This window comes from Methylophaga sp. (assembly GCF_048266885.1).
Taxonomy (GTDB): Bacteria; Pseudomonadota; Gammaproteobacteria; order Nitrosococcales; family Methylophagaceae; genus Methylophaga.
The window spans coordinates 127074-184744 of sequence record NZ_JBLWYR010000002.1; the positions used below are offsets into that span (position 1 = coordinate 127074).

50 protein-coding genes and 1 riboswitch (2 of these 51 cut by a window edge) are annotated in these 57671 nt (G+C 45.1%); of the genes, 21 read left to right on the forward strand and 29 right to left on the reverse strand.

The window, feature by feature from the left end:
• The 6 genes from ACN0V2_RS01730 to ACN0V2_RS01755 form a co-directional block, all read right to left on the reverse strand.
• Window positions 1-1292: the 5' portion of a TonB-dependent receptor family protein gene (locus ACN0V2_RS01730; protein ID WP_417549064.1), read on the reverse strand. The gene continues 808 nt to the left of window position 1, outside the view; the window shows 1292 of its 2100 coding nt (coding positions 1-1292); the start codon lies at window positions 1290-1292; its stop codon lies off the left edge, out of view.
• 167 nt (window positions 1293-1459) lie between these two features.
• Complete coding sequence (locus ACN0V2_RS01735) at window positions 1460-2206, reverse strand: YcnI family protein (RefSeq protein ID WP_417549065.1); 747 nt, start codon at window positions 2204-2206, stop codon at window positions 1460-1462.
• Between the two features lie 41 nt (window positions 2207-2247).
• Entirely contained in the window at window positions 2248-4260 is a 2013-nt protein-coding gene (rep, locus tag ACN0V2_RS01740; RefSeq protein WP_417549066.1) for a DNA helicase Rep, read from the reverse strand.
• A 6-nt stretch (window positions 4261-4266) separates the two neighbouring features.
• Complete coding sequence (locus ACN0V2_RS01745; protein ID WP_417549067.1) at window positions 4267-5769, reverse strand: YifB family Mg chelatase-like AAA ATPase; 1503 nt, start codon at window positions 5767-5769, stop codon at window positions 4267-4269.
• 161 nt (window positions 5770-5930) lie between these two features.
• Window positions 5931-8054: a TonB-dependent siderophore receptor gene (locus ACN0V2_RS01750; protein ID WP_417549068.1), complete on the reverse strand. Its 2124-nt coding sequence runs from the start codon at window positions 8052-8054 to the stop codon at window positions 5931-5933.
• Between the two features lie 171 nt (window positions 8055-8225).
• Entirely contained in the window at window positions 8226-9926 is a 1701-nt protein-coding gene (locus tag ACN0V2_RS01755) for a methyl-accepting chemotaxis protein (protein ID WP_417549069.1), read from the reverse strand.
• 375 nt (window positions 9927-10301) lie between these two features.
• Here ACN0V2_RS01755 and ACN0V2_RS01760 point away from each other — a divergent pair, with 375 nt between their 5' ends.
• A complete protein-coding gene (locus tag ACN0V2_RS01760; RefSeq protein WP_417549070.1) occupies window positions 10302-11465 on the forward strand; it encodes a DUF481 domain-containing protein in 1164 nt (387 codons plus the stop codon).
• A 195-nt stretch (window positions 11466-11660) separates the two neighbouring features.
• Here the strand turns inward: ACN0V2_RS01760 and ACN0V2_RS01765 are convergent, their stop codons facing one another.
• The 3 genes from ACN0V2_RS01765 to ubiK are packed head-to-tail and all read right to left on the reverse strand — an operon-like array spanning window position 11661 to window position 13060.
• The gene (locus tag ACN0V2_RS01765; RefSeq protein WP_417549071.1) at window positions 11661-11975 is read right to left on the reverse strand and encodes a pyrimidine/purine nucleoside phosphorylase; all 315 of its coding nucleotides are present in this window, start codon (window positions 11973-11975) and stop codon (window positions 11661-11663) included.
• 42 nt (window positions 11976-12017) lie between these two features.
• Complete coding sequence (locus tag ACN0V2_RS01770) at window positions 12018-12773, reverse strand: hypothetical protein (RefSeq protein ID WP_417549072.1); 756 nt, start codon at window positions 12771-12773, stop codon at window positions 12018-12020.
• A 38-nt stretch (window positions 12774-12811) separates the two neighbouring features.
• Window positions 12812-13060: a ubiquinone biosynthesis accessory factor UbiK gene (gene ubiK, locus ACN0V2_RS01775; protein WP_417549073.1), complete on the reverse strand. Its 249-nt coding sequence runs from the start codon at window positions 13058-13060 to the stop codon at window positions 12812-12814.
• A gap of 253 nt (window positions 13061-13313) precedes the next feature.
• On the opposite strand from ubiK, the gene ACN0V2_RS01780 reads away from it, so the two are divergent.
• Window positions 13314-14072 carry a lipopolysaccharide kinase InaA family protein gene (locus ACN0V2_RS01780; protein ID WP_417549074.1) on the forward strand — a complete coding sequence of 253 codons (759 nt, stop codon included), beginning with the start codon at window positions 13314-13316 and terminating at the stop codon, window positions 14070-14072.
• A gap of 10 nt (window positions 14073-14082) precedes the next feature.
• Here ACN0V2_RS01780 and ACN0V2_RS01785 read toward each other — a convergent pair whose 3' ends face one another.
• Window positions 14083-15543 carry a helicase HerA-like C-terminal domain-containing protein gene (locus tag ACN0V2_RS01785; RefSeq protein WP_417549075.1) on the reverse strand — a complete coding sequence of 487 codons (1461 nt, stop codon included), beginning with the start codon at window positions 15541-15543 and terminating at the stop codon, window positions 14083-14085.
• Window positions 15544-15741: 198 nt separating this feature from the next.
• On the opposite strand from ACN0V2_RS01785, the gene ACN0V2_RS01790 reads away from it, so the two are divergent.
• Window positions 15742-16179 carry a YhcB family protein gene (locus ACN0V2_RS01790; RefSeq protein WP_417549076.1) on the forward strand — a complete coding sequence of 146 codons (438 nt, stop codon included), beginning with the start codon at window positions 15742-15744 and terminating at the stop codon, window positions 16177-16179.
• On the opposite strand, the gene recD is transcribed toward ACN0V2_RS01790, so the two are convergent.
• The 7 genes from recD to ACN0V2_RS01825 form a co-directional block, all read right to left on the reverse strand.
• On the reverse strand, window positions 16176-17924 hold the full coding sequence (recD, locus tag ACN0V2_RS01795; protein WP_417549077.1) for an exodeoxyribonuclease V subunit alpha: 1749 nt from the start codon (window positions 17922-17924) through the stop codon (window positions 16176-16178). The two genes, ACN0V2_RS01790 and recD, sit on opposite strands and share 4 nt — an antisense overlap.
• Entirely contained in the window at window positions 17921-21400 is a 3480-nt protein-coding gene (gene recB, locus ACN0V2_RS01800) for an exodeoxyribonuclease V subunit beta (protein ID WP_417549078.1), read from the reverse strand. The genes recD and recB overlap by 4 nt, the downstream gene beginning before the upstream one ends.
• Entirely contained in the window at window positions 21397-24597 is a 3201-nt protein-coding gene (recC, locus tag ACN0V2_RS01805) for an exodeoxyribonuclease V subunit gamma (RefSeq protein ID WP_417549079.1), read from the reverse strand. Before recC ends, recB begins: the two co-directional genes overlap by 4 nt.
• Before the next feature lie 111 nt (window positions 24598-24708).
• Entirely contained in the window at window positions 24709-25311 is a 603-nt protein-coding gene (locus ACN0V2_RS01810; RefSeq protein ID WP_417549080.1) for an HD domain-containing protein, read from the reverse strand.
• Window positions 25311-26126, reverse strand: a complete 816-nt coding sequence (blaOXA, locus tag ACN0V2_RS01815) for a class D beta-lactamase (RefSeq protein WP_417549081.1) — start codon at window positions 26124-26126, stop codon at window positions 25311-25313. The genes ACN0V2_RS01810 and blaOXA overlap by 1 nt, the downstream gene beginning before the upstream one ends.
• Window positions 26127-26293: 167 nt before the next feature.
• Window positions 26294-27070, reverse strand: a complete 777-nt coding sequence (locus ACN0V2_RS01820; RefSeq protein WP_417549082.1) for a lipopolysaccharide kinase InaA family protein — start codon at window positions 27068-27070, stop codon at window positions 26294-26296.
• Window positions 27070-27762, reverse strand: a complete 693-nt coding sequence (locus tag ACN0V2_RS01825; protein ID WP_417549083.1) for a class I SAM-dependent methyltransferase — start codon at window positions 27760-27762, stop codon at window positions 27070-27072. Before ACN0V2_RS01825 ends, ACN0V2_RS01820 begins: the two co-directional genes overlap by 1 nt.
• 220 nt (window positions 27763-27982) lie before the next feature.
• Between ACN0V2_RS01825 and ACN0V2_RS01830 the strand changes: the two genes are divergently transcribed.
• Complete coding sequence (locus ACN0V2_RS01830) at window positions 27983-28669, forward strand: VIT1/CCC1 transporter family protein (RefSeq protein WP_417549084.1); 687 nt, start codon at window positions 27983-27985, stop codon at window positions 28667-28669.
• Between the two features lie 177 nt (window positions 28670-28846).
• Here the strand turns inward: ACN0V2_RS01830 and ACN0V2_RS01835 are convergent, their stop codons facing one another.
• Window positions 28847-29137, reverse strand: a complete 291-nt coding sequence (locus ACN0V2_RS01835) for a hypothetical protein (RefSeq protein WP_417549085.1) — start codon at window positions 29135-29137, stop codon at window positions 28847-28849.
• Between the two features lie 11 nt (window positions 29138-29148).
• Window positions 29149-29931 carry a hypothetical protein gene (locus tag ACN0V2_RS01840; RefSeq protein WP_417549086.1) on the reverse strand — a complete coding sequence of 261 codons (783 nt, stop codon included), beginning with the start codon at window positions 29929-29931 and terminating at the stop codon, window positions 29149-29151.
• Between the two features lie 199 nt (window positions 29932-30130).
• Between ACN0V2_RS01840 and ACN0V2_RS01845 the strand changes: the two genes are divergently transcribed.
• The 4 genes from ACN0V2_RS01845 to ACN0V2_RS01860 all read left to right on the forward strand — a co-directional run bounded on the left by ACN0V2_RS01845 (window position 30131) and on the right by ACN0V2_RS01860 (window position 33787).
• Window positions 30131-30925, forward strand: a complete 795-nt coding sequence (locus ACN0V2_RS01845) for a metallophosphoesterase family protein (protein ID WP_417549087.1) — start codon at window positions 30131-30133, stop codon at window positions 30923-30925.
• 133 nt (window positions 30926-31058) lie between these two features.
• Window positions 31059-31514 carry a DUF4112 domain-containing protein gene (locus ACN0V2_RS01850; protein WP_417549088.1) on the forward strand — a complete coding sequence of 152 codons (456 nt, stop codon included), beginning with the start codon at window positions 31059-31061 and terminating at the stop codon, window positions 31512-31514.
• Window positions 31515-31607: 93 nt separating this feature from the next.
• On the forward strand, window positions 31608-32378 hold the full coding sequence (locus tag ACN0V2_RS01855; RefSeq protein ID WP_417549089.1) for a type 1 glutamine amidotransferase domain-containing protein: 771 nt from the start codon (window positions 31608-31610) through the stop codon (window positions 32376-32378).
• A 467-nt stretch (window positions 32379-32845) separates the two neighbouring features.
• Window positions 32846-33787, forward strand: a complete 942-nt coding sequence (locus ACN0V2_RS01860; RefSeq protein WP_417549120.1) for an alpha/beta fold hydrolase — start codon at window positions 32846-32848, stop codon at window positions 33785-33787.
• A 71-nt stretch (window positions 33788-33858) separates the two neighbouring features.
• Here the strand turns inward: ACN0V2_RS01860 and ACN0V2_RS01865 are convergent, their stop codons facing one another.
• Window positions 33859-34401, reverse strand: coding sequence for a cytochrome b (locus ACN0V2_RS01865; protein ID WP_292399762.1), 543 nt, complete (start codon window positions 34399-34401; stop codon window positions 33859-33861).
• Between the two features lie 29 nt (window positions 34402-34430).
• Window positions 34431-35003: a hypothetical protein gene (locus tag ACN0V2_RS01870; protein WP_417549090.1), complete on the reverse strand. Its 573-nt coding sequence runs from the start codon at window positions 35001-35003 to the stop codon at window positions 34431-34433.
• A gap of 374 nt (window positions 35004-35377) precedes the next feature.
• On the opposite strand from ACN0V2_RS01870, the gene ACN0V2_RS01875 reads away from it, so the two are divergent.
• From ACN0V2_RS01875 to ACN0V2_RS01895, 5 genes are all read left to right on the forward strand, one after another.
• Window positions 35378-36154: a 5-oxoprolinase subunit PxpA gene (locus ACN0V2_RS01875; protein WP_417549091.1), complete on the forward strand. Its 777-nt coding sequence runs from the start codon at window positions 35378-35380 to the stop codon at window positions 36152-36154.
• Window positions 36151-36843 carry a 5-oxoprolinase subunit PxpB gene (pxpB, locus tag ACN0V2_RS01880; RefSeq protein WP_417549092.1) on the forward strand — a complete coding sequence of 231 codons (693 nt, stop codon included), beginning with the start codon at window positions 36151-36153 and terminating at the stop codon, window positions 36841-36843. Before ACN0V2_RS01875 ends, pxpB begins: the two co-directional genes overlap by 4 nt.
• The gene (locus ACN0V2_RS01885; protein WP_417549093.1) at window positions 36840-37769 is read left to right on the forward strand and encodes a biotin-dependent carboxyltransferase family protein; all 930 of its coding nucleotides are present in this window, start codon (window positions 36840-36842) and stop codon (window positions 37767-37769) included. Before pxpB ends, ACN0V2_RS01885 begins: the two co-directional genes overlap by 4 nt.
• 85 nt (window positions 37770-37854) lie before the next feature.
• Window positions 37855-38049 (forward strand): type II toxin-antitoxin system VapB family antitoxin, encoded by a 195-nt coding sequence (locus tag ACN0V2_RS01890; protein ID WP_417549094.1) that lies wholly within the window; start codon window positions 37855-37857, stop codon window positions 38047-38049.
• On the forward strand, window positions 38046-38441 hold the full coding sequence (locus ACN0V2_RS01895; protein ID WP_417549095.1) for a PIN domain nuclease: 396 nt from the start codon (window positions 38046-38048) through the stop codon (window positions 38439-38441). The genes ACN0V2_RS01890 and ACN0V2_RS01895 overlap by 4 nt, the downstream gene beginning before the upstream one ends.
• Window positions 38442-38471: 30 nt before the next feature.
• Here the strand turns inward: ACN0V2_RS01895 and ACN0V2_RS01900 are convergent, their stop codons facing one another.
• The 5 genes from ACN0V2_RS01900 to ACN0V2_RS01920 all read right to left on the reverse strand — a co-directional run bounded on the left by ACN0V2_RS01900 (window position 38472) and on the right by ACN0V2_RS01920 (window position 43224).
• Complete coding sequence (locus tag ACN0V2_RS01900) at window positions 38472-39047, reverse strand: antibiotic biosynthesis monooxygenase (RefSeq protein WP_417549096.1); 576 nt, start codon at window positions 39045-39047, stop codon at window positions 38472-38474.
• A 216-nt stretch (window positions 39048-39263) separates the two neighbouring features.
• On the reverse strand, window positions 39264-40736 hold the full coding sequence (locus tag ACN0V2_RS01905) for a hypothetical protein (protein ID WP_417549097.1): 1473 nt from the start codon (window positions 40734-40736) through the stop codon (window positions 39264-39266).
• A 156-nt stretch (window positions 40737-40892) separates the two neighbouring features.
• Window positions 40893-41597 carry an NYN domain-containing protein gene (locus tag ACN0V2_RS01910; protein ID WP_417549098.1) on the reverse strand — a complete coding sequence of 235 codons (705 nt, stop codon included), beginning with the start codon at window positions 41595-41597 and terminating at the stop codon, window positions 40893-40895.
• Window positions 41598-41704: 107 nt separating this feature from the next.
• Window positions 41705-42511, reverse strand: coding sequence for a DUF2971 domain-containing protein (locus ACN0V2_RS01915; RefSeq protein ID WP_417549099.1), 807 nt, complete (start codon window positions 42509-42511; stop codon window positions 41705-41707).
• 83 nt (window positions 42512-42594) lie between these two features.
• Window positions 42595-43224, reverse strand: a complete 630-nt coding sequence (locus ACN0V2_RS01920) for a hypothetical protein (protein WP_417549100.1) — start codon at window positions 43222-43224, stop codon at window positions 42595-42597.
• Between the two features lie 307 nt (window positions 43225-43531).
• On the opposite strand from ACN0V2_RS01920, the gene ACN0V2_RS01925 reads away from it, so the two are divergent.
• Window positions 43532-44845, forward strand: a complete 1314-nt coding sequence (locus ACN0V2_RS01925; protein ID WP_417549101.1) for a methyl-accepting chemotaxis protein — start codon at window positions 43532-43534, stop codon at window positions 44843-44845.
• A gap of 70 nt (window positions 44846-44915) precedes the next feature.
• Here ACN0V2_RS01925 and ACN0V2_RS01930 read toward each other — a convergent pair whose 3' ends face one another.
• The 3 genes from ACN0V2_RS01930 to ACN0V2_RS01940 form a co-directional block, all read right to left on the reverse strand.
• Window positions 44916-46004 carry a M23 family metallopeptidase gene (locus ACN0V2_RS01930; protein ID WP_417549102.1) on the reverse strand — a complete coding sequence of 363 codons (1089 nt, stop codon included), beginning with the start codon at window positions 46002-46004 and terminating at the stop codon, window positions 44916-44918.
• Window positions 46005-46154: 150 nt separating this feature from the next.
• Window positions 46155-46448 carry a HigA family addiction module antitoxin gene (locus ACN0V2_RS01935; RefSeq protein ID WP_417549103.1) on the reverse strand — a complete coding sequence of 98 codons (294 nt, stop codon included), beginning with the start codon at window positions 46446-46448 and terminating at the stop codon, window positions 46155-46157.
• Window positions 46448-46726, reverse strand: a complete 279-nt coding sequence (locus ACN0V2_RS01940; RefSeq protein WP_417549104.1) for a type II toxin-antitoxin system RelE/ParE family toxin — start codon at window positions 46724-46726, stop codon at window positions 46448-46450. Before ACN0V2_RS01940 ends, ACN0V2_RS01935 begins: the two co-directional genes overlap by 1 nt.
• A gap of 143 nt (window positions 46727-46869) precedes the next feature.
• On the opposite strand from ACN0V2_RS01940, the gene ACN0V2_RS01945 reads away from it, so the two are divergent.
• From ACN0V2_RS01945 to ACN0V2_RS01975, 7 genes are all read left to right on the forward strand, one after another.
• Entirely contained in the window at window positions 46870-47220 is a 351-nt protein-coding gene (locus ACN0V2_RS01945; RefSeq protein WP_417549105.1) for a hypothetical protein, read from the forward strand.
• Window positions 47221-47280: 60 nt separating this feature from the next.
• Window positions 47281-48981, forward strand: coding sequence for a copper resistance system multicopper oxidase (locus tag ACN0V2_RS01950; RefSeq protein ID WP_417549106.1), 1701 nt, complete (start codon window positions 47281-47283; stop codon window positions 48979-48981).
• Entirely contained in the window at window positions 48968-49696 is a 729-nt protein-coding gene (locus ACN0V2_RS01955) for a copper resistance protein B (RefSeq protein ID WP_417549107.1), read from the forward strand. The genes ACN0V2_RS01950 and ACN0V2_RS01955 overlap by 14 nt, the downstream gene beginning before the upstream one ends.
• A 187-nt stretch (window positions 49697-49883) precedes the next feature.
• Window positions 49884-50861 carry a helix-turn-helix domain-containing protein gene (locus ACN0V2_RS01960; protein ID WP_417549108.1) on the forward strand — a complete coding sequence of 326 codons (978 nt, stop codon included), beginning with the start codon at window positions 49884-49886 and terminating at the stop codon, window positions 50859-50861.
• A 94-nt stretch (window positions 50862-50955) separates the two neighbouring features.
• Window positions 50956-51037, forward strand: a riboswitch (cyclic di-GMP riboswitch).
• A gap of 14 nt (window positions 51038-51051) precedes the next feature.
• Window positions 51052-52443 (forward strand): hypothetical protein, encoded by a 1392-nt coding sequence (locus ACN0V2_RS01965; RefSeq protein ID WP_417549109.1) that lies wholly within the window; start codon window positions 51052-51054, stop codon window positions 52441-52443.
• A gap of 214 nt (window positions 52444-52657) precedes the next feature.
• Window positions 52658-55699, forward strand: coding sequence for an autotransporter domain-containing protein (locus tag ACN0V2_RS01970; protein WP_417549110.1), 3042 nt, complete (start codon window positions 52658-52660; stop codon window positions 55697-55699).
• 177 nt (window positions 55700-55876) lie between these two features.
• Window positions 55877-57671, forward strand: the 5' portion of a protein-coding gene (locus ACN0V2_RS01975; protein WP_417549111.1) for a TonB-dependent receptor plug domain-containing protein. It continues 431 nt past the right edge of the window; 1795 of the gene's 2226 nt are visible here — the first part of the coding sequence; its start codon is at window positions 55877-55879; its stop codon lies off the right edge, out of view.

The following is a 57671-nucleotide window of genomic DNA, read 5'->3' on the forward strand; positions in this document are numbered from 1 at the left end:
GCGCCGCTGGCTATACTGCGTTGTTCCACTTCACGTTCGGCCGATACAAATTGTGCACCACCTACCAGAGTCCATTTATCGGCAAATTGCCAACGATCCATGGCATAAAACTCCAAAGTGCTGGCTTCTTCTTGATCATTGCTACGCTGAGTACCTCGCTGACCAAAATTATTGTTATATTGCCCGCCGTTGACCTCGGCCACGGCGTAGTTCACACCAAATAATAATTGATGATCATCCACACGATGATGATAACGAGCCATCGTAGAAACATTACGCTGACGGTTTTTTATGTAAAGGCTGAAAAACTGACCGAACACTATCGGATGATTCAGTTCCTGCTCTTCAAAGGCCAGACCGAATTCAAAACGGCGATTGGCGTCAATATCAATCGTCGTTTTATTCGCCAACCTGAATGCTTTGACATCACGCCGATAATCACCAAGATTTGCTACTTGAGTGGCCTGATCCGGATCATCACGAACCTGTTGCCGTGTCAAAGCGCCAGGTAATTCAATGTCGTTTTCCAGATGTGTCAGATAAAAACGCGTAGAAACTCTGTCGGTGAGTGCCAAGCCAGCATTCGCATAAATGCCCGTGCGTTGTTGCTCGGTCTGATCCCGATAACCATCGTATTGACGATCTTCAACGGTTATTGTCGCATCCAGCTTGTCATCAAAGATGCCGCTGGCACTGATACGGTTTTGAAACATGCCGTGACTGCCGATATTACTGAACAGACTAAAACGTGGCAGGTCATAAGCCGTTGGTGTAGCAAAATCAATCGCACCACCTAATGTACTCGCACCATACTTCATAGCGTTAGCACCGCGAGCGACCACAGCATATTTAGCACTGAGCGGATCTACAAACCTATTATGATTGTTACCGTCTGCACTAGTAACGGGTAAACCATCTTGCAGCAGTTTAATACCGTTTTTGTCATAATCAATGGAATCGAGGTTACTGCCACGGCTGGATAAGAATAACTCCTCACCACCCGCGCTACTGTTTGCCCACACACCTGGAACGTAACGCAACATATCAGCCAGACTGGCAACATGGCCTTGTTTCACATTATCCAAATCAACTAATGACACGCCGCCAGGTGTTAAGCGTAATTCGGATTCGGCATCAAGACGATTACTGCCTGCTGGAGAGAGGCGTTCTCCAGTGATTTCGACATCCTCAAGTTGCAATGCACCATGCTCCGCATGAACCGAAATGGGTAGGAGTCCAGCTAGAGTCAGCAAGCCGGTTAGTGTCTTAAAGTGGAAATTATGCCCTGCCATGTGAAGATCCTGAATTAAGCAAATTTCGTACTTTAAACAGTCTTCTTCAATAAAAAATAAGGCATTTGCCTCATGCCAAGGCAAATGCCCCAAATTTTGCTAGGAAGGTATCACGAGACCTTCTTTTAAAATAAATATGTTTTAAACGGCTTTATCCCAGAACACCTTTAATGATGATGTTCGCCGGTGCCATCAACCACTCTCACAAACGGTGCAGGATATTGCAGCGTGGATTGTCCATGACCACCGTGGCCAGCATGAGCTGAATGATCCATTTCAGCCGGGACATCAGTCATGTCCATTTGCTGATCATGCTGGTGTTGATGCATTTTTGCATGATCATGGTCACCTGAAGCTGCTGATTTTTCAGCCTGACCATGTTGATGCTCTTCATCCCGATCCTCTACATCTTCCATCATATCTATCACGCCTTTCGGAGCGGCTACTTTTGGCATGGTCTTTTTAGTCGGTTTGGTTTCAGCGATCTGATCCCAATGTAATTCTCCGCCCTCACATGTTTGGATAACGGGGAAATACAACACGCTGGTCGCACCCACACCAATTCGGCCACGGAAGATAAATTCATCAAAATGATTATCGCTTAATGAGTTACCCGACCAAGTGATTTGTCTTACCGCTTCGGTTATCTCAATACCATCACGAAAGAAAGGTCGTTCGACCGGCTTTTTTACTATTTCTAGTTGCCAGCCAGCTTTGGCCATCGGTTGTACAAATTGTAAGCCTTCAGGAATATCGACAGTGATTGTGGTGGTGGCAGAACCATTACAACCTTGAATGACGCTGAGTACACCTTTGTAATAGCTACCGCTTTCGGCTTGAGTTTGCTCCAATAAAACTTGAGCATTTGCCAGTTCTGGAATCATCAATGCCAGGCATAAAAGTTTTGTTTTCATATTTTCACCTTAATCCACTCATTAGGCATTCGATCAATATCTTATTTGAGCATATCGCGAATATTGGATAAATGGGCTTTGCCGCGTTCTTTTCGCTCTTCGGGATCAACTTGTGTTTTTTCGGTCATCCAGATCAAATCTTCTGGTGGTAATTCGCGAAGGAAGCGACTTTCTTCACAATCCACCTTTTCGCCATAACGTTTTCGGGTATTCGCCAGCGTCATGACCAAACTGCGTTGCGCCCTAGTAATGCCAACATACGCAAGGCGGCGCTCTTCTTCAATGGAGTCTTCTTCGATACTGGTTCGATGCGGCAGAATTTCTTCTTCCATACCGACAATAAAGACATGGGGGAATTCCAAGCCTTTTGCTGCATGTAATGTCATCAAATGCACTGCATCAGCCTGATTTTCATCGGCCTGTCGGTCCATGATATCCATCAAGGTTAAACGGGCAGCAATGTCACCGATTGATTTTTCTTCGGTGTCCTGATCAATCATCCGTTCGATCCAGCCGACCAACTCATCGACATTTTCCATACGTCGATTGGCTTTATTCGGATCGCCACTGACTTCTTCCAGCCAGCCGCGGTAATTGATTTCTTCGATCATATCCTTGATGGCATCCAGCAGATTGCCACGGGCTGCGCGATCAGCGATATCAATCAACCAGCGAGTAAAGACTTCCAGATTCTGTACCGATTTAGGCGGCAAGCTTTCCGCCAATCCCATTTCGAAGCATGCACCAAACATGCTGGTATTACGTTTGCCAGCGTATTCGCCAAGTGCTTGTAATGTGGAAGAACCGATACCTCTACGCGGGGTGTTAATGACTCGTAAGAAGGCATTATCGTCATCCTGATTGGCCAGAAGGCGTAGATAGGCCATGATATCTTTGACTTCAACTCGCGAGAAAAACGAAGTGCCGCCGGTCAGAAAATACGGAACGCTGTGTTCACGCAATACTTTTTCCAGCGAGCGGGATTGATGATTGCTGCGATACAAAATCGCGTAATCCTTAAAACTCGCCTGGTGTTTGAGCTTGTGATACAGCAGCTCGGAAATGACTTTTTCCGACTCATGTTCATCATCACGACAACCGATAACACGAATCGCATCACCCTCACCCATCGCGCTCCACAGCCTTTTTTCAAACACATGTGGATTATGGCTGATGAGTTTATTAGCTACTCGCAGGATACGACCCATCGAACGGTAATTCTGTTCGAGTTTAATCAGATTTAATCTGGGGAAGTCGGTTTGCAGCTGCACCAAGTTTTCCGGTCTTGCACCACGCCAAGAATAAACTGACTGGTCATCGTCTCCCACCACGGTTAGCTTTTCACGAATACCAACCAATTGTTTGACCAGCTCGTACTGACAGCCGTTGGTATCTTGGTATTCATCCACCAGCAGGTAATGAATTTTGGCCTGCCATTTTTGCAAAACATCACGATGTTCGCGAAACAAAATCACCGGTTTTAAAATTAGATCATCAAAATCCACAGCGTTGTAGGCCTGCAATGCCTGCACGTAACGCGGGTAAACCTTGGCAGCAAATTCTTCCTGGGCTCCATCGGCTATCTGGGCAGCCTGTTCCGGCAGAATCAGCTGGTTTTTCCATTTTGAAATCAGGTTTTGCACTTCCTGAGCGTGATCACTGTCAGCAGCAAAATCGCGTCCCATCAAATCGCGAAATACCGCCAATGAATCCTGAGCATCAAAAATCGAAAAACCAGGACGATAGCCTAGCGATTTGCCATCACGGCGCAGGATATTCAAGCCAAGTGTATGGAATGTGGAGACCATCAAACCGCGTGCTGAGGCCTGGCGTGTAGACATCAAATCAGCCACCCGCTCCTTCATCTCACGGGCAGCTTTATTGGTAAAGGTTACGGCGGCAATATTGCTGGCTTTGATGCCGCATTGCTCAATCAGATAGGCAATCTTACGGGTAATAACCCGCGTCTTGCCACTGCCGGCACCAGCTAATACTAACAAAGGTCCATCGATGTAACGCACAGCTTCCCGCTGTTCCGGATTGAGATCTTTCACTAAATATTAATTCGCTGTGTCGAGGCGTCGATAGCCGATGGCTTCTGTTAAATGGACTGTTTGAATGTCAGGTGAACCAGCCAAATCAGCAATGGTGCGGGCTACTTTTAAAATACGATGATAAGCACGCGCCGATAGCCCAAACTGGCTGATGGCTTTTTCGACTAATTGAAAATCTTTATCTGACAAGGTGCAAAAAACCTCTAGTTCTTTATGTTGCAGGGACGCATTGGCTTTGTTGGCACGTTTCAGTTGAATCTGCCGCGCTTGAATAACCCTTTGTCGAACCACTTCACTGGACTCTGGAGGGACATCATTTGGCTGAGGCCGTAACAGTTTTTTATCCACTGCTGGTACCTCCATCAACATATCAATGCGATCCAATAACGGGCCGGAGATCTTACCACGGTAGCGCCTGACTTGCTCTTCTGTGCAATGACATCTTGCCTGCCCTAAATAACCGCAGGGACAGGGATTCATTGCGGCAACTAATTGAAATTTAGAGGGAAATTCTGCTTGATTGGCAGCGCGGGAAATTGTTATTTTTCCTGATTCAATTGGCTCGCGTAAAACTTCTAAAACTTTGCGATCAAACTCCGGCAGCTCATCAAGGAACAACACACCATGATTTGCCAAAGAAATCTCGCCTGGTTTAGGCTGACTGCCACCACCAACCAAAGCCACCGCCGAAGCCGTATGATGTGGTGCGCGGAATGGTCTTTGCATCCAGTTTTCAACTTGAAAACCCGCAGACGATATTGAATGAATCGTCGCTGTTTCAATGGCTTGCTGCTCAGTCATCGGTGGCAGAATTCCCGGCAATCGACTAGCCAGCATAGTTTTTCCGGTTCCGGGTGGCCCAGCGAAAAGGATGCTGTGTTGGCCTGCAGCAGCAATTTCCAAAGCCCGTCTGGCTGAAGCCTGACCACGGACATCTGCTAAATCAGCATAATTATTTTGACTATTCTGCTGTTGATTTATATTGGGCGATAAACGCAATTGATCATGCAAATGTGCACAGACTTCCAGCAACGTCTTGGCAGCAAAACTCTCCCCCTGTTCAGTAAGCGCGGCCTCTTCAGCATTCTCAAACGGCACCATTAATTGTCGGTTAGCCTCAGATGTGGCTAATGCTGTAGGTAACACACCACGAACAGCACGTAATTCACCCGTCAGACCCAGCTCACCGATAAATTCCATACCAATTAACGATTGCACCGGAATTTGATTGGAAGCCGCCAGAATGCCCAATGCAATCGGCAAATCGAATCGCCCCCCTTCTTTAGGCAAATCTGCCGGAGCCAGATTGATGGTGATACGTTGTTGAGGAAAATTGAACTGAGAGTTAATCAACGCTGAACGCACGCGATCCTTGCTTTCCTTCACCGCTGTTTCCGCCATGCCGACAATCGACAGACTGGGCAGACCATTAGAAAGATGCACTTCAACCGTCACTGCCTGAGCATAAATACCGGTCAAAGCACGACTGTAAACCGTGGCAATACTCATATTCCTTCCCTGGAAAATTAGTGTGAATTGATTCTAGCGGATATGTCGTGAGTGATGAAGGCCAAAGTCGGTTTAATCAAACCTAGTTATCAGTTTCTTTTATCAATAAAAAAGGAGGTCAGATATGTTAAATATCTGACCTCCTTGATTAGCAGATGGAATTACCAGTTATAGTTAACCGTAGCTAGGACTTCGCGGCCCGGATTGTAATAATCGGCTGTGCCAGATCCCACTACATGTTGTTCATCAAAAAGGTTACGTACATAAACCGTTAAATCAGTATTTTGGTAAAACTCGTAACTGAATGAAGAATCAACCAAAGTAGCTGAATCGCTTTTTGCAGAATTCACTGCATCGAAATAGTAAGATCCGGTATAACGAACACCAAGTCCCAAACTCATATCTCTAGCTGGGAAGGTGTAATGTCCCCAAACTGAAGCCATTTGTTTAGGCGCAGCAGTAAATTCATTTCCTTTAATGGAAGAGCCATCACGCAGTGTGCCGCTTACGACTTCTGTCTCCATGTAGGAATAACCACCCGTCAAGCTGAAATTATCGGTCAATTCAACTTTGGCCTCAAAATCCACACCTTTCACTCTTGACTCACCAATCGTTTCCCGTTCAATTGTTCCATTATCTTGTACAACGGCGATAGTGACATCGTCTTTGCTCAGATCATAGATAGCCATTGAATAAAGTGCGTTAGAACCAGTAGGAGAAAATTTCAAGCCCACTTCATATTGCTTACCACGCTCTGGTTTTACGCCAATTGATGGGGGAGCAACCGATTCAACCATACTAATATAAGTGGACACTTCGTCTGTAACTTTATAGGTTAGTGCGCCACGCAATGATGTTTCAGTTAAATTATCCGACGTTTCGAATCCAGTAATATCCGTACTTGAAAGATCCATGTGATCAGTACGAACTCCAGCGGTAACAATAAAACGCTCAGCAAATGACAGGTTTTGTTGTAGAAAAATAGACTCCGTGGTGTAATCCTGATCATTAGCACTATAGGGTGCTGGAAGATTCGTAATGCCGCTGTAAACTGGATTTGCAATATTGATAGGAGCGACTACAGTCGCATCATAAATACTACTGTCTTCGGTAGATGCATCACGATACTCAACACCAATGAGCGTACTTGTATCAAAGTGCTCAAACCGAGCATCATATTGCACAAGTGCGTTACCTATTAGCTCCTGAGCTTGACTGTCTGTCCCAAAATAAGCTCTGTTTGCACCTGCGGCACTTGATGTGCCTGTCAAATAAGCATAACCAAAATCATCGGTTAAATCGCTGTAGCGTAAATTCGCACGAACAATAAAACCGTTATCAAAGTCATGACTGAACATGCCGGTTATGCTGGTGCGTTCTACTTCCTGAGAATTGAAATCGGGTTCACCATAAAACTCATCGCGGTCATATTCCCTGTCTTTAGGATAACCACCACTGTTAGGCGTACTATCGCGATTCAGGTAATCCAATAATAATGTCGCAGAGGTGAAATCTGTTGGCTCCCAGGTAATGCCCCCCATAAAGAACTCATTATCATCTTTGGAATGATCGTATTCGCGTTCGCTGTCCTGAAATTTACCGGTAAAGCGGTAAGCCAGTGTTTTGTCTTCGTTTAGGGTGTCACCGACATCAATACCGACCTCTTTACGGTCAAATGAACCATAGCGGGCATAACCACTACCAAACTGCTCAAATTTTGGCGTTTTGCTAACAAAATTGACTGACCCACCCGGATCAGCAGCCCCAAACAAAGTTGAGTTAGCACCACGCAAGACTTCAACACGCTCGAAGGCATAGGCATCTTCACGAACGCCACGCATTGAACCTAATGTCATACCATCACGGTATGTCGTGGCTTGAAAGCCGCGGATCTGGAAATAATCATTACGATCATCGGTTCCATAAAAATCCGTGATTATGCCAGGCGTGTATTGAAGTACTTCTTCTGTAGTGCTGGCATGACGTTGCTCAATTTCTTTTTCTGTAATCACTGAGACGGAAGCTGGCGTATCCAAAATACTGGTAGCCACTTTACCGCCTACCGAAATTTCCTGAGCTACGATTGAATTGGCATCATCGTCAGCCAGTGCCTGAGTATTAACAATGATTGGAGAGAAACGATAGACTTCTTTATCACTTTCTTCTTGTGCTTTTACGCTGAGGGATACAACAACAAATGGACTACAGAGAAGAAGCGTCACTGTATTACATTGAAATTTGGTGCCCATTGCTTTTAACTGGATTTTTTTATCAAAATTAGACATTTATCTTCCACTTACCAAGAGAAAAATTGTCGCTTGTTTAGCGACAATAAGTGGATAAATTATCTTCTATGGCGGGTCAACAGTCAATGATAATCTAAATAACAATCATTATTATATGCGGACGAATGGAACATATGATGTCTGTTAAGTATTCTTCAAAAAAGCTTACTTTTACGAAACGTTAAATTGTCTAACCATCGCCGTGAGTTTTTCACTTAACTTGGCAATTTCCTGGCTGGCTTTAGAGACTTGTTCCGAGCCTTCTGCCGTGCTTTCAGACACTTGTTGAATGGTATGGATATTTCGGTTGATATCATTGACCACATGGCTTTGTTCATCTGCCGCTGTGGCGATCGATGAATTCATTTCGGTGATTGCACGAACTGATTGGGTAATGGCCAACAAAGAGCCTGTCGCTTCGGTGCCTTTGGCAACGAGCTGGGTAATACTCGACTGGTTTTGTTCCATAGATTGAACGGCATTATCTGATCCAGCTTGTAATGTGGAAACCAGTGATTCAATTTGTTGTGTCGATTGTTGTGTCCGTTGAGCGAGTGTACGAACTTCATCTGCCACGACGGCAAAACCACGTCCCTGGTCCCCTGCTCTGGCGGCTTCAATAGCCGCATTCAGCGCCAGTAGATTGGTTTGCTCAGCGATATTTTTGATGACATCTAGAATAAGTCCGATGTTTTCGCTATCGGTCTTCACTTTTCTAATCACACCGGACGAATCATTAATTTCAGATGCTAATGCGTTAATGGCTTCCATGATTTCTTCAACAACGCGTCTTCCGGCATTTGAATCGGTTTCCCCTTTGCGTGCGGCATTAGATGCTCGGTCGGCATTGGCCGCCACCGCTTCTACGGTTGCGGTCATTTGATTGATAGCAGTAGCAACCTGGGTCGTTTCATTTTTCTGTTTAGCGATGTTGGTGTTGGTTGATTCGCTGACGACAGATGTTTCCTCTGCGGCGGTAGATAACTGCTCTGACGCAGAAGTAATACCAACGACCAATTCTTGTAGCTTTTCGACAAACGCGTTAAACACGCTGCCCATTGCACCCACTTCATCTTTGCTGGTGAAGGTCATTCGTCTGGTTAAATCGTTATCCTGCGCCATGGCACTGAGGGTGGTCATAACCTCTTTAATGGGCCGAACGATATTATTGATGATGATTTTTGAAATGAATACACCAAGAAACAATGATGCTGCAGCGATGGCTATCAAGCTAAGAATACTGGCATTTTGTTTCTGTTCAACATTGCTGACCGCACGTTGGGAAATATTGTCAATACTCGCCTTCATCGCTGCCAAGGTGACAAATAATTCCGCTTCGATGTTTTTAAGCTCTCGCTGCTGCTCTTCAGACAAATAGCCACCGCCGGACATGCTGCCGCCACGTTTGATGATTTTGATCGCTGCATCCACGTATGACTGATAGTTCTGCTGCTGTTGCACGATGATTTCAGTGTTTTCTGACATGCTCGTCACATCAGCTAACATCTCCGCTTGCAGATTTGTGCTCTTAGCTTGCTCAAGAATGCTAACCAAATCTTCCAAGGTCAGTTGACTCTCAGCGGTGATATTCTCTATCTCTTCGAAGTGGGTCTTGATAATGCTTCTGGCTGCACCAGAGCGGGCATCCAGCAAAAGAGACTGTAAGGTAGCCGCTTTTTTATACTGAAGTTCACTGGTCTTCGCGACTCGTCGTTCAAGCGGAATAACCATCTCATTCATCACTGAAAACTCTTGCGATATCTCTTGCATTTTTAAGATCGCAAAAGCAGCAATCAAAAGTTGGGTCAGCCCCAAAACAATGACTACAGTGAAAATTTTCTTGCCGATTGGCAGGTTATTTATGAACTTCATTCTTCATCCCGATAAATGAACAGTTTAAAGCCAGCCAATGTGGACGGCTTTTTTGGAGAGACGTTAGTATAGCGGCACTCTTAGCGCATTTATTAGGAAATTTTCCTAGAAAAAACTGAGAAAGAAAAAACTCCATAATTTTTAAGTTGAACCTAACTAAAAAAATACTGATTTCACAGAATTTTCACAGTTTATTTTTTAGGGTCTTTTGAAGTCGTTTTTCCAGACCGCGAATAAATCGTTTCAAACACAACGTTTCACTCCATTTATAAAACTTCGGTTTCGCATCCTTGGTAAAGCATTTTTGAACCAAAGGTAATCCAACAAATAATCGGCATAGATTCACGGAAGACCTTACTCATACACGGAGAAATCATGCTTCAAAGTCGATTGAGCACCGCTATTTCCACCATTCTTCTTCTCACTTCCACCAGCCTCGCAGCAGATCAGATTCTGCTTGATGATGGCAGTGTTCTCAAAGGTTCTATCAAACAGATATCTGAAGGCAAAGTGGTTATGGATACCGCCTTTGCTGATGAAGTTACCGTTGATTTCAATCGGGTGACACAAATCAGTACCGATCAAAAACACCTTATCGAACTCGATAGTAGTGACCGAGTGTTGGGTCAACTGACTGTCAACGAACAGGGTCAGCATCAGTTGACCGGTACAGCGTTTGGTACAGTGGATATTGATCCAAAACGCATTAATACGCTGTGGGAAACGGATGCAGTGCAACCGCAAACCGCTGCAATGGAACAGCAATATCAGCAGGAAATTGAGCAAATCAAAACCACTCAGGCACAAGAAAAAGCTGAGCTAGAGAAAACTTACACGGCTGAAGTAGAACAGCTACGTGCAGAACGCGAGGCGCTGTTGGATCCATGGAGTGGGAATCTGGCATTTGGTGTTCAGGGTGCCAGTGGTAACACCGATAGGATGGCGGTCACCGGCCGTGGTGAATTGAATCGCGAAACAGTAAATGAAAGACTGGGCATGTATCTGGAAATCAATTACGCCAAGGAAGATGACGAGCAGACTGAAAACGAAAAACTAGCCGGCATTAAATTAGAACGTGACATCAGTGAAAACTATTTCGCTCGTGGCAGTGCCGACTTTGAGATTGATGATTTCGAAGAATTGGATTTACGGGCAATCACTACAGCCAGTTTGGGTCGATTCTTTATTCGTGAACCGGATCTAGTATTTAAAGGCTTTGCTGGTGTCGGTTATCGGTTTGAAAGTTATTCTGATGGCACGACTGAAAAAGATCCAACCGGCGTTTTGGGTTATGAAACTAATTACAACCTCAACAGCCGTCTGAATCTATTTCATGATTTAACTTATTACCCTTCGTTTAGCAGTCCCGGACAAAATTATCTGCTGGTCACTAATTTTGGTGCAGAAATGCCGATTACCAATGACGAAGCCTGGAAGTTAAGGGCCAGTCTTCGAAGCCAGTACAACAGTCAACCGGCTCTTGATGCAGAAACGACTGATACGAACTATCGCTTGAATCTGGTTTACGACTGGGAGTAAATGCCTTGGGGGACAGCCTCTAGCAGATAATCGACAAACCCCGGCCGTTTCTGTTGAGCGGTCGGATGCTGAATAATATATGACCAAAAATGAAGATTAGATTACGATTTAATGACAGAAGGTGTTTCAGCAGAAATAAAAAAACCGCCGTAGCAGAGCATACGGCGGTTTTGATAAAACAGATTAAGTGAAAACTTAATCGAGATAGCTGCAGCAATAATCAACCAGTTCGGTGATTTCAATATCAAATGATGAATTGGCTGGTACATTGAATGATTGACCATAGGTAATCGGTGTCCATTCAGTGTCACCATCCAGACGGTAACGCAATTGTCCGGCGAGAATTTCCATTAACTCGGCTTTTTCGGTGCCAAATTTGTATTCGCCCGGCATCATGATGCCAAGTGTTTTATAACTGCCATCCTCAAACGTCACTTTGCGGCTGGTTACTTTGCCATCGAAATAGATATTGGCTTCACGGGTCACCGTGACATTTTCAAATGCAGACATACGGCTCTCTTTAGTTAAAATTTGAAGAAATATACGCCTGAGTTATCGAGGTGTCATCCAGTCTTTCATCTCTTTATACCCTTTTGGTACTTCATAGACGTATAGGCTATCGGTTTTGGTTTCTGTCCAGGTGGCACCATTACGATCAACGTAATGAATCGTGTCGCCATCTTTCTTAACAGCGTAATGCACATAGTTGCTGGTGGAGGTTGGATCAGTAAATACAAAACCATGCTGCATTTTTAAAGACACATCATGATCAACACCTTTCTGATAGGTACCCAAGGCCTTAGTCACCCGCCACCAGTAATAATCGTAGCTTGAGGCATTATTTTTGTATTCCATGGCTCGGATATGTTTTGCGCCTTGCATATTGGCTTCTTCGTGCCAATAACCATCCAACTCCTGTGCAGTGATCTGCGGTGGACGGACAAATTCATATAAACCATTGTTAAAGCTGAATGTCTGTTTTTGCCAATCAACCTGGGTATTAATCGTTTTATTCGAAACTTTACTGCCTTCGGCTGGTGTCATGGTTAATTGACCATCATCGGCCAACTCCACCTTATAGGTATTTTGCGGATCAGCTTCACCAGTAGGTGATAAAAATGCAATGCCGTTTTCAAAGGTTAAAACCCCGCGTCCAGAAGTATCCACCCACAGTCCCTGCAAGTTTTGCTGGTTGTTTTGACTGATAGTCGTAGCTGACTGGGTTGATGTGTCAGCCTGAACGCTTGCCATCATTGGCATTGATAGCAGCAATGCCGCTACCGGAAATAAAACTCCTGCTTTTTTCATTTCTTTCTCTCTCTTTCTTATTGGTGTGGTAAATCGTTTTATTTATTAATTGACTGTTCGAGTTCTGCGACTCTTAGTTCTAAAGCTTCCAGCTTTTCACGGGTACGCAGCAAAACCTGCGACTGCACTTCAAATTCTTCTCGTGTGACTAAATCTAACTTATTAAATGTGGATGTCATGGCAGCACGAATATTTTTTTCGGCATCATCCCGCATCTGCAACAAACCTGGGGGTAAAGCCCGGGTAATGGTGTCAGCAATTTCATCGAATTTTTTTGGATCAATCATGGTAGTTCCTTTTTAGGGTCCGTTTATCTTTATACATAGCCTATTCTACGGTAGTTAAATTTTGATGCTACATCTTGTGATAAATGCATTTCATAGATGAAAACCTTCTGGCAAAAATTTGCGTAAATAATTGCATCTGCACAAGAAAAAAGTACAAATATGACAAAAATATTACAAATAGATTGAATAAACACTTAGTTATGCAATATTCTCAGACCTAACTAATTTTATTCGCTTTATTATGGGATCTAAATTGCAGCTTACCAATAACTCCTCACATCCAAAAAATAATCTTAACTTTGATTCACTTTGGCATCTTTATACAAATTGGTTTGAAGAACCTAACGTTTGCCGAGGCGGATGGAGTGGCGTGATAAAGCAACCGATACAAACTGAATCAGGAGCTGTCGAAGCTTTCATCAAACGCCAGGAAAATCACGTCAGTAAAACCCTGTTACATCCCATCAAAGGTCAGGCTACGTTCAGTAAGGAATATCGCAATATTCAGCGACTAACCAAAAAAAATATCCCTACACTTAAAACGTTATTCTTTGGTCAACAAGGCATGAAAGCTATATTGGTGACGAAAGCACTCCAGGACTATCAGCCCTTAGATATCGCCTCTCTGGATTTAGATCGGTTGCAAAAACGGGTACTGCTCACTGAAGTCGCTAAAAATTTAAGACTCATGCATCAACATCACTTTCAACATAACTGTCTTTATTCAAAACATATCTTTGTTAAATATGTTGATGGTGCATGGAGAATTCGTTTTATTGATCTGGAAAAACTTAAATGGCAACTTTTCAAAAGAAATGCCATTAATCGCGATTTAATTACACTGTATCGTCACTCTGCTGGAAACTGGTCAGAGAAAGATAAATTGTTCTTTTTCCTTGCTTATCAGCAAGAAGAAAAGCTTTCACCCCGCTCCAAAAAACTATGGCGAAAGTTACAAATGAAAAACGCCAGAAAAAGTAAAAGGTTTTTTACCGAGTTAGTAGCATCATAAGCGAAAAGAGTTACTTTCCACTCAATAATGAACCAAAGATTCCACGTACCAAACGCCTACCAATCTGGCTGCCCACTGAACGCATTGCACTTTTGGTAAAAGCTTCAAACACCGATTCACGATTATTTTTGCGAGCGGGTTTGACGGTTTCTTTTGCGGCTTCGGTTTGTTCAGCCAACGCTGCCTGCTGCATTTTTTCCGCACGTTCCGCCAGAATTTCATGAGCAGATTCCCGATCTAGCATTTTCTCGTACACACCTGCCACCAGAGAGTTTTGCATTAACTGCTGACGCTGCTGTGGTGTGATTGGACCAATTTGGCCTTGTGGAGGTTTTATCATGGTTCGCTGAACAATTTGCGGGCGACCCTTTTCATCCAGCATGGAAACTAACGCTTCACCAACGCCCATTTCAGTAATAACGTCGGTCGTCGAAAAAGCCGGATTATCACGAAATGTTTCGGCTGCTGCTTTAACAGCTTTTTGATCTTTGGCGGTATAAGCACGCAGAGCATGCTGGATACGATTACCTAATTGTCCCAGCACGCTGTCGGGAATATCGGTCGGATTCTGGGTTACAAAATACACGCCTACACCCTTGGATCGAATCAACCGCACGACTTGTTCAATTTTATCCAGCAACGCTTTAGGCGCATCATCAAATAACAGATGTGCCTCATCAAAAAACAACACCAGTTTAGGCTTCTCCGGATCGCCCACTTCGGGCAATTGTTCAAACAACTCGGCTAGTAGCCATAATAAAAACGTACTGTACAGCTGCGGAGACTGCATTAACTTATCTGCCGCTAATAAATTAATGATGCCCTTGCCCTGCACATCGGTTTGCAGCAAATCATCTAGATTCAATACTGGCTCGGCAAACAGTTTGTCGGCACCCTGATCCTCGAGAACCAAAAGACGCCGTTGAATCGCGCCAACACTGGCTGATGAAATATTGCCGTACAAGGTCTGGAAATCGCTGGCGTTCTCCGCGACAAATTGCAGCATAGCCCGCAAGTCTTTCAAATCCAAAACCAGCCAACCATTATCGTCGGCGACCCGAAAAATGAGTGTTAACACGCCTTGCTGGGTGTCATTTAAATTCATTAACCGTGACAGTAATAACGGCCCCATATCAGATATGGTGGTGCGAACCGGATGTCCCTGCTCACCAAATACATCCCAGAAAGTGGTCGGAAAGCCGGAAAACTGAAAATCATCCAACTGCATCAAATTAACGCGTTCAGTGATTTTAGGGTGGGTTTTACCAGGCTTGCTGATACCGGATAAATCGCCTTTAATATCGGCGGCAAATACCGGTACACCGATATTGCTAAAGGCTTCAGCAAGCCCTTGCAGGGTTACTGTTTTCCCGGTGCCGGTGGCGCCAGCTACTAATCCGTGACGATTAGCCATTTGCGGCAGCAAAAAGACCGGTTGCTCAGCTTGTCCTATAAACATGGGTTGTGCCATGTGCTCTCCTTATCTTAATCCGTTAGTTTTAGGGATATTCATTAGCAAAATCTGGTCAACAATATTGTCTGGTCTACACGTTATCCGTTTGCGGACTATTATGATGCAAGCTATGCTGTATCCATCCAAACGGGTTTTACACCACACCATAACGTTAAATAATAAGCTTTTTATCAAAGATTTCATTAGGGAATTGTCATGACATCAATTGAAATATGGGCCATCGGCATTGTTGCAGTTGTGATTGCAGGGATTGTTGGTTTTCTAATAGGCCGTCGCCAACCCGTTGGCAGCCCAGAACAATTGAAACAACTGACTCAGGCGCATGAACGTCAATTATCGCAAACACAAGCCGAGTTAGACGCCTATCGTGAAGAAGTGCATAGCTTTCATGAAAAAACAGCCAATCTGTTTGTCTCAATGGCGGCACCGTATAAAGAGATGTTTGATCACTTGACCGAAGGTTACGACAAACTGGGTAACTTCACTGAACGCAAAGTACTGCCAGATCGCGCCGGTGCATTGTTAGATGGCCCAGATGCCAACAAACATATTCCACCCGAGTTAACGGGCGATTTAAAACCCAATCCTGATTACACCAAAGTGAATCCTACCGCGGTGCAAAAGGACTACTAATCGGTTTTTATCCCGTGCAGCAACTGCGCTAAACCACTTTCACGTTGATGTCGACGTAACACAGCCTGCTGTAATACAGGCTGTGTCGACAAAATCTGCACAGTTTGCCGCGCTCTGGTGAGTGCGGTATACACCAGTTCCCTGCTCAATACTGCTGAATCTTCTTCCGGTAACAACAAAGCAATATGGTCAAACTCTGATCCCTGACTTTTATGTACCGTCATCGCAAATACGGTTTCATGTGCCGGTAATCGGCTCAGTGGCAACCAACGCAACTCTTCACCAAACAAAAAACATGCCTGCATTTCGCCATCAATATTAGGCAATATCAGACCAATATCACCATTAAACAGATTCTGCCGATAATGATTCTGCGTGATCATAATCGGTCTGCCGGGATAAAATGGCTGTGCTGTTCGCCAGCCACGTTTTGCCAGCAAGTTAGTCATCATCTGATTGACTGCATAAACCGACTGGCTTCCCTGTTTAACCGCGCATAACACCCGAAACTGTTCAAATGCCTGAATACAACTGACGGCATCGGCACGTTGTTCAATCGCATTGATATAAAACTGATAGCCAGTTATTAACTGGGCATGGATATGTTCTGTACTGGGCGCAACCAAAGCAGAAGGTGTTTGATTGACCAATAAATCCGTGACCTGCCCCGCATCGCCCTGATTGACTGCCAAAGCTAATTGACCAACCTGCCCGCCCGCTGCAAAGCGATAGCTGTGCTGTAATTTAACCAGACTGTCTTGCAAAGGATTTATGTTGCCTGCTGGGGGTAAATCAATCTGGCTGATGTGTTTTACCCATGAGCTGAACTCAGCTGAAAAGCTCGGCTGATCGGCACATAAGTTAGCGAGCACTGCGCCGGATTCCACTGAGGCGAGTTGATCACTGTCACCCAATAAAACTAACCTTGCATGCAAAGGTAAAGCTCTCAAGGTGATGGCCATCAAATTGATATCAATCATCGACGCTTCATCGACAATTAATACATCAATAGGCAATGGCCGTTCTGCTGAATAGCGCCCCTGATCAAAACGGGCACTGATGCCCAACAAACGATGCAGGGTTTTGACGGCGTATTGTTCGCCAGTATGTCGGCTTATTGCCTGCTGCAAACGTGCTGCGGCTTTACCGGTGGGCGCTGCCAAGGCAATTCGCGGTGTGGCTTCCAGTAATTGCAGACACTGCAACACCTTTAACACCACCGTAGTTTTACCGGTACCGGGACCACCGGAAATCACACATAACTGGCGTTGCAAAGCACTTAATACCGCAACTTTTTGCCAGTCGATATCGGGCAGATTATTCTGCCAATCAGCCATAAACGCCTGCAGCTTGGATGTTTCCGGCAGCACATCCGTTGTTGTCAGCCGTTGTTGTATGGCGGTGGCTACCTGTTGCTCAGACTGCCAGTAGCGATATAAATACAGCAAGCCATCAGTAGTCAGAATCAATGGTTTGAATTCGCCCGGCAGCCCCACCACCTCACTGTTTTTCAGCTGTTTTAACCATTGCGAAGACTCAGGTAACGCCTCCTGAATAGCTGGATTCTGTGAATAAAAGTCATGCAGATTAAGGCATACATGGCCTTCACTGATGGTTTCGCTAAGCAAACCTGCGGTTAAAGTCACCAATGGATCTTCTATTTGCTGTTGACGACAAATATAAGCAGCAAACTGATAAGCCAACTCAGAAAAACCGGCTTCTCGCAGCAGCTTCAACGCATTCATAAGTCACCTGCCATCAGCTGATCCAGTGCTTCCAATAATTGCCGATCCAGCAGGTCAAAATACACTCCGGTTTGTGAACACTCCGGTTGCATACCGCGTAAAAACAAGTAATACACCCCACCAAAATGCAACTCCGGATCATAATCCTGCAGGCGCTGTTTTAAATGCCGGTGTAATGCCAAGCTGTAAATCAGATACTGCAACGGATAACTGTGACTGATCATGGCATTTTGCAGGGCATCACCTTGATATTGAGATGAGTCAGATCCCAGATGATTGGATTTATAGTCAGCGATATAAAACCGACCTTCGTGTTCAAACACCAGATCAATAAAGCCTTTCATAAAACCGGTCAGATCCTGAAAATACAGATCATTCGCCAGTTTCTGCCAGACCGAATCCTTAGCAGTTTGCTGCAGGACTTTTTTCAGCGCTGACATATTCAATCCGGCCACCGGAAAATAAAACGCCATTTCATTAATGCGCTGGCTGGCTGGTAAGTCAAACAGGCGCAGCTTATTGCCAGCATCTAGTGGCGTTTTTAATACGTCCTGCAGCCATTGACTGACAACGTCTGTCCATTGGATATCAAGGCCAAATTGGGGCAATAAGCGTTCAACGGTTTGTGATATCTGCTGAGGGGTTGCCGTATCGAACTCAATATTTTCCAGACATTTATGCAGGAAATTACCGGCCTGTCGGCCACGCTCAAAGGCAAAGCGATCTTTGATATTCCGCTTAATGCTGGTTTCAGCTTCAGCGGTAACCGGCTCGGCATCATAATCCGGTTGTTCGGAAACATGACCCCTGCTTAACAGTGAAAAGCTGCCAATCCGCCAGGGTTTATGGATCACGCCTTCAAAACTTCTGGCTTGATAAACGGTTGTTGCAGATTGATCGCCTTGATAAACAAGCGGTGCTTGCGGTTGATAATCGGCCACAGCAATGTTGCCGGCACTGCTGGCTGCCAAAGCCTTTAAATCTTCACGCATACCGGCAGAGTTTTCTGTGTGCAATAGCTGATACAACGCAGATTGTTGTATCTCCTTAACATTGCCCCAGACAATAACGCAGCGCTCTCTAGCGCGGGTTAAGGCCACATATAACAGTCGCAACGCCTCTGCATGTTGTTCTTCTTCAGCAACCTGCTGCGCTTCGGATAATAAAGGGTCAGCCAAGGCGACACTGGGTTGATACTGGTTTTGCGGATCATGAAACTCCACAATATCGGTTTTGTTTTTAGTAGTTCTTGCAGTCCAGCTGAATGGGCAAAACACAATCGGATATTCCAGACCTTTACTCGAATGAATAGTCATGATTTTGACCAGCGCCGCATCACTTTCGAGTCGCAGTTGCGCGGTTTCATCTTCTGCGGCACTGGCTTCCTGCTGTCTGGCAAACCACTGATTGACGGATTCAATATGATGGTTCTGCCGCGCTGATTCCGCCTGAATCAATTCGGCCAGGTGCAGGAAATTGGTCAGTTGTCGTTCACCATCAGCCTGTTTAAGCAAACGTTGCAGACCATTATCCAATTGCAATAAAGCACGGAACATTGCCATAAAACCGGATTGTTGCCAGCGCTGTTGTAATAGCTGCAGCTGATCCATTAATTCATTCCAACGTAATTCATTCTGCTGAATGGCATACAGCGCCTCAGCAGAATATTGATATAAGGGTCCGGCCAATAGCGTGCTGAGACGTTGCTGATGATCCGGTTGTGCCAACGCCAGTAATAAACAAAAAATATCCGCCGCCTGCTTGGAGGCAAACACATTTTCCTTGCCCTGCTGCACACTGTTAATGCCTCGTAATCGCAACGCTTGTTGAATCAACTGGGCTTGCCGGTGATTAGGCACTAACACGGCAATATCACCACCGGTTAATGGTCGTGATTGTTTCGTGTCTTCATCCAGCAACCGGGCTTTATTGTCGGCAGCCAAATTTAATAAGCGGGCGATTTCATTGGTCGTTTGCTCAACGGCTACCGCAGTCATCACTTCTTTGGTCAGTGGCTTATCACTGTCTACATAACAGAACTGTAAAGCTGCCTGCCCGCCGTCATCCACTTGCAACGCCGGCTGTTCATTACGTGACGCATCGACTTCAACAAACGGGATCTGCTCATAGATAAACGGCGCTGGCTTTTGCATAAACAGGCTATTCACTGATTCAACCAGTGAGATATGTGAGCGCCAGTTTTTGCCTAATGTGTAAGTTTGCTGGGCATCCTGTTTGGCTTGCAGATAGGTGAATATATCCGCACCACGGAAACTGTAAATCGCCTGTTTGGGATCGCCAACAAAAAATACCGGCAAGCCGCTGGCAGCAAATACCCGGCGGAAATTATCGTATTGCACCGGATCGGTATCCTGAAACTCATCAATCAACGCAGCTTTAAACTGTTCACGTAATCTGGTGACCAGCCACTCACCTTGTGGCCCTTGTAATGCCTGCGACAGATTGATCAACAAGTCATCATAAGACTGCACTTGCTGCTGGATTTTCTGCTGGGGTAATTGCTCACGGATAAAGGTCAGCAACTGCAATCTTAAACGTTGCAGGGCCAGTGCATTTTGATTCTGATAATCGCTAAAGGCCTGATGAAAATCCTGACAAGCCTGCCAGAACTCGGCATAGGGTAATTCCTGTCCGTCAACCAAAGCCTCTTCCAGTCGACTAACGGTAAACCGGTCAAACTGCTCAAACACCATGGAAGGCAAACTGGTTTCATTCAGCAGATTTTCAAACATCTGAACCCAGGATTTGACCCAATCGGCACGATATTTTTTGCCGCTGAGGATCTTTTTATTGTTCAACATTGCAATGTAATCATCACGATGTTGTTGCCAGAGTTGTTGAACATTCTCAAAGCTTTGGCTGGCAGCCTGTTTTGCCGCGTGAGTATCCACTTCAGGCAAGTCCTGAATCTGCAGATACGGTTTACCTACCAGATTGCGAATCGCTTGCAGCAGTGTTTCCGGTGTCTGTTTTTTGGCTAATAAATAGGCGCTGAAATCGTTATCGACCTGCACCACATTTTTGCGCCAAAAATCATCGGTGACGGCGAGTAATAGATCACGATCATCGCCAATCAAATCCATTTCAAACGGACTGCCGGACTCAAAAGCAAAGTCTTTCAATACCTGCTGACAAAAACTGTGAATGGTAAAAATCGCCGCTTCATCAAAGCTTTGAATCGCGACATCCAATCGGTTTAAATCCGCAGTGCGCTGTGGTTGTTTATCCAGAATCAGTTTGCGTTCATCACTGAGTTTTTTACGCAATCGATCCCGCAATTCCTGCGTTGCAGCGCGGGTATAGGTCACCACCAGAATCTGATCGACATTAAGCTGATGTTCCAGAATCAGACGCAGATACAAACCGGCCAACGTAAAGGTTTTACCTGTCCCAGCACTGGCTTCAATCAGATTGACGTCATGTAACGGGGTGGTGTCGAGATCAAACTGCTTCATAGTTTGTCTCCTTGCATGGCATCCCAGATGGGTTGATAAACACGCAAGCTCAAGTTCTGGAATTCATCGGTTAACGGTGATTGTTGAAACAGTAATTGATGATAAGGATCAGCATCCTCACCTGCCGTAAAACCTGACGTCCAGGCCTTATAGGCTTCTTTTTCCGGGTCCGCCTTGCCAGCATTGAGCTCGGCTGTGGCATACGCCAGACTGGTCTTTGGCAAAAACGGGATAGGTTGATGCAAGCCTTGCCAATAAATATCCAATAACTCAGCCAGAAGTTGTTGTGGATTTTCAACTGGCTGCAACATCAGATAATTATCTTCGCATTGCAGCTGACTGTGTAAGGCTACGCCTTCCGGTTGCAGGCAATTCAACACTAGATGCGAACACCACAAACCCAGCAGATCCTTGGCTTTCATTTTCGCCAGCCGGTAATGCAATAGTCCTGATTTGGAAAGCCCTTCAAGCTGTCCGGTGAGCGTAAACCCCTCACAGTCAAACTCGAATGCCAGAGGCGGTATCGGCTCAGCGGTTCTCAATGGCTGTAATTTGTCAGTAAATGCATCGACGGTTTCAAGCTGCTGGTCAAATAGCAGTTCACCAAAATGGCCATGCGGTAAAATGCCGCTGGCGTTGATTACTGGTTGAATCTGACTCTGGTCTATTTTTGCTAAACGGCCATCTAACATTTGCTGACGCATTGACCAGGCTTCCAGTCCATCCAGAGCAAAAGGCTCACGGATTTCCAGCGTGGCATCCTCATTTTCATAAAAAATGCCCAGACGATGTTGTGCCAGAAACTTTGCTGGGTGACTGAAAAACTGTATCAGTTGCTTGAGGCTGACAAAGCGCCAGCTGTCATCGGCATCCGGCAGTTTATTTTCAAACCAGCTTTCGGTTTCAGTCTGTTTTTGCGGTGGCGGACAGGCATCGGCATTAAAACTGAACAGCTTGTTATCTTCAGCAGAAAAATAGCGTGGACTGAATGCCTGCAATGGATGCCTTGTGAGTAACTGCTCCCAGATCTCATCGCCCTGCTCGGTTTGAAAACGTCTGCTCAGCACATCATTAAAGTCACTGACCAACACCGAAGGTGGAATCACCGCATTGTCATGAATACTGGCGCCGACATAACTGATATACAGATGCCGGTTAGCCGACAAAATCGCTTCCAGAAATAGATAACGATCATCATCACGACGTGAGCGATCTCCTCGCCGGTAATCACTGGAAAGTAAATCAAAACCCGGTTTCGGTTGCCGACGTGGATAGCTATTGTCATTCATGCCAATCAGGCACACCACATCAAACGGAATGCTGCGCATCGGCACCATGTCGCAGAATGTGAGGCCACGGCCCATAAACTGATGTTCGGCACCCGGTAATTCAATATGCAAATCCAGCCAGTCACGCACCAAATCAATCGATAAGGTTTGTTCAAAGCCGACTTGTTGGGCAGATTCGGTCAATGAATTGATGCATTTTAACACGGCATCCAATTGCAGCTGTTCGTTCTCATCGCCGATTTTAAACAACCTGCGAAGCCAATCCGCCAACACAATTTGCCAGTCGGCTGGACTACACGGTCTGTTTAACACATCGCGTAATTGACTCAGCTGATCAATAAAGGCATTGAGCTGTGCCATTAACTGCGCACGTTCACCGGAGATCCCGCTGACGGGGAGTTGGTTATTAAATAACTGCCATTGATCGCGTTCTGCCGGTGGCAAGGCATAGCCCAGCAATAAGCGGTCAAGTCCGGCTCGCCAGGTATTGGCATCCAAAGCTGCCAGGCCAAGTTTTTGTTTATCCTGACCGTTAAGTCCCCAACGTATATGGGTTTCTCTCAGCCAGCCTCGGATGGTGTCGAGGTCACTATGATCCAGTCTGAACTGACGCTGGATAGCCGCGCATTCCAGCAGACGCATAATGGTTTCAGCATCAAATCGTGATTGTGGCAAAGCCAGCAAATCGGTAAAGGCCGAAATCAGCATTTGCTGCTGGGCATCACCACGATTGGCAATGCTGAATGGAATGAATCGCTCAATAGGCTGGCTGCTGAAAACAGCTTCTATCACCGGGGCATATTTTTCGATATCCGGTGTCATTACCACCACATCGGTCGGAGATAAATCAGCATGTTTTTCAAACAGATCCAATAATTGATCATGCAACACTTCTGCTTCACGCATCGCGCTATGGCAACTGTGGATCTGCACAGAGTCATCGTCGCTCTTCACCATAATGGTGTCGTTATCACTGTCGAGCTGATAAATATCCTGCTTGAGCTGAATCAGTAAATCGCTGGCTTGCGGTTGCAAATAGAGCATTTCCGCTTCATGGGGAATGGCCTGCAACTGTTCAAAGAAGGTCTGTCCCAGTTTGCCCAGACTGGCTAATAAAGGATGGCCGTTATCAGCGAAATCTTCTTCATCATCAAATAACAGGCGTTGTTTGGCCTGAGATTTTTGATTCAGCAAATCCCCCCAATATCCTTCACTGGGTGACAGAAAATAAATCGAGACGTCAGTAAATTCAGCGATTTCCGCCAGCAAATCCAAATAGATGGGCGGCATGGCAGTCAGCCCGAAAATGGCAATTCTGGGCGGTAAGATTGAAGTTGGAAACTGTTTGTTTTTCAGCGATTGTTGCATCTTTTGCAGCAACCGTGCCCGATGCATCGGTTCGGCATCATCCTGTGTCAGCAATCGCCATAATGAACCCTGCCAGTTATTTGTTTTACCTGCTTCCCATTGAGCAATCCAATCTGGGCGATACATTAGATATTGGTCAAAACTGTCCGCAATACGTTGTGCCAGATCGAGCATTTTTCGGGCGTCATCAATTTCGCCAAGATAGCGACTTATCGCTTCAAATTCCGGTTTTTTTCTGATCGTTGGCAGCAATTCGAAGATTTCCAGGCTCATCGCATCGGTCGAGTACGGCGATTCGCGGGGAATTTCCGGCCAGACTTGGCGGAATAGCTTCCACAGCCAGGCAGAGGGAAACGGAAATTCAATATGTGCAGCAATCGATTGATTGGAAGCGAGATACAGATTGAGCCAGCGGGCCAGCTCATTACTCTGCACCATCACGGTTTCAGCCTGAAGTGGTGGCAAGGGATCGCGTTGTTGACTCTCAGCCAGATGTGCAGCCAGCTGCGACATCGAATTGCTGTAGATCACATTCAGCATGTTAGGTTTTCCAAAGCTTAAAAGTGAATTGTGCTGACACAACTAATCACAAAATTTGTCGGGCTCGTTATACAGAGTGAAAGTCATTTATTCAAAAGGCATTATGCTATCTCAGCTATCTACTAACCAGCCTTTTGCCACCGCCCGTTCGATATTGTGTGTTATCCACTGGTGAATTTCTGGAAATAACTCTGCAATGAAAGCATGTGCTCCTGCGACCTGCGACTTTCTCACACTGTGCTCTTTCCACGGTTTGCCATCGTTATTAATATTCAATAAAAATGGCAGTAATCGATCAACAACCTTAAGTAACATCGCCTCCCTGCTGCTACCTAACTCCTGCTCTTCCCATAAATCGCTAAGATCGTTAATGCTGTTTCCTGGATGATCGCTTAACCTTTGCAGACAAGTGCGTTCAGCATGATGGGCTGCACTACGATCCTTGGCATATAAAAAGGTATCGCCCGCATCAATTTCACCCAAATCGTGGACCAGAGCCAGCTTCAACAATGTTTCCATATTAAGTTGAAGAGTAAAATATTCGGCAATGGACCAACAAGCCATCGCCAGATGCCAGGAATGTTCTGCCGAGTTCTCACGACGTTTTCCACCGGAAATAAAACTGCGCCGTTCAACATGCTTAAGCGCATCTAATTCCAGAAAAAAGGCTGTGATACTGTTGAAATTGGTATCTGTTTTATTCTCAGGCGACATTATTTATCCGTTGAATCACTTTTGGGCAAAGCTTCGATGGATTGCAGCACTTTGCGAGTGATCGCTTCGCGTTTGTGCAAGTCCTCAAGCCGGTTTGGTGTATCAATGTTCAAGGCAAAAAAAACTGGTCCGGTTGGCCATTCAACCCAGCCTACCCACCAGCCTATTTTGCCTTCCCATCCTGTCTTGGCACGGAGTATCCACTCCTTTCCGGCTTCGACAATCATAATATCTTTGACCAAACGCTGGTCCGCTTCATCAAACGGCAACTCATTTAAATACAGTTTTTTCAGAAAGCCGATCTGTTCCTGAGCAGTAATCCGCAAATTGCCATCAATCCAATAAGTACGGGTATCGCCAGTGGGATCAGCATTGCCATAATCGATTTTGGTCAGATAGTCACGGGCCTTGTCCAATCCAATCTTTTCACCAAATTGCTCATAGACCCACACAGCAGAATTGCGCATCGATGAACGCAAATCCTGATCTTGATTATGCTGGGCAAAACTACGCTCCACACCATCCCATGGAAATAGTTGAAATTCATCTTTGACGATACCGGCATCCAGTGCAAACAAAGCATGAGGGATTTTAAAGGTTGAAGCCGGTGGCAAACGTTGTTGAGATCTCGGCTCATTAAACACCATTAGTTTTGACGCCCCCTTACGCAGATCCATCACAACAATCGTGCCTTGCGAAGCATAGTTATCAAAAATGGTCTGCCAGTCTGACCTAACTTCTGTATCTACTTCAGCGAATGTATTTGCAGATAAGAATAAACCACAAAGAATAAAAATCAGCGCTACGCGATTCATAAAAGTCCCTTCATTAGCTGATCATGAAAAAGGCGCCAAAGCGCCATTTATTGAAAAATATAATGTTGATTACAAGATATTAGGCAGAAACCATTATCTTTGCACCCAATAACAGAAGTTTATTGTAAAACTCATCAGCTCAAGACAAAACTGTTTTGTTAACACCATCAAGAGGTAAATATTGATTGGATATGATGTTTGGCTTGAGCTTTACGATGAATCTTCTTGCACATCAGATGGATGGTTTTTTTTGAGCCTAACAATATTTTTGGTTGATCGAAATAAGCTTGAAAAAACACCACTATATTTCTGTCACTCCAAAGACCATTCAAATGCCGAATAAAAGTTGTTAAATCATGGATGACAGCATTTTTTTTAAAAAAACGATGTTTTAACTTTTCAAGATCAATCAGTTTTACATCCCATTGGTTGGCGAGCTGACGAACCATAATATGTTTTGGGTAAAGACAATTATGTTGGTAATGGTATTGGTGTAGCTGACGGATTACTTTCGCAATGCTGGTTAGCAATGCATTTCTATCCCGGGGATGTAGGGCCAGAAGGTCAATTTTATCCAGGCTGACATATCCTTCTAAAGCTTTGGTCACCAGAACGGCTTTGGATGCTTTTGTTTCAAAATATAAAACATCCAGAGTTGGGATGTTTTTAGCATTCAATGATTGAATATTAAGGTATTCACGCAAAAACGTGGGAATGCCTTTAATCGGATGCATTAACGTTTTAGTGACATGATTTTCTTGTCTTTTGATAAAGACTGTTTCCGGTTTCCCGAAGCTATCAACCACACATTTCACTACGCCACTCCAGCCTCCACGTCGAATATTGGGAGCTTCAAACCAAGGTGCGTTATTAATCCAAAAGGCATCGAACATATCAGTGGTCTGGCTTGTGGAAAAGCCTGAGAGACTCATGTTGTTTGACATCACATATTCTCATCTTTTTCGAGAATATAAGTTCGCCACATCGCGTATTTAGGCAGAAAATCTAGATGATCTTTTATACGAAAACCAGCTTCAGTAAACTCTTTTTCAATAATCTGTTTTGGAATGACATATCGGTTTTGATAATCTCGATCTGCCCTGCTGGATTCGAGTTTTTTACGTTTCCAGGCTTTCACATTTCCATCCACCCACAATGAGACAATCACTGTTGATTTAGTGACACGGTGAAATTCTTTTAATAGCTTAAGACGATCTTCGGATTGACCTATATGGTGTAGTAAACGGATGCAGAAAATAGTATCTACATAACCGTCACTAACGGGTAACGAAAAAGCTGATGCTTTAAAGGTATGTATTTTCTTCGAAAGTTGTTTTTCACGATATTGCAACCCAATATCAATCATCTTCTGACTATTGTCGCTGGCGAAAACACTTCTTTCAGGGTTTTCCGTCAGTACCTCCCAAAAACGTCCTGTGCCACAAGGAACATCAAGCACAGTAAGGGGATTACCGGCGATTTTTAAGGCATTTCTAGCGACCTGCTGATCTCGCCAATTTGACAATTTTCTTGCTAAACCATCTGCATGCTTATAGAAGTAGGCTTTAGCATGAAGTTCATTATATTTTTCTGAAAATTCAAGTTGATTGGTATCGAGGTTTGACATCAATGACATGCTCACTCTGATAAGACAAGGAGGTGGCATTGTCAGCCTTCAAGCTTAAGGGAAACTTAAGTTTATTTAGATACATTAAAAAGCAAGAAAATGAATACAGTAGTGATTTATCTATCACACATCCCCCCTAAATAAGCTTGTTTTTAAAACATAACTTTATGTCGCAAAGAGTCTGCTGATTTAGTAACTATTCACCTGAAAATAAAATCGGAAAATCATAATGAAAAAACATACTGAAGCGCATAAAACACAGCATGTTGGTTGGCTTCGTGCCGCAGTTATGGGGGCAAATGATGGCATTGTTTCTACAGCCAGCCTTATTGTGGGTGTAGCTGCGTCAGGAGCATCAACGGAGATCATCTTTATGACTGGCGTAGCAGGCTTGGTTGCCGGTGCCATGTCCATGGCGGCAGGAGAATATGTATCAGTGAGTTCTCAGGCTGATACTGAAAAAGCCGATATTGAGCGTGAACGCATGGAGTTAGCAACTGATCCGCTTCATGAGTATGAAGAATTGACTGCAATTTACATTCAACGAGGTCTGGATAGGTCTTTAGCCCAACAAGTAGCAAAACAACTGATGGATACGGATGCTTTGGCTGCTCATGCCCGAGATGAGCTGGGAATTTCTAAGGAATTTACCGCTCGTCCCGTACAGGCAGCCTTTTCATCTGCTGCTACCTTTACCGTTGGTGCTTTACTGCCATTGGTAGTTGTGCTTTTAGTTTCAAGCAATCAATTGGCTATAAGTGTTTCCATCAGCGCTCTAATAGCATTAGCGGTCTTAGGAACAATATCAGCATTGATTGGCGGAGCATCAGTTGCAAAAGCCGTCACACGAGTTGTGTTTTGGGGAGCATTGGCAATGGGTTTGACCGCTTTGGTTGGTCGTTTTTTTGGAGTGTGAGACCGTTTCGGGATACATTCTTGAACTCAATTTCCGGGAACCCGCCTCTTTAAGATAACGTTCAGCAATCGGTATTTTTGATGCTTTGTAGTGTTTAAGCATAAAAGCCCCCCAATGTTGATGTCCAACAATTGGGGGGTGACTTCAAAAAGCAGCTTTTAATAAAAGTGATGTAAATCATTCCTGCTTAATCAAATAAACATTTTTCAAGCCTTTAGGAGAAAGCGAACCATCATCATTAATCACCAGAACCTCTTCATCCTCCTCGCTCAACGCGATGAATATCTCGTTACCATCAACCCGATAGTCATATTCCTGCATCTGTCCTTTTTCACGGATCATGACTTTGCCATTTGATTCAAAAGTATAGTTATAGATGCCAATATCATCAGCATAAGTGCCTTCTAATCCTGAACCACATGCTGTCAGCCACAGAGAAAATAAGCCAATCATCAGTATTTTTTTCATCTGTCTGTCCCTTATAAAGTAGGTTTACTACTGCCAGCCAATCTGGCTTTAGTCGCTTCGGTTTTCAGTTGCTCTACCCATTCCATTGATTTGAGATTGGCTTTTACCCATGTCGGCGCGTCTATCATCGTGGCAGTGACGCTATTGGCGGGTGCGTCGGGCTGCAACATGCCCATTTGATAGACGAGATAACCTGCACAATCATCAACACTGGTCAGTTTGGTATTTTGAAACCGATCCAAGAAATAACGATTTCCACTTGATAAAAAGATACTCTTCATAATTTGATCTATATCGGGTGACATCACCAGGTTAGTTGAAGAAAAACAACTCTGTTTCCCTTCGGGAAACCACCAGACCAGCCGACTTCCCATTGTCTGAGGTTCACCATATTTATCGTTCAGAGCCGCCATATATTGACCTATCGTGGTGGGATTATTTCGCGTGGTTATCATGCGAGTTATGGCCACCACCTTCGACTGTTCCGGCGGGGGCGAAAAATACACGACAAAGCTGTCCTGGTCCCGGCCTTTTTCACCCATTACTTCTTTTGCAGTTGTGACGCTGTGCAGGAAAGACTCTGTTTTGTGAAGTTCAGCCCCGTCGTGGTACTGAAAATATTGATGTTGCTGCTGGATACTTTCCGGTTTGGCACCATAATCAAGCAGCGTTTGTTTTACTTCTTCAAAGGTCATACCTAATTTCAAACCGACAATATCAAAATCGTTAGCCCAAGTCGGTGTCATCAAAGTCAAACAAAAAACGCCGAACATATATCTTATATACTGTTTCATACCCCCTCCTTGAAATTTTCTGGAAATAAATCCAGCTTTACTTTTAAGTTATTTATTCATAAAAGACAAGCACTTAAATCATTTTAAAAAGGGGTAATTGCTTCACGTTAAGACTAAAACAAAAACTACTCAGGATAATGACGAATGTTAGCTGTGAAGCAGTGTCTTAACAGCATCCACCACCATCCAGAGGTAGTGTATGAAACGGATTTTACATATTTCAGATTTACATTTCGGCCGCTTAATCCCAGAAGTGGTAACCGCTCTTAAACACAAAATAGCGGAATTGGATCCTGAGCTAGTAATCATTAGTGGCGATCTGACACAACGTGCCAAAACCAGTGAGTTTATCGAAGCATCCAATTTCCTCGACGCGCTTCCAACACCGTATTTAATCGTGCCGGGCAATCACGATTTAAGCACATACCGTGTTCACGAACGCTTTCTTTATCCCTGGAAAAAATGGCAACGTTTTATTGCGGAAGATTTAGAACCGACAACGGAAACAGCTACATATAAAGTCATCGGCATCAACACGGCTAGAAGAGTCGGAAACTCTATGGATTGGTCCAGAGGCCGTATTAATGCCCAGCAAATCAAACGGATTAATGCGTTTTTTGAATCAGCCTCACCTCAGCAAATCAAAATTCTGGTATCACATCATCCTTTTTGGTTACCGACTGGGCATGAACATCGTGGTTTGGTTAGTGGATCAGAACAAGCTTTCGAGAATTTTCAGAACAACGGGCCAGATATTATTCTCAGCGGCCATGTGCATCTCGACTACTGTCATGTGTATGGAGGCATAATTGTGTCGCATGCTGGCACAACAACTTCTGACCGTTTATTACCGGGATTCCCCAATAGTTTCAACATGCTAGAAGGCAACCCGAACAATATATTGATTTCTCGTTATCATTGGTCAAACGGTAATTTTGCCTATCTGACCAAGCAATCTTTTATTAAACAGGACGATGGTTGGTTTGAACAGTAATGTGTGATTAGAAAAAAGCTGTCGAACAATAATAATTGAGTTAGTCGAAGTTAAAGTCGCTAGTCATAAAAGATGGTTAACTATCGCCTTAATACTGAAATATATTGATGCCAATGGAAAGGGATATCGAGTCATGAAAACAAAAAGTCGCTTTATCGAACGTTTGGGTTGGTTCCTTGATGAAAGCATTACCTTACCCGGTGGTTACAAAATTGGGCTGGATGGGTTTATTGGTTTGATCCCTGGCATTGGTGACTTTATTGGTGGCCTGTTATCCAGCGTGATTATTTACAAAGCCCATCAGATAGGTGTGCCGCGAATGGTGCTAGGTAGAATGATCATAAACATGATGATCGATACTGTACTGGGGGCGATTCCAATAGCTGGCGACGTGTTTGACTTTGTCTGGAAAGCCAACAAACGTAATGTTGCTTTACTTGAGGATTATCAGCTACAACCCAAAGAGGTTTATCGCAAATCTGTAATACAAAACGTGTTATTTATTGCTTTATTACTGGGCATACTTGTTCTTATGATCGCCTTAATCAGTTGGGTAATTGGTTTATTAATCACAGCGATTAACAGCTAACTGACCAAATTGGACGTTTATCCCAAGCATCACTTGGATTATCAGTAGCCAAAGTATCTACTTATGCTACTCCTCACAGAAGAGGACAACTTTATGAATACACTTACGTTAAATCGCCTGCTTTTCATGCTGTTGATGATATTGCTAACCCCTTTTTCTGCAATAGCCGGTGAAAAAGTTTTAATTGTCGTCACCAGCCACGGTTTTATTGGTGAAAACGAAGCAGAAAGTGAACGTGAGACCGGTTATTTCCTCTCTGAAGTAACTCATCCCTATTACGAATTCAAAGCCGCTGGTTTTGATATCGATATTGCCAGCCCTAAAGGTGGCTTACCGCCGATGGATCCTGGCAGTTATAAATTATCGGATGATGATAACAATCGCTTTGTAGAAACGCCTGAAGACTGGCAAAAGATGGAATTCACGTTAAAACTGGATCAGATTAACGCCGCAGATTACGCCGCTATTGTATTTGCAGGTGGTCACGGCACCATGTGGGACTTTCCAGACAATCCTGATATCCAACGATTAACCCAAGAGATTTATGAAAATCAGGGTGTGGTTGCTGCGGTCTGTCACGGTCCTGCCGCGTTGATTAATGTCACATTATCGAATGGCGACTATCTGGTAGCTGATCGCAAAGTCAGTACGTTTACCAATTTAGAAGAACGCATCGTCCGACTGTACAGCGATATGCCGTTTTTACTGGAGCACCGATTAGAACAACGCGGCGCTAATATCAGCAAAGCTTGGATTCCATTTATGGAAAAAGTCAGCGTCGATGAACGTTTAGTCACTGGACAAAACCCGAATTCGGCTAGAGCGATGGGTATAGAAGTCGTACAGTTATTGCAAAATCGTTAAGCTCTACAGGTATCATTTATCTTGCCCGCGCTAGGGCTTGTTGCTCTTTCATCTCCGCCTCTGTTGTGAGCTGAAAAAGCGTCAATCAAGGCACGAGGAGCGCCTTTTAGTTGTTCTAAATAAGTGACGAGCAAAGCTTCCGCATCCTGCTCACGCTCCTGACCTACATCCATGTAGGCAACGCAGAGTGGCGCTTTTTCAGTCACAACCCGAAGGGCTGGAACTATTTTTGCACCCGCCTGCGTTGTCAATCACTTATGTAGGATGGCTATACGGCGTGCTTTCCGCCTTGTAGGACACAAAAATAGTTACAGCAGTGGTGGATATGAAAGAGCAACAAGCCCTCGTGTTTTGTTTTTTACTTGAACTTCATCGCTAGCAAGTGGACTGACTGGAAACCCTTTATGGAGAAAACAGCTATGTCTCGTCTGCTTTACTGTGTATTTCTTATATTCGCATTGCCAGTCATGGCATCGGAAAATTACGGCCCAAGACTAGAAGGTTTTGATTACCCGTTTGCCGTTGACTATTTCCAGTTTGACTCTCAAGGCCAGCAACTTGAAATGGCCTACATGGACATCCGGCCTGAAACGCCAAATGGTCAGACAATTGTATTGCTGCATGGTAAAAACTTCTGTGCAGCAACTTGGGAAGGCACGATTCATTTTCTGGCAGATAATGGCTATCGGGTGATTGCCCCTGACCAAATCGGTTTCTGCAAATCCAGCAAACCTGAACATTACCAGTTCAGTTTTCATCAGCTCTCTGCGAATACCAGTGCGTTACTGAAACAACTGGATGTAAAAACTTACCTAATCATGGGCCATTCGATGGGCGGCATGTTGGCCACCCGTCATGCATTACTGAATCCTGAAAAGATCGAACAGTTGGTCATGGTCAATCCGATTGGTTTGGAGGATTGGATGGCCAAAGGTGTTCCATATCGCTCTATTGATGACTGGTATCAGAATGAATTGAAAACCAATGCTGACAGTATTCGAAAATATCAACAAAACACTTATTACGCCGGAAGCTGGGAGCCCGGATACGATCGTTGGGTAAATATGCAGGCAGGCATGTTTACCGGCCCTGGAAAGAAAATTGTTGCCTGGAATTCAGCTCTGACCTATGACATGGTGCTTACCCAGCCAGTGTTTTATGAATTTGAGAATCTACAAGTGCCTACTCTACTGCTGATAGGTGAACAGGATAGTACGGCGGTCGGTAAAAACCTGGCGCCAGAGACTCAACGTGCAGAACTTGGCAATTATCCAAAAATCAGCCAAGAAGTGGCTGACAGAATTCCGAATGCCACTTTAATTACATTTAAAGAATTGGGTCATTCGCCTCAAATTCAGGCTCCGGATAAATTTCATCAGACCTTGATTGAAAATCTACTTCGCCCCTAAAAATCCGAGTAAAAGCCAACAAAAGAAAAGGGCCGCAAAGCGGCCCTTCAATTTTTACATTACGTCGATTCTTACCAACGCATCATACGTCTGATAATGCCGTCATTTCTGTACGAATGGTAAATCGCCCCGCTGACATGCACAGCGACTAATGCCAACAGAATCCATGCGGAGTACGTATGTAACTCACCCCAGAATTCATTCATATCTTCGTTGGCTTCAGCAATGCGTGGCAAGGTAAATGACCACCACACTACGGTATCCCACTTGGTATGCGCCGAAGAGAGATAACCACTGATACAGACAAAAAAGATCAGACCATAAATGGCAATGTGCGCCAGAATCGCTGACTTATGCATCCACGGTGTCATATCCTGTGCCGACGGCGGTGCAGGTGGATACTTAAATCGCATGTACAGCATGACAATCAGCAGCACCACCAGCGTTAACCCGATGTTTTTATGTAATTGAAATGGGAAAGCGCGGAATTGAAGTTCCTCAGACGGTAAAGGTAACCCCATCATCCACCAGCTAGAAATGAAGAGAAAAAATATTGATACGGCCAGCAACCAATGAAGGACTACGACCGCTCTGTTAAAACCTTGTCTTTGCATAATATCTTCCAATTAATTATGTATGAGAATTAGGCAACGTCGCGATGAATGCGTGCCGCTTCAGTATGTCGACCTGCTAAGGCGCCGACTAATAACATTAAGTGCAGAAGAAACCACAGCAAAATGCTCCATAGATACATCCCTCTTAAGATGGGGCCGGCATTCACAACGGTGGCGAACTGCAGTAAATCGATTGCCGCCAATCCCGCAAACACCACTACGGCGGCCGTAGAAGACCACGATGTGTAATTCACCAGTGCACCACCAATGATCACAGAGGCAAACGCCAGGATCGTGCCGATTGCTGCCAGCGTCATCATCGTCTCAGGGAATCCTTCAGGAGTGGCTTGTGCAACACCTTGAACATAATCAACAAGGAACTCACACTGCGCCAGTGTGATGCCTTCTTCATCAAGCTCACCTAACGGACAATCGGCCGCAGGCATTTCGCCTGATGCCGGCATATTGGAAGTGATTACTGATTGTTTCATGAGCTCTGTACCATGCATTGCTGTCAAAAACACACCAAGCATGATCGCCACCACGCCAAGAATACTGGCCCAATTAGGCGTCGAGCTACTATTTAAATCGTTAGATACCATAAGCACCTGCCCTTGATTATTATCAATTAATTATTATTGAACGGTACCGTCTAGATGACGTTTACCACTCTCTCCTTGTGGTCTTGCAGCACTATCATTTTCTGCACAACTTAAGACGATGAAAGATCCACAGGACCCATTAAACGTTTGGCAATTTTGAGCACAGCAATCATCCCTGCTCAATCTCTTCTCTCGCCTTTGCCAAACGAATAAAACCTGTGACAAGTAGGGTTTTTATAAGTTCACATCACAGGAATTGCTCCTGCTAATAACAAAAACAACTATTAATGAGCTCAATCAGCAAGACAAATTTCTGTCCCTAAAATAAGCGTGTATCCTTTACCTATCGCTTATCGTATTGAACCCGCTAAACCATGAAACAAAGCCAACTCCCAATCAAAAAACTGCTATTGAACTGTGATATGGGCGAAAGTCTAGGACCATGGTCGATGGGAATGGATGAACAGGTTATGCCCCTGGTGGATATGGCCAACATTGCCTGTGGTTTCCATGCTTCCGAGCCATTGACCATGACACGAACAGTGTTATTGGCAAAACAATCTGGTACACAGATTGGTGCCCATCCGAGCTATCCTGATTTAATCGGCTTTGGTCGCCGCAGCATGCAATGCACCCCTCTCGAAATCATCTCGATGGTGCAATATCAAATTGGTGCGCTGGATGGCATCTGCCGTGCTCATGAAGTGGGTGTTGACTATGTGAAACCGCATGGCGCGTTATATAACGACATGATGCGAGACAACGATATTCTACGAGCCATAATGGAGGCTATCGCTTCTTATAATAACAAGCTGCCGTTAATGGTTTTGGCCTCTACTGATAATCACAAAACCGAGTCAATTGCTGCCGAGTTTGGCATCAAATTGCTATTCGAAGCTTATGCTGATCGGGCTTATGAAAATAACGGTTTGCTGCGTCCACGCAATCAAGAAGGTGCAGTATTCCATTCGGAACAGCAAATCCTTGAGCAAGCCTTATTACTAGCAACGGAAGGTAGCGTGATCAGTCGCAATGGCCAGCGATTAAAACTCGATGCCGACACCTTATGTGTGCATGGCGATAATGCAGAATCGGTTAAAGCGGTTCGCCATATCCGCAACTCGCTCAACAAACTTTACCGATTATCATGAAACTTCAGTTTCAGATTGAACACTCAGGTCCCGACGCGGTAGTGATTCGTTTTGGTGAACAGATAAACACCGATCTTGTTCCGGTTATTCGGGCAGCAACCAAGCGCTTACAACATACTTTGCAGGAAGAAATACGCGGGCTAGTACCAAGCTATACCACCTTAATGCTGTGTTATGACCCACGAAAAAATGACTTTCCCAGCATCCAGGAAAAAATCCAGCTGCAACTGAGTGAGTTGACTATCTGCAACTCTCAATCTGGCAAATTAATCGAAATTCCGGTGTGGTATCACCCCGATGTCGGTCCCGATTTACAACATGTCGCAGATTACCATCAGATCAGCATTGAACAGGTTATCCAGCGGCATACTGAAATGACCTATCAAATTTTTGCTATCGGTTTTGCACCTGGCTTTGCCTATATGGGCAATGTAAACAAACAACTCGCCACGCCCAGACTGAGCACTCCTCGGCCCAATGTGGTTGCGGGATCAGTTGCGATAGCCGATCTGCAAACCGCGGTTTATCCCATCAGCACTCCCGGTGGCTGGAATATATTGGGCCGTACCACAATGAAAATGTTTGATCGTGAAAGTCCAAAACTATGCCCTGTTTTACCCGGTGATCGCGTTAAGTTTGTTTCGGTCAGTAAAAATGATTTTCTGCTGGCCGGAGGTCAGCTTGAATGAACTTACCGGGTTTAAAAGTAGTTAAACCCGGCATTCTGACGCTAGTACAAGATCTGGGTCGCTTTGCCTATCAACATATTGGCCTTTCACCCGGCGGGGCGGCTGATGAACACGCGTTCTTATGGGCAAACCGTTTACTCAATAATCGTTCTAATAGCCCTGCGCTGGAGATTTGTTTTGGTGGATTGCAACTAGAAGCATTCGCCAAGACCAATATCGCCATCACCGGCGCTGAGATGAATGCCACCATCAATGACCAACCTATTAAAAACTGGCAAACGCATACTCTCAATGTCGGCGATAAACTGAGTTTTGCCCATGCCACTTCTGGGATACGCAGCTATCTGGCGATACAGGATGGCTTTGAGTTACAACCCAGTTTTGGTTCTGTCGCTACCGTGATGCGAGAAAAAATCGGCGGCATTGACGGCTACGGCAATCCTTTAAAGACCGATGACTTTTTGCCTTGCAGCCAACACAAACCAAAATTAACCACGCATGTCCCGCCGTTATTTATTCCGGATTATCAGCAACCATTAATTCTGAGCGTAATTGCCAGTGAACAAACCGATCAATTTGACCCAACTGAATTGGAAAAGCTTTATCACTGGACCTATCGTATTTCGCCACAAAGTGATCGCATGGGCATTCGCCTAGAAGGTGAACCGATCGCGGCTAAAGTGAACGGCATTATTTCCGAAGGGATTGCCTATGGCACCATCCAACTCCCCCCAGATGGCCAACCGATCATCCTGCTGAAAGATCGCCAGACGATGGGCGGCTATCCTAAGCTCGGCACAGTGTTTGTACTTGATGCCTTTTTGCTGTCTCAGCAACAGGCCAATACCGAAATCCGGTTTACTCAAATTTCGTTAGAAGAAGCACAGGAAAAACTGCGTTATTTCTATCGGTTTTTTGGGGTGTAGGTTTCATTAAATTCAGCCGATTGTTTTGTTGCTTTGCCCATGATAATGTGTGTATAAATTTTAAATATATACACATAGGTGATTTATGAGAACCAACATCGTTATAGATGACAAATTGATGGCTGATGCTCTAAAAGCATCGGGTTACACCACCAAAAAAGAAGTTGTAGAACAAGGTCTTAAACTGCTGCTTCTGCGAAGTCAGCAACAGAATATTCGTAAGCTGCGCGGTCGAATTAAATGGGAAGGTGATCTAGAAGAAATGCGAGGAGGCAAATGATACTAGTCGATACCAGCGTTTGGATCGACTACTTCAATGGCGTTCAGAACCAACATACCGATACACTCGATGCCGGAATTATCGAAGGTACTGTTGCCATGGGTGATTTGATTTTCCTGGAAATCCTGCAAGGCATCCGCAACGACCGCGATTACCGTTTAACCAAACAGACCTTGCTTACGCTGGAGCGACATGAAATGTTTGGTGAAGGCATACCTGAAAAATGCGCTGAAAATTATCGTGTACTCCGCAAAAAAGGCATCACCATCCGTAAGACAACGGATGTCATTATCGCCTCTTTCTGTATCGAACAGAGAATACCGTTACTCTTCCTGGATCGAGACTTCATTCCGTTCGTCGAACATCTTGGTTTAGTCTCAGTGTTACCATAAGCGCAATAAACACCGTCCCTGACTCTGTACCTAACAGCCCCGAAACAACCACGCATGAATTAACTTGGTATAGCGCGGCATCACCACATAGACCATCATTAACACCGCTATCCCCGTGATCATCAAGCTATCCAGATAATGATTATCGGGCAGTCCCAATTTATGAAATGGCGGAAGTAAAAACGGCAATATCAACACCAGCGGATAGATAGCTGACCAGGTGACCAGTGCCTGTTTCCAACGAACGGGAGTTTTGGTATTCGCCTGCTCTGGGGTAAACCAGAAATCCAGCCCGCTGTTGATATAAAAATCGTCACCTTTTACCAGCAATGGTGAAACCTGAGTGATCAACTCACTGCGTTTGGCCGATTCCATCCAGCCACGTAAATTTGATTGGTTATTAAAACGGATAATAATCGTATAGGTTTCGGTCAATCCAGCGATGGGACGGATCACATTCAAATCCAGATGCCCCGGCGAACTCTTACAATGCGGAGCAATTTCATTTAACCATTCTTCGTATTCGGGATGTTTGTCTTTATCAACCTGATGGGTAATAACTGCCGTAGCGCCATGGGTTAACGGATCCACACGATTTTGTTGCATAACCATTTCCTAAAATACAAAGTTGCCGGATAAATGTTCCACAAACAAAATATCAAGTCATAGGTTTTTTATAAAATATTATCGTAGATATCAAAATGATTTAGGGCCAGTGCAAACATACTGAGTGTTCACACTGGCCCTAAATATTCAGCTGATTTGGGTACCGAACGCTAAGTCATCATTGACCTATTGATTAGTTCGGTTCCTGCTCGATTGTTAACCTAAAAGGCGTGCCCGACCAGCCCACAATCCAAACAGACCGAAAGCAAACAGTGGTAATGCTGCTGGTAATGGTACGGCACTTGGGTTAATAAACCGACTGGCTAGCTCTTCGGTTGAGAAAGTACCATCACTGCCAAAGGTCCAAGAAGAGAAGTTAGTGAATTTACCTGAGAACAGTTCATTGCTGGCAACGCCAAGAGAGAGATAAACCAACGCATCAGCAATTTCAAATGACAAAATATCAGACAGCGAAAAGTCATTGAAGAAAATGCTGTTATCCCCTGCTGCACCGTCGAAGATGCCGGTGCTGAATTTACCCGAGGTTGACGTTAGTCCATCGATGATCAACTTGTCATTGCCGCTGCCAAAGATGACATCGCCGATAATCTCGCTGTTGCCCGTGAGTAGCAAGCTGCTGTTACCTTGAGTTGGAGACAACTCAATGGCCTTGCCAGAACGACCAACCAATGTGCCGCTGTTTTCAATAGTGATTTCAGAAGTGCTGGCACCATCGGTACCAATCGCCATGACGCCTTCGATATAGCCTTCGTTAACAATGGTCAATGGTCCTGCTTCACGCACTTCACCAACCAATGGCTCATACAATGAATCAACGTCGATACCATTGCCGCCATCTAATGGATCACTCGCCGATCCGGTAGAGACGATGACACCAGTAGCGTGGTTTGTAACCTTGCCTTCATCAATGTCGATACCGTCATCGCTGCCTAGGATCACGCCGTAGTTATTCGCTTCACCGCTGGCAAATTGCACACCGTCTTCATCATCAGTCGCACCTGCATTGGTCCAAGTCTTGGTGTCTGCATCCCATGACAAACCATTCAACGCAATGGTGCCGCGGTTTTCCAGCGTGAAATCTTCACGCGCTTCAATGACTTCTTCACCACCACGTAGCGTGCCGTAGTTAACCACGGTGCTGCCCGGTCCACGGGTTTGTATGGCACGACCATTGGCGCTTTCGATCAGACCATAATTTGTAATCTGTGCGTTTTCTAAAGCGAAATCATCATCCAATCTCACTGCCTGATTTTCTGCAAAGATTTTGCCGCTCTCACGATTAATCAGAGTGAAGTTATCAGCGTTGTCCTGAAGACGAATACCCCGGTCGCCGCCACGAATAGTGCCTGAGTTGTCGATTGTCAGATTCGCGCCTTTGCCTCGGATACCATCGCTATCGCCACTTTCGAGCAGGCCCTGATTGTTAACTGATTGGTTCGAGCCACCCAATTGCACAGGGCGTCCACTCGCACGGACAATCTGAGCATCGCTTTGGATAGTTACAGCCAGGTTATCTCGGTTGTCATTGATATTACCGCTGTCTACCGCGGTACAGATTAACGTCGGTGAAGCAGCCGAACCACCAGGAAGACAGCTAGCCGCCATTGCTGGCACGTTGTATAGTGCCGCCAATACTGAAACGAGTACTAATTTATGCGTATTTTTCACGTGAACTCCAAGTCAGATAATGAACATCGAACCCGAAGATAGTGAATTATTGTGACAAATCTATGAATTTTGAAATTAATGTGAACTGAGGCACAAACCCAAAACTGAAAAACTGATAACTGTTGAGTTCAACCCGGCCTTTTGACTTAATGAATTTTACTTATTACGTACATTGCGTACTAAAAACGAATTGCCAGTGCCACGTTTTAATTCAAATAAATCAATGGCTTTAAACAGGCTGCTGAGATTTTTAAACCCATAATTTCGAGTATCAAACGAGGTCTTATTCGAGATGTTTGAGCCAACCGGCCCAAGCATAGCCCAACCGTCTTCGTCTTCCGTTGCCTCGATGGCCTGCCGCAGCAAATGTATCAGTTTGGTATCTGATTTGATGTTCTTTGGTTTTACCGTTGTTTTTGTGACTTCTTTTTCCTGATCCAGAAAAAGAAACTTAGAGCAGGCATTTACAAATGCCGACGGTGTTTTCCGTTCACCGAAACCCAATACAACCTTTCCTTCCGCTAAGGCTCTGGTCACCATCGGCGTAAAATCACAATCTGATGACACAAAACACATCACATCAATTTGCTTGGTATACATCACATCCATCGCATCAATCACCAATGCGATATCTGACGCATTTTTACCCTTGGTTAAATCATATTGCTGGATAGGTTGAATGGCATATTCATGCAACAGATCTTCCCAGGCCTTTAACGTTGGCGACTTCCAATTGCCATAGGCTTTACGAATAGTGACCACTCCATAGTTTGCGACCTCGCTAAGAACATCTTCAAACTTACTTGCTGGCGCATTATCCGCATCAATAAATAATGCGATTTTTTGTTTTAATTCATCCATGTTACTGCCTCGGCTTCTATATCAATTTGTAAATAGAGGACCATCCTTTTAAATCATCCTTGTTTGCCCCCTTTTCTTTAGCAAATCTATCACAGTGGTTAACCATGTTAAGTAGTTAATCCTGAGTCTTTGGCTATGAGGTAGGGAATATAATCAAATTGTTCAAAATCGATGACAAAACGTTCGTCACTTCTTTTCCCTCGAAAGAAAGAAGCAGAATGATTTTGTCCTTGCAAGATGAGACAAACTATCTCTAGGGCGTCCAAATCCACTGCCGGTCCAAAATAGACTCCAGTTAGCGCTTGGGACTCATACACCCACTTGGTTCCTGCTTCCTTGTGAATGCATCTCCACTCTTTCTCATATCCCCACGAACTAGACTTGGTACAGTAAAGGTCAAGAATCTGTTCATAGTTATTATTAAGTAAAGCGTCCGTAATGCTCAGAGAAGGCATCGTTTGACAGTAACGAACTTTTCTAGCTTTGGAAAAAGGCTCATATTGCGTATCGAATTCAAGACATATGCCTTTATACTTGTCAGCGTAATGCGACCACATTAAAAGTTCATCATTCAGCTCTGAAAAACAGGTAACACCACGTGTCCGAATATTTTTTTCAGCGATTAGATTCATACTTTCTTGGCCGATTTTTTTCAGCCATGCTCTCAACTCATTTGCATTAGCACTTTTAAGAGCATGCCTGGTAGTATCAGGAAACTCTTCGATTCGTGAATATTTACTTCTAAACTCTTCCACTTCTTCAATTGTCGGCTCTCTAACATTGGCCCGAATCGCACAATCGTATGGGTCATTGAAGTTCGCAGGAGGGCCAAAATACAACACCTGCGATTTTAAATTCAGTAAAGTCTGAATTGTTAATGGCTCGTATTTATATAATCTTTGAGGAATGCTCATAATCAAGCTAGCTGACCTATTAATTTTCACTTAGTAGAGAAGGTGAAGCCCTTATGAAAAAGACGTCGCCATGTTGGACCTTGCTAGCCATTTTTGAATGCATTGCGTATTTCTTTGGGAACAAGGGTATATTTTGACACTTCACCTATAATTTCTGGATTCAGAGAGAATGGCAAATTCTCAGCCATGGGCGAGGTTTTAATAGATACTTTTTTCCTTTTAGATGTTGTGTAGTATAAATTGCACCAAACTAAATTAGGTCTGGCTCTGGAGTCTCTTTTCTCTAATGTTTTCTCAAGGAAACCGCCGGGGATGAGTGTATTTTGTTTAGTAGGTTTTTCGATTGACTTTTTTAGATCATATTTATCTTTTGATACCGAAACAAACTGATTTCCAGAATAGATATATAGCTCAGCATCACAAAAACGGCGCAACTCCCAAACTGCCCGGTCTAGAACGGCAATCTCACAATCTGTAATAAACCAAGAAACCTCTAAATATCTAAATCTTGCACCAAATCCTTCAAGTCGTTTTATTAATTTCTTTGTTTGCTCTGAAAGCTCAACATCAACATTCTTGTAAATTAGCTCCAAGCTTCTGTCAACTTCATGCTTTATGGGCTTTTCAGGCTTTGTAATGCGTGTGAGGATTGCTATGCATTTGGCATATTTTTCAAGAGCATGAAGTGCAGACCAATGAAACTGAGGAATCAAGCCAGCTCTGTATGCCATGCGGGCATGAATATAGTCTCTATCAGAAAATCAATAGGGTCAGAGTGTTTGATTTTTCGCTTGCTCAAATTGCCTACCCGATTTCCTGTAACCACCACTATAAACCGATTCCACTTAAGGTTCAGTCTGTTGCTCAACCTGTCGTTCTAAATGCTCGATAATCGAAACATAATTTTTTGTATTGTGCTCTTATTGGTTCTTTAAATAACTGTCTCATTATTTTTTATAATGGCTCAAGGACACGTTCGGCCTGCCGATAACGAATGATATCGTTGACAGGAGTATCCTGATGTTTAATCGCCACCTCAAAAAACAACTCGAAGATCAGCATGAAGAATTAGAGACTCTCCGCCAACTCGTTGCCCAAATGGATCGGGGAATGCTGTCCATCACCCTGAATGCCGATTTCAATATCTCTGCCGTAAACCAAGGCTTTGCCGATGCCCTCGGTTTCCAAAAAGAGCAGCTGTTGGGGCGGCCATTGTCCGAGCTTGTGCCGTCTTACGTTACCAAGCTGCCCTGTTTTCGAAACTTCAATCAAGCCGTCGCTAAATTCGAGCCGGTCAGCGACAACTACCGCTACCTGCGGGCCGATGGCTCACTAGCCTGGCTGAATCTTCAATGGCTTCCGGTACGAGGAACCGACGGCAAACTCTCTTATCTACAGGGTTATGCACGCGACGTAACCAAAACAATAGAAGACGCAAAAGAAAGCGAGTCATTCATTGATGCATTGATCCGCTCCACCGCGGTTATCCAGTTCAACCTTGATGGCACTGTCATTACCGCTAACAAACAGTTTCAACAAGCAATGGGCTATCAGCTAGAACAAATCGTCGGTCAGCACCACCGTACGTTTTGTACCTCTGAGGAGGCCGCCTCGCCTGAATACACTGCCTTCTGGAAAAAGCTAAACAGCGGCGAATTCGTGGCAGACCGCTTCAAACGGATCGATAGCAATGGCTCTGAGGTGTGGCTTGAAGCCACTTATAACCCAGTCTACGACGCTGAGGACAACCTTTGTAAGGTCGTTAAATTCGCCAGCGTTGTTACTGACCAGGTTGAGCGGGAAGCTCAGGTACGCGAGGGCGCAGGTATTGCCTTCGACGTTTCACAACAAACGGACGTAAGCGCAAAAAATGGCACTATTGTGGTCCAGCAGACGGTCGAAACCATGCAGCAGATAGCTGCACAAATGCAAGCGGCGACTGAAAGCATCGAAGCGCTGGGCAAACAGTCCCTGCAGATCAACGACATTGTGCAAACCATCCGCGGTATCGCAGAGCAAACAAACTTACTGGCATTAAATGCCGCTATTGAGGCCGCCAGGGCCGGAGAACAGGGCCGCGGATTCGCTGTGGTTGCCGACGAGGTGCGAAAATTAGCTGCCCGCACAAGTTCAGCCACGGAGGAGATTGTGGGCGTAGTGGATCAAAACCAGACGCTCTCTGATGAAGTGATGCGCCAGATGTTCAGTTCCCGAGAAAAAGCCGAGAAAGGCCTGGAGCTAGCAAGCCAGTCGGGCACTGTGATTTTAGAGATCCAAGAAGGGGCAAAACAGGTGGTAGACGCTGTAGGACGGTTTGCCAACAAATTGCAGTAACGGAAGCCCCAAGCAGCAGAGAAGCAGATAAGTTGTAGAGAAACCAGGTTGAAGCTATTCCAGCTTGTACTCAACGAGGAGGCAGTAAAGGCTCTGGTTTCAGAAACGGTTCTGGATCAACGGGGCCACCTGAGTAAATGCCAAAATGAAGATGCGGTGGCGTGGTAATAGCGTTGCCAGTGTTGCCGACATATCCGAGTATGTCGCCTTTTTTAACCTTGTCGCCGGATTCAACCTCGAATGAATCCAGATGGGCGTAATAATAACGCGCACTTCCGTATCCAATCATGCTGCCCGATAGCCAGACGTGTTCGCCGCCTCTGGTACCTGTTCCGGTTCTGACATAACCATCAATCACTGCTGTAACCGGTGTTCCTCTCTCTGCAAAGATATCCACGCCGTGATGCTTTCGAGCGCCGCCATCACGATCAACACCGAAGGTACTACCAATATCCCGTTGGCCTGCTCCTTCTACCGGAAATGGTAATGAACCGCCATTAGCCATTTCCAATGAATATTCTGCATTGGCAAATAACTCGGGTTGAAGAACGATGCGGTAGTCGCCCGCTTTGGAGACAACCTGGCTATTTCTTGTGTCTTCTGCGTCCAGTGCCGTGACGGTTGTCCATTCTTGCTCATTTTTTTCGCGTCGCTCCAGGCTGGCGTAAAGCCGACTATCAGCAGTATCCAGACGTAAAAATTGCCATATCAGCTTTTCGCCTCGCTCAAGCGACACCTGATAAACATGTGCCTCAACTTCATCACTCGAAAAGGCTTCAGTTGTACGGTATTGACCAGCTGCTTGCACAGGCTGCTCACCCGCCCGATCTACAGCCTCTATCCAACGCTGCCCCAGTGGGCTATCCAACAACCCTGCCACTCGTAAACGCCAGATAAACAGATCTCTTGGAGACCAGCCCAATACATCAAAGGCAATGTAATGGAGTGCATTTTCACTGCTTTTTGCTGCGTTTTGTCGAAAGTCATCACGCACAGTCAGAAGAACAATTAATAAAACTAACAGACCAAAAAGTAACCAGGGTCTTATGATTCGTTTCTTGGGATTTGTTGCAGACTGATCAACGTTCTCGCGTTCTGCCTGAACATTGTCAGGCTCGGAGACTTGTTCGCTATCAGTTGTTTTGGTCGGGTCACTCATACCAACGTTCATCTCTTTAATAGATTATTGATATGACAACTCTAAGGAGTAATGCTCCTTGGCGATATGATCGAGGTTAAAACGATTATCCTTTACACGGCTCGTAAAAGAGGTTGAAACCAATAAGATCTATTTACTGGGTTTTGATAGTTATGCAGCTGTTAGTTCGACCTTTTGAACTCTATCCAGCTTAATGTTTTTGCCTGCTTGCCAAAGATCATAGGCATCTTGCATAACAAGCCAACTCTGGGGAGTGCGGCCAAGTGCTTTAGAAAGGCGTAATGCCATTTCGGGGCTTACTCCGCTTTGCTGCTTTAACACTCGATTCAAAGTAGATGGAGAGACGTCCAGTTGCTCTGCAAGATAGCGACAACTGAGCCCGTAAGGCTCCATATACGTTGCCATGATGAACTCACCAGGATGTGGAGGGTTGTGCATAGTCATTAGTGGTAATCCTCATAATCAAGTAGGTAGGCATTTCCATCCGAGAACTCAAAAGTCAGTCGCCAATTACCGCTGACGGTTATGGCCCATATCCCCTTTCTATCGACCTTTAGTTGGTGTAACCCGTAACCAGGTATATCGAGATCATCAATCTCCATTGCGGTATCCAAAGCTGCCAACTGCATTCTGAGCCGCTTGGCATGATTCACCTGAATACCGCGCATGCTCCCTGTCTCGTAGTAGCGCTTCAATCCCTTGTGCTTAAACGACTTGATCATGTGACATAGTGTAGCGCGTTGCGCAACGGAGTCAAGCTACCTTAAGAAGTTAACCTCTGCTTTTTTCTCTCTAGAATTTTGGCATCAAAAAACTTTTGGCTTATTCTGTGTCTAACCAAACGTAATTTATTGGTAATTAGTTAATGACAAAACCACAGTCTTTTTTTCATTATTTGCTTATCGGCTTGTTTATGCTGTCGATGCTGATGCCTGCTGCGCATGCAGAAAATAATGATATGCCTGTGCACCATGAAATGAGTCAGCAACTGCATGATTGTCATTCCGATGCTGAACCACAACCAAAGCACACTACCAATTCACATTGCGCCAGTGACAATTGTCAGTGTGCAGCAGCGAACTGTCATGCCTCTGGTGTGTTGGGTTTTCAACCTATTTTTACGCCTTCACTCTATTCTCAAAGCCGCTTGTCCATTGCTACCGAGCAGCTTATTAGCCAATCTCCCACCAAACTAGAACGTCCTCCCCGCAGTTAATCCTCCAGTTGTAATTGGTATCTACGGATACCCAATAGAAATACTCTGAGGATAGATCTCATGAAACAAATTAGTTGCTGGCTGATCGCCATTTCAGCCGCATTACTCCACTTCTCCGCGATAGCGGATGTGACCGAATATACGTTGGTCATTGACCGTGAGCCGGTCAATATTACGGGCAAAACCGTTGAACGCATCACGATTAACGGTGGCATTCCTGGTCCGATAATGGAATTCACCGAAGGTGATGAAGCGGTTATCCATGTCATCAATAAACTGGATGAGCCGACGTCTGTGCATTGGCATGGATTATTACTGCCACCGGGAATGGATGGCGTGCCGGGCCTAGGTGGTTATGACGCCATCAAACCCGGTGAAACCTTTACCTATCGTTTTCCGCTTCGCCAAAATGGCACTTACTGGTATCACGCCCATAGTCAGTTGCAGGAACAGGACGGTCATTATGGCGCGTTGGTGATTTACCCAAAAGATGAACCGGTGGTTCAAGCTGATCGGGATTATGTGGTGCTGCTTTCTGATTTCAGTAATGAAACCGGTCAGCAAATTCTCGGCAATATAAAAAAAAGCCCGCATTACTACAATTATTCACAACGTACTGTCGGCGACTTTTTTAGTGAAGTACGCGAGCACGGTTTAGCTTCGGCCTGGCAGGATGCCAGCGCCTGGGGTCAGATGCGTATGTCACCGACCGATCTGGCCGATGTGCGTTACGATGCGTTTCTGGTCAATGGCAAAACCAATGAGCAGAACTGGACAGGCCTTTTTAAACCGGGTGAACGTGTTCGATTGCGGTTTATCAATGCTTCGGCCATGTCGATGTATGACGTGCGGATTCCGGGTTTGCAAATGACCGTGATTCAGGCAGATGGACAATATATAGAGCCAGTAACCGTGGATGAATTTCGTTTTGCCGTTGCTGAAACATACGATGTGATTGTCACGCCGCAAGCCAATCAGGCCTATACCATTGCGGCTGAATCAATTGATCGGAAAGGTTTTGCTCTGGGCACCCTCGCCCCACGAGAAGGTATGAAAGGTCTGATTCCAGCTCATCGCCCACGTTCGTTATTAACCATGGCCGATATGGGACATGATATGGATCACGGCGATCATCAGATGAGTCAATCTACAGATTCAATGGATCATAGCGGGCACGATATGCATGGAGATGATCATCAGGCGATGCAGCAAGATGAACCTGCTGAAATGCAAAGTGGCTGGGCCGACGCCAGTACGCCAGAAGGTCATAAAGCACTGGAATATAGTGATTTAAGAGCGCTTGGCACACAAACCGATCTGCGTCCTGCCGAACGGGAAATTGTGGTGACCTTGGGCGGCACTATGGAGCGATTTATCTGGACCTTAAACGGGCATAAATTCGGCGACCCTGGGTTTGAGCCTATCAAACTCAATTATGGTGAACGCGTCCGGCTTATCTTTAAAAACGACACCATGATGGCGCACCCGATGCATCTTCATGGCATGTTTGTGCAATTGGAAAATGGTCAACCCGCTGAAAAATTGCCCAACAAACACACGGTGAATGTCGCACCGGGCACAGAGTATTCGGTATTACTGACCGCTGATGAGCCCGGCGAATGGGCGTTTCACTGTCACCTCTTGTATCACATGTCTGCTGGAATGATGTCTACCGTGGTGGTTGCTGAGTATGTCGAAGATAATTTGCCAGCAGCCCAACCAGCACAACACGATATGGGAGGTCATCATGATCACCACTAAATCTAATCTGATTTTCTCCATCGTATTGAGCCTGTTTATCTCCAGCAGCCACGCAGATGAACATTATGATGGCCATGGTCACGAGCATGAATCACAACTCTTTCATGCCTTATGGTTTGAAGCACAGCATGGTGGTGGCAGTGAAGGTGATAAAACCCATATTGAATGGGATGGCTGGATTGGTGGTGATACTCACAAACTCTGGCTCAAAGGTGAGCTGGAAGGCCACAAAGGCAAGCTGGAACAAAGCGAAGTCTGGGCGTTGTATAGCCGTAATGTGCATGATTTCTGGGATGCCCAACTGGGTTTGCGTGTGGACACCCAACCCGAATCCACCCGTTATTTAACGTTGGGCTTTAACGGTCTGGCACCGTATCTGTTTGAAATCCAGGCACATCTGTTTATCAGTGATTATGGTGATGTCAGTGGCCGCTTGAAACAGAAAAATCATCTGCTGTTCACCCAGCGGTTTGGCTTTGAACCCTACTACCAACTGGATTTCACTGCTCAGAATGTGGAGCGCCAGGAATTAGGGCGAGGCTTAAGTGAAGGCGAAATCGGCGTCAAACTGTTTTATGAAATCACTCGTAAAGTCGTGCCTTATCTGGATCTAAAATACGAACGCAAATTCGGTCGAACGGCGTCCATCGCCAAAAACGCCGATGAAAGCGAAGAAGATTGGATTGCTTCTGTGGGTATCAAACTGCTTTTCTAAAACCGACAAATCTATGCTTGCACTACTACCAACTGCGTTCCCACGTTCTGCGTGGGAACGCACAGTTTTGCCGTAAAAGCTTGTGCCAATATTCATGAACTTGATAAAAGTACGGTATATTCGTTTAAACCTGTTTTAAACGAATTAGCTTTTTTCAATCGGGTATCAAGTTGAGAAATCAAACATAATGCTGTCAAAACAACATGCTTTTTATCGAGATATGCCGTTAAGTGATGTCTCTGAGCAGCTGGCAGCACAGGACTGGTTATCTTCTTTTGAAATGGCTCAGATATCTCCTGGTGATTTTCAAGGACGATATCAAGAACTCGGCAATCGGGATGTCAGTGTCGTCGCCGAGCAGCAAAATTGCACTGTTCATAAACGCGGCGTGATGAATGCAAAGCACTGCACCATATCTTATGTTCGCTCTTCCAATGACGCTTTACGTTTTTCTGAATATAACGCGTATAAAAATGCACTGTTCTTCCTGCCCAGCCATGCCGAGGTAGATATTCTGGTAGGTGCGAATGTGGAAACCGTTTATTTTCGGTTTGAAGAGTCGGTTCTGCTTGAATCAGCCAGAGCCATTAACCCACAACGATGGGAAAACGCGCCCGACAGCCTGATGCTTTTAGATGCCATCGACCGTAAGCAATTAGATCAATTTACCGATTACCTTTTTTCAAATTCGGCATTTCATCCAGCTCAAAATTTGGTTTCAACTGAAGAAAATGTGACATCGTCAATTATGGAGAAGGTGTTATTAACTATTGACTCATCACTGTTAAGCGAAGCGATAACACCGGATGTAATTGCCCGACGACGAGCATGTGAATTGGTTAATCAAGCTATAGACTATGTCAATTCAGGGCTTGAGAGCCACATTTGCCCAAGCATCGTCGATATTTGTACCGACTTAAAAATCAGTCAACGTAATCTGCAGTACTGTTTTAAAAAGGTATTAAATATTACCCCTAATGCCTATCTTTATCGGCTGAGACTCAATCGAGTACGTGGCCAATTGCTTAGACCCAAAGACTCTGATGTAACGGTTACCGAAGTCGCTTTTCACTGGCATTTCTGGCATTTGGGACGTTTTTCCAGTGATTATGTTCAACTTTTTGGTGAGCTTCCCTCTGCGACACTGCGTCGTGCTCTGAGCTAATTCCTTACTTAATTTCTGGTTTGCGGAAATCGGATAGTCGACCAAAATTTCACTCTATATCCTTTGTCTCGTAGCGTGTTGCAACTCAACATGATTATTTACTCGCCAAACTCAATGTGAATTGGGGACGGAAAGTCACAGACCTCAATAAATATTAAGGTGGCTGGGCCGCAGTACTTCGAGAAAACCGATGAACACATTCTTTAACGCTCGGCCATTACTGGTTACGGCCCTCTTTACCAGCACTTTGTTATTGTCATCACTATTACACGCAGCCGATCTCTCAGGCGTGAACAACAAACTACTGTTTTTGACTGACAGTGAAAATACCATTCAGGAAGGCGCAACGCTTACCAACAATAATGATGTATCCCTTATAGAGTCGAGCGCGTTAAATAATTACGGCACCTTACTCAATAACGAGATCCTTTACATTGGCGGCGGTTCGGTCCTAACAAACCATTTTCGACTGACCAATGAAGGTGATTTTGCCGTATATGGCGTGTTAAGAAACGAGGGCGCAGCACAACTTTACAATAACAATTTTCTCTCGATTACCAGCTCCGGTGAGTTTCAGAATCTAGCGTATTTTTATAATGACGGAAGCCTGGTCAATAATGGCTTACTAAATAATCGACGGTTTTTGTTAAATAGTGGTTCGCTGACCAATAACAGCACGATGATCAATAATGTGAGTCGTACCATCAACAACTCGGGTGACATTGTTAATAACGGCACATTCACCAATCATGGCAGGCTCACCAATTCAAACAACCTGGTGAACAATGGTTCAATCATCAATACCGGTACCCTGAGAAATAGCGGCACGCTCACCAATCAAGCTAACGCGACGATTACCAACACGGGTGACTACGAAAATCGTGCCACTAAAACGACCAATAACGCTGGCACGATGAACAATGAAGGTTTATTTGATAATCGAATTAATTCCACGCTAAATAACACCGGTACGATCAATAATTCTGGGAGTTTCAATGCGGATGCGGGCAGTACAATAAACGGCACTGGGAGCTATATACAAACCGCTGGCAGCACCACTATTCATGGTGCCATGACCCAAAAAACCATTTCCATTAACGGTGGCAGTTTAGCTGGCACAGGTATCATCAATGCCGATGTGTTTATGAACGGCACAGGCAGTGATAATGTTGCCAGCCTGATTTCGGATAATGCCACCGGCACGTTAGCGATCAACGGTAATTACTCACAAGGCGAGTTTGGTGCCATGGTCATTGATTTCAGTACCAGCGGTTCCGATATGTTGAATATCTCCGGAACAGCTGATCTAGCGGGTCTATTAAGTTTTAACTTTATCGGTGATGAGCTGCAAGCTGGAACCTTTAGTTTCCTGACGTTTGCCAGCTTGATTGGCAGCTTTGACAATATTTACCTGCCCGGTTTCTCAGGGTTTGAGTTTGAAGTTATCTTTGGCGATACCTTCGCCAATCTGGTAGTGACACAAGCCATCAGTGAAGTACCCGTCCCTGCAGCCATATTTCTGTTTGCCCCTGCTTTGCTGGGACTTATGGGCTTGCGAAGAAAAGCCAGATTAGCTTGTTAAAAAATTAACGACTTCCCTAAAGCTTATTTTCCCTTTGAACCGCCATGCGAAATCATGGCGGTTATTTTTGGGAAAAATCTTATTTTTTCACCCTTAATTCGGGTTGATAACGACAGCATAAATGCTGAAATCATCCTGTTTGCGGAAATCGGATAGTCGCATTGATCCTAACTGCGTAAGTTAACTGAATTTGTTCGCTCAATAGGAATAATCCATGAACCGCCATTTTCGGTTTATACGTAAAAGAGCTTCATCTATCTTGATGTCATCATCTGAAGTCCTATCCCTTCACTACTTACATAAAACCGCTATCACATTGGTCGCAACATTGGTGGGGGCGACTGCCGTTTTAGGCACAGCCGAGGCCATTGATTATAACTGGATCGCAGGTACTGGTGACTGGGAGAACGACAGCAACTGGTCTAATGGCTTCGTTTCAGTGGTTCCAGATGAGGATGCGATAGCCTTTGTTGATAATGGCGGCACCGCGCAGGTTCTGGTGCCTGGTGCCACAGCGAGCGAAATTCATATTGGCACCCTAAGCAATGGATCGCTTGATATTTTCGGAGGAGGTCAGTTGGAGAGCTTTTCTAATAATGTCATTGGTGACAATACTGGCAGCAGTGGCGCAGTAACAGTAGACGGAATTGGCTCAAGCTGGCAGCTTTCTGGCCCAAGTGCCAGTTTGGACGTAGGCGCCTCTGGTGAAGGCAGTCTTACTATTACCAATGGCGGTGAAGTGCTCAATACTGACTCTATTTTGAGCACTTACATAGGTGACAAGTCGGGCAGCAGCGGTACGGTCACAGTGGATGGGACAGGCTCTAATTTTACGAACATTAATGGCAGCATAGACGTAGGTAACTCAGGCACGGGCACGCTTGATATCCTTAATGGCGGTACGGTCAGCAACACATTCGGTTTTATCGGCACGTCGGCAGGCGGCGAGGGAACAGTAATGGTGGACGGTACGGGATCCAGCTGGAACAACAGCAACGATTTATATCTGGGCGACTGGGGAAACGGCACACTGAATATCGTTAATGATGGACTGGTAACGGCGGCTAGGGTTGAATTCGGACGTGCTGACGGTAGCGGCACACTGAATATCGGCAATGGTGGTGCGGCAGGCATTCTTAATGCGGCGAGGGTCAATGGAGGCCCAGGTACAGCTACACTCAATTTCAACCACAATGAGAGTAATTATTTTTTTACCAACGACAGTACTTCGGGCGGCGATACTATCCGAATAACGGGAACCACCGATGTCAATTTTGTTGGCAGCGGCACAACATATATAAGTGGTAACAACACTTACACCGGCAGCACTAATATTAGTAGCGGAAAGTTAGTAGTGTATAACGGCGGAACATTGGGAAACAACAGTGCGGTGACCGTTGGTACTGGTGCCATGCTTGAAGCATTATCTGATCTGACAATTGGCTCGTTAGCAGGTAATGGTACTGTTGATGTGGATACCGGGTCGGGTGGCTTTACACTGACCGTTGGTGGCGATAATACGTCCACTGTTTTTAGCGGCACAATTATTGACTTTAGTTATTTAACTAAAACAGGAACTGGAACGCTTACCATGACTGGCAATAACCCTTATTACGGTGCCACTATCGTTAATGATGGACTGCTTGTCGTAAATGGCTCCATTGCCAACTCCGGTATAACGGTCAATACAGGAGGGTCACTGGGTGGTAGTGGCACACTTGGCAGTATTACAATCAATGGCGGCTCGCTCACTCCTGGCAACTCTATCGGCACAATGAACGTCTCCGGTAGTGTTGATTTCTCTGGTGGCGGTGTTTATGAGGTGGAAGTGGATGCCGCAGGCAATTCCGACTTAATTAATGCCACCGGCATGGCCACCCTCACTAACGGCACGGTGTTGGTTTTACCTGAGGCGGGCAACTATTCGCTTAGCACTGATTACACCATTCTCACTGCAGCCGGCGGCTTAGGCGGTACTACATTTGATAGCATCAGCTCCAATCTCGCTTTTCTCACGCCGACACTGACTTATGATGCCAATAATGTTTTTCTCAACCTTGAACGTAACTCTTCTGATTACGCATCTGTTGCAGAGACTGCCAACCAGATAGCTGTCAGTACAACACTCGACAGACTTTTTCTAGGTAACGACAGCGCTGGCATCAATGACATTTTCAATAACCTTAATATTCTTTCGGCTCAAGGTGCCCAGCAAGCCTATGACTCACTCAGTGGTGTGCAGCACACCCACAGCAATCTAATCGCTTTGCAATCACTGAATCAGTTCCAAGGTTTGCTACTTAACCGTTTGCAAAGCGGCTCCCCTACTCTGGCCAATACCGGGCAGATCCAGCTGGCCTACAATGACACCGGCACGATGACCGATGCAGGAACCTCATTAATCGGTGAAAAGCCCGCTAACACTGGTGGCTGGTGGCTGCGTGGTACTGGTAGTTATGCTGATATCGAGGGTACCTCCAATGCCAGCGGTGCCTATTACAAATCAGCTGGTACCGCCGCTGGTCGGGATATTTATGTCGATGATGCACTCACGGTGGGGTTGGCTGTTGGCTATAACCGGACCGATGCCAGCGTGTCACAAGGCAGTTTGGATGTAGACAGTTATCAGGCCGCTTTGTATGGCAAAAGGTTATTTACTGACAACTATTATGTAAGTGGTATCGCTGGTGTTGGCTATCATGATTTTGAGAGCAAACGTCGTGTGATAGTTGGTTTATCCAATACAACTGCTAGAGCGGATTACCATGCCTGGACCAGCAACCTCGCCGTTGAAATTGGCCGACTGATTGCAGTGAATGCGAATACAAGCGTCACCCCTCTCGCCGGGCTGGAATATGCCCACGTCAATCGGGATGGTTTTGTAGAAAAAGAGGCTGAAGCAGCCAATCTTAACGTTAGCCGTGACCAGCAGGATTCTTTACGCTCAGCTATCGGTGCACGTATTGAGCATCTATGGAAAACACAAAAAGGCTACCGCATTCAACCTACCGCTGAGGTGGCCTGGGTGCATGAACTTATGGATAACGAAGCGCAGATGCGTGCGGGTTTTGCAGCTACCTCGCTGGCTAACTTTCAGGTCGATGGTCCGGAGCTTGACCGTGACCGAGCCAGACTGGCTCTGGGTGTAGATATGCAGATGACTGAACTGACTTCAATACAACTGGGGTATCAAGGCGAATGGGCCATTTCCGACCAACGTCATGATCTCTCAGCAACTTTCAGAATGGTGTGGTAACCCCTCCTCCCTCAAAACTCGTTCCCATGCTCTGCGTGGGAACGCCCGTTAACCAGACAGAATCTACAACTATTCAAAATTGCGTGATTTCACGCAGCACCCTCCTAAATCCCTCACTTTTTATGCTGACATATTGCTTATTCTTGGTTTAATTTTTTAAACCGGAATAACCGCACCATGAAAAAACGTCTGTCTCCATTGGCCCTGATGATTTTGACCGGACTGGCCAACATGCCACTATATGCCGCCCACGAACATGATGATGAAACGCTGGATAGAGTGACGGTCACAGCCGCTTCTGTCCCAACGGTAGACAGCACTACATTGAGCGAAAAAGACATTAGCAGCCAACGTGCTTATAAAAGCGATACTGCTGCTTTTTTAAATGATGTGGCGGGCATGTCGATGTATTCAGGTGGTGGAGTAGCCGGACTGCCATTTATGCGTGGTTTTGCTGATGATCGTCTGCGTATCAAGGTTGATGGTATGGATTTGATTTCAGCCTGTGCCAATCATATGAATCCGCCACTCTCCTACCTCACGCCATCACGTGTTTCAGAAATTCAGGTTTATTCAGGTATCGCTCCCGTCAGCCTCGGTGGCGACAGTATCGGCGGCACGATTATCGCCAAGTCGAAACAACCGGAATTTGCAACAGATGGTCAGACCATCACCAAAGGTGAAATTGGCAGTTACTATCGCAGTAATGGTGACGCGCGTGGCGGCCATCTGTCTACGACCTTGGCATCAGAAGATTTCAGTGTCACTTATACAGGTTCCACTGCTAAAGCGAACAACTACGATGGCGGCGGTAATTTCAAACCGGCAGGTAATGCGGCAACAGACCGCGGTTCTTTGGATTCAGACGAAGTTGGTTCATCCGCTTATGAAAGTCGCAATCATGCGATTGATTTTGCTTATAAATTGGATAACCACCAGCTGCAGCTTAAATTTGCCCATCAGGACATTCCCTATCAAGGCTGGCCAAATCAACGTATGGATATGACAGAAAACCGCAGTAATCAAATTAATCTGTTCTATAACGGCTTGTTTAACTGGGGTTCACTGGAAACCTCGGTGTATCGTGAAAAAACCCACCACAAAATGCAGTTTGGCGATGACAAACAATTTCTCTATGGCTCAGGAATGATGACGGCTTTAGGGATGCCTATGGAAACTGAAGGTGATAACCGCGGCCTATCGGTTAAAGCTGAAATCAATGCCAATCAACGCGATCTGTTCCGTGTAGGAACAGAATTACAACGCTATCGTCTGGATGATTTCTGGGAAGCATCCGGTGGCATGATGATGGCTCCGAATACTTTTTGGAATATCAATAATGGTGAGCGGGATCGCTATGGCGTATTTGCTGAATGGGAAGCAGCCTGGAACAGCCAGTGGACTACGGTAGCAGGTATCCGCCATGAAACCGTGAAGATGAATACCGATGATGTGCAAGGCTACAACACCAATATGATGATGTATCAGGCGGCTGCAGATGCATTTAATGCCAGTGACCGTGATATTACCGATCATAATATTGATGCGACCTTGCTGGCTCGATTCAAACCTTCGGCTACCCATGATTATGAATTCGGCTATGCCCAGAAAACCCGTTCGCCAAACTTATATGAGCGCTTTGCCTGGTCAACCAACGGCATGGCAATGCGCATGGTCAATCTGGTCGGAGATGGTAACGGTTATGTCGGCAATGTCGAGCTGGATCCTGAAATCGCTCATACGTTGAGCTTCACCGCCAACTTTCACGATGCTAAACAACACGATTGGCATGTATCTTTGACACCCTATATTTCTTATGTGGATGACTTTATTGATGCCGAGCGTTGCAGCACTGGCGGTGGCGCTTGTATAGCAGCTAATCTGAGTACTGAAGATAATTTTGTCAATCTGCAATACCAGAATGTCTCAGCCAAACTCTACGGTATGGATGTATCGGGCTTCAAAACGCTTT

What these genes read in the sequence shown, in the direction of transcription:
- ACN0V2_RS01735 (WP_417549065.1), bottom strand. Translation starts at nt 2,206, where the DNA reads ATGAAAACAAAACTTTTATGCCTGGCATTGATGATTCCAGAACTGGCA.
- ACN0V2_RS01745 (WP_417549067.1), bottom strand. Translation starts at nt 5,769, where the DNA reads ATGAGTATTGCCACGGTTTACAGTCGTGCTTTGACCGGTATTTATGCT.
- ACN0V2_RS01750 (WP_417549068.1), bottom strand. Translation starts at nt 8,054, where the DNA reads ATGTCTAATTTTGATAAAAAAATCCAGTTAAAAGCAATGGGCACCAAA.
- ACN0V2_RS01755 (WP_417549069.1), bottom strand. Translation starts at nt 9,926, where the DNA reads ATGAAGTTCATAAATAACCTGCCAATCGGCAAGAAAATTTTCACTGTA.
- ACN0V2_RS01760 (WP_417549070.1), top strand. Translation starts at nt 10,302, where the DNA reads ATGCTTCAAAGTCGATTGAGCACCGCTATTTCCACCATTCTTCTTCTC.
- ACN0V2_RS01765 (WP_417549071.1), bottom strand. Translation starts at nt 11,975, where the DNA reads ATGTCTGCATTTGAAAATGTCACGGTGACCCGTGAAGCCAATATCTAT.
- ACN0V2_RS01770 (WP_417549072.1), bottom strand. Translation starts at nt 12,773, where the DNA reads ATGAAAAAAGCAGGAGTTTTATTTCCGGTAGCGGCATTGCTGCTATCA.
- ubiK (WP_417549073.1), bottom strand. Translation starts at nt 13,060, where the DNA reads ATGATTGATCCAAAAAAATTCGATGAAATTGCTGACACCATTACCCGG.
- ACN0V2_RS01785 (WP_417549075.1), bottom strand. Translation starts at nt 15,543, where the DNA reads ATGGCACAACCCATGTTTATAGGACAAGCTGAGCAACCGGTCTTTTTG.
- ACN0V2_RS01790 (WP_417549076.1), top strand. Translation starts at nt 15,742, where the DNA reads ATGACATCAATTGAAATATGGGCCATCGGCATTGTTGCAGTTGTGATT.
- recD (WP_417549077.1), bottom strand. Translation starts at nt 17,924, where the DNA reads ATGAATGCGTTGAAGCTGCTGCGAGAAGCCGGTTTTTCTGAGTTGGCT.
- recB (WP_417549078.1), bottom strand. Translation starts at nt 21,400, where the DNA reads ATGAAGCAGTTTGATCTCGACACCACCCCGTTACATGACGTCAATCTG.
- recC (WP_417549079.1), bottom strand. Translation starts at nt 24,597, where the DNA reads ATGCTGAATGTGATCTACAGCAATTCGATGTCGCAGCTGGCTGCACAT.
- ACN0V2_RS01810 (WP_417549080.1), bottom strand. Translation starts at nt 25,311, where the DNA reads ATGTCGCCTGAGAATAAAACAGATACCAATTTCAACAGTATCACAGCC.
- blaOXA (WP_417549081.1), bottom strand. Translation starts at nt 26,126, where the DNA reads ATGAATCGCGTAGCGCTGATTTTTATTCTTTGTGGTTTATTCTTATCT.
- ACN0V2_RS01820 (WP_417549082.1), bottom strand. Translation starts at nt 27,070, where the DNA reads ATGTCAAACAACATGAGTCTCTCAGGCTTTTCCACAAGCCAGACCACT.
- ACN0V2_RS01825 (WP_417549083.1), bottom strand. Translation starts at nt 27,762, where the DNA reads ATGTCATTGATGTCAAACCTCGATACCAATCAACTTGAATTTTCAGAA.
- ACN0V2_RS01830 (WP_417549084.1), top strand. Translation starts at nt 27,983, where the DNA reads ATGAAAAAACATACTGAAGCGCATAAAACACAGCATGTTGGTTGGCTT.
- ACN0V2_RS01835 (WP_417549085.1), bottom strand. Translation starts at nt 29,137, where the DNA reads ATGAAAAAAATACTGATGATTGGCTTATTTTCTCTGTGGCTGACAGCA.
- ACN0V2_RS01840 (WP_417549086.1), bottom strand. Translation starts at nt 29,931, where the DNA reads ATGAAACAGTATATAAGATATATGTTCGGCGTTTTTTGTTTGACTTTG.
- ACN0V2_RS01845 (WP_417549087.1), top strand. Translation starts at nt 30,131, where the DNA reads ATGAAACGGATTTTACATATTTCAGATTTACATTTCGGCCGCTTAATC.
- ACN0V2_RS01850 (WP_417549088.1), top strand. Translation starts at nt 31,059, where the DNA reads ATGAAAACAAAAAGTCGCTTTATCGAACGTTTGGGTTGGTTCCTTGAT.
- ACN0V2_RS01855 (WP_417549089.1), top strand. Translation starts at nt 31,608, where the DNA reads ATGAATACACTTACGTTAAATCGCCTGCTTTTCATGCTGTTGATGATA.
- ACN0V2_RS01860 (WP_417549120.1), top strand. Translation starts at nt 32,846, where the DNA reads ATGGCATCGGAAAATTACGGCCCAAGACTAGAAGGTTTTGATTACCCG.
- ACN0V2_RS01865 (WP_292399762.1), bottom strand. Translation starts at nt 34,401, where the DNA reads ATGCAAAGACAAGGTTTTAACAGAGCGGTCGTAGTCCTTCATTGGTTG.
- ACN0V2_RS01870 (WP_417549090.1), bottom strand. Translation starts at nt 35,003, where the DNA reads ATGGTATCTAACGATTTAAATAGTAGCTCGACGCCTAATTGGGCCAGT.
- ACN0V2_RS01875 (WP_417549091.1), top strand. Translation starts at nt 35,378, where the DNA reads ATGAAACAAAGCCAACTCCCAATCAAAAAACTGCTATTGAACTGTGAT.
- pxpB (WP_417549092.1), top strand. Translation starts at nt 36,151, where the DNA reads ATGAAACTTCAGTTTCAGATTGAACACTCAGGTCCCGACGCGGTAGTG.
- ACN0V2_RS01885 (WP_417549093.1), top strand. Translation starts at nt 36,840, where the DNA reads ATGAACTTACCGGGTTTAAAAGTAGTTAAACCCGGCATTCTGACGCTA.
- ACN0V2_RS01890 (WP_417549094.1), top strand. Translation starts at nt 37,855, where the DNA reads ATGAGAACCAACATCGTTATAGATGACAAATTGATGGCTGATGCTCTA.
- ACN0V2_RS01895 (WP_417549095.1), top strand. Translation starts at nt 38,046, where the DNA reads ATGATACTAGTCGATACCAGCGTTTGGATCGACTACTTCAATGGCGTT.
- ACN0V2_RS01900 (WP_417549096.1), bottom strand. Translation starts at nt 39,047, where the DNA reads ATGCAACAAAATCGTGTGGATCCGTTAACCCATGGCGCTACGGCAGTT.
- ACN0V2_RS01910 (WP_417549098.1), bottom strand. Translation starts at nt 41,597, where the DNA reads ATGGATGAATTAAAACAAAAAATCGCATTATTTATTGATGCGGATAAT.
- ACN0V2_RS01915 (WP_417549099.1), bottom strand. Translation starts at nt 42,511, where the DNA reads ATGAGCATTCCTCAAAGATTATATAAATACGAGCCATTAACAATTCAG.
- ACN0V2_RS01925 (WP_417549101.1), top strand. Translation starts at nt 43,532, where the DNA reads ATGTTTAATCGCCACCTCAAAAAACAACTCGAAGATCAGCATGAAGAA.
- ACN0V2_RS01930 (WP_417549102.1), bottom strand. Translation starts at nt 46,004, where the DNA reads ATGAGTGACCCGACCAAAACAACTGATAGCGAACAAGTCTCCGAGCCT.
- ACN0V2_RS01935 (WP_417549103.1), bottom strand. Translation starts at nt 46,448, where the DNA reads ATGACTATGCACAACCCTCCACATCCTGGTGAGTTCATCATGGCAACG.
- ACN0V2_RS01940 (WP_417549104.1), bottom strand. Translation starts at nt 46,726, where the DNA reads ATGATCAAGTCGTTTAAGCACAAGGGATTGAAGCGCTACTACGAGACA.
- ACN0V2_RS01945 (WP_417549105.1), top strand. Translation starts at nt 46,870, where the DNA reads ATGACAAAACCACAGTCTTTTTTTCATTATTTGCTTATCGGCTTGTTT.
- ACN0V2_RS01950 (WP_417549106.1), top strand. Translation starts at nt 47,281, where the DNA reads ATGAAACAAATTAGTTGCTGGCTGATCGCCATTTCAGCCGCATTACTC.
- ACN0V2_RS01955 (WP_417549107.1), top strand. Translation starts at nt 48,968, where the DNA reads ATGATCACCACTAAATCTAATCTGATTTTCTCCATCGTATTGAGCCTG.
- ACN0V2_RS01960 (WP_417549108.1), top strand. Translation starts at nt 49,884, where the DNA reads ATGCTGTCAAAACAACATGCTTTTTATCGAGATATGCCGTTAAGTGAT.
- ACN0V2_RS01965 (WP_417549109.1), top strand. Translation starts at nt 51,052, where the DNA reads ATGAACACATTCTTTAACGCTCGGCCATTACTGGTTACGGCCCTCTTT.
- ACN0V2_RS01970 (WP_417549110.1), top strand. Translation starts at nt 52,658, where the DNA reads ATGAACCGCCATTTTCGGTTTATACGTAAAAGAGCTTCATCTATCTTG.